At 70.7% G+C, this 56,312-nt stretch carries 50 protein-coding genes and 3 pseudogenes (1 of these 53 running past the window's edge); 35 read left to right on the forward strand and 18 right to left on the reverse strand.

Annotated features, from left to right (window positions below; translation table 11 throughout):
- Positions 1-551 precede the first annotated feature (551 nt).
- Positions 552-719, reverse strand: a pseudogene (locus tag ACFY0K_RS36845) (transcriptional regulator); the annotation flags it as partial.
- Between the two features lie 121 nt (positions 720-840).
- On the opposite strand from ACFY0K_RS36845, the gene ACFY0K_RS36850 reads away from it, so the two are divergent.
- Entirely contained in the window at positions 841-1,254 is a 414-nt protein-coding gene (locus ACFY0K_RS36850; RefSeq protein WP_390643512.1) for a DoxX family protein, read from the forward strand.
- A gap of 264 nt (positions 1,255-1,518) precedes the next feature.
- On the opposite strand, the gene ACFY0K_RS36855 is transcribed toward ACFY0K_RS36850, so the two are convergent.
- Together ACFY0K_RS36855 and ACFY0K_RS36860 are read right to left on the reverse strand one after the other, a co-directional pair.
- On the reverse strand, positions 1,519-2,343 hold the full coding sequence (locus ACFY0K_RS36855) for an MBL fold metallo-hydrolase (protein WP_390643513.1): 825 nt from the start codon (positions 2,341-2,343) through the stop codon (positions 1,519-1,521).
- Positions 2,344-2,466: 123 nt separating this feature from the next.
- Positions 2,467-3,303, reverse strand: coding sequence for an enoyl-CoA hydratase/isomerase family protein (locus ACFY0K_RS36860; protein ID WP_390643514.1), 837 nt, complete (start codon positions 3,301-3,303; stop codon positions 2,467-2,469).
- A 584-nt stretch (positions 3,304-3,887) separates the two neighbouring features.
- Here ACFY0K_RS36860 and ACFY0K_RS36865 point away from each other — a divergent pair.
- Both ACFY0K_RS36865 and ACFY0K_RS36870 read left to right on the forward strand, forming a co-directional pair.
- Complete coding sequence (locus ACFY0K_RS36865; RefSeq protein ID WP_390643515.1) at positions 3,888-4,598, forward strand: MFS transporter; 711 nt, start codon at positions 3,888-3,890, stop codon at positions 4,596-4,598.
- 31 nt (positions 4,599-4,629) lie between these two features.
- A pseudogene (locus ACFY0K_RS36870) lies at positions 4,630-4,976 on the forward strand (AraC family transcriptional regulator); the annotation flags it as partial.
- 70 nt (positions 4,977-5,046) lie between these two features.
- Here ACFY0K_RS36870 and ACFY0K_RS36875 read toward each other — a convergent pair.
- On the reverse strand, positions 5,047-6,402 hold the full coding sequence (locus ACFY0K_RS36875; protein WP_390643686.1) for an RICIN domain-containing protein: 1,356 nt from the start codon (positions 6,400-6,402) through the stop codon (positions 5,047-5,049).
- A gap of 233 nt (positions 6,403-6,635) precedes the next feature.
- Between ACFY0K_RS36875 and ACFY0K_RS36880 the strand changes: the two genes are divergently transcribed.
- Positions 6,636-6,899 (forward strand): DUF2630 family protein, encoded by a 264-nt coding sequence (locus ACFY0K_RS36880; protein WP_352357239.1) that lies wholly within the window; start codon positions 6,636-6,638, stop codon positions 6,897-6,899.
- A 174-nt stretch (positions 6,900-7,073) separates the two neighbouring features.
- Positions 7,074-8,024, forward strand: a complete 951-nt coding sequence (locus tag ACFY0K_RS36885; protein ID WP_390643516.1) for an amidohydrolase family protein — start codon at positions 7,074-7,076, stop codon at positions 8,022-8,024.
- 104 nt (positions 8,025-8,128) lie between these two features.
- Here the strand turns inward: ACFY0K_RS36885 and ACFY0K_RS36890 are convergent, their stop codons facing one another.
- Genes ACFY0K_RS36890 through ACFY0K_RS36900 form a run of 3 tightly spaced genes read right to left on the reverse strand, consistent with a single transcriptional unit; the run spans position 8,129 to position 9,659 of the window.
- Positions 8,129-8,314: a hypothetical protein gene (locus tag ACFY0K_RS36890; protein WP_390643517.1), complete on the reverse strand. Its 186-nt coding sequence runs from the start codon at positions 8,312-8,314 to the stop codon at positions 8,129-8,131.
- Complete coding sequence (locus ACFY0K_RS36895; RefSeq protein ID WP_390643518.1) at positions 8,311-8,976, reverse strand: nitroreductase; 666 nt, start codon at positions 8,974-8,976, stop codon at positions 8,311-8,313. The genes ACFY0K_RS36890 and ACFY0K_RS36895 overlap by 4 nt, the downstream gene beginning before the upstream one ends.
- A gap of 53 nt (positions 8,977-9,029) precedes the next feature.
- Positions 9,030-9,659, reverse strand: a complete 630-nt coding sequence (locus tag ACFY0K_RS36900; protein WP_390643519.1) for a TetR/AcrR family transcriptional regulator — start codon at positions 9,657-9,659, stop codon at positions 9,030-9,032.
- A gap of 83 nt (positions 9,660-9,742) precedes the next feature.
- Here ACFY0K_RS36900 and ACFY0K_RS36905 point away from each other — a divergent pair, with 83 nt between their 5' ends.
- The 6 genes from ACFY0K_RS36905 (at position 9,743) to ACFY0K_RS36930 (ending at position 15,435) form a co-directional block, all read left to right on the forward strand.
- Positions 9,743-10,540: a sugar phosphate isomerase/epimerase family protein gene (locus tag ACFY0K_RS36905; RefSeq protein WP_390643520.1), complete on the forward strand. Its 798-nt coding sequence runs from the start codon at positions 9,743-9,745 to the stop codon at positions 10,538-10,540.
- On the forward strand, positions 10,540-11,658 hold the full coding sequence (locus ACFY0K_RS36910) for a Gfo/Idh/MocA family protein (protein ID WP_390643521.1): 1,119 nt from the start codon (positions 10,540-10,542) through the stop codon (positions 11,656-11,658). Before ACFY0K_RS36905 ends, ACFY0K_RS36910 begins: the two co-directional genes overlap by 1 nt.
- 189 nt (positions 11,659-11,847) lie before the next feature.
- Positions 11,848-12,576, forward strand: a complete 729-nt coding sequence (locus ACFY0K_RS36915) for a FadR/GntR family transcriptional regulator (RefSeq protein ID WP_390643522.1) — start codon at positions 11,848-11,850, stop codon at positions 12,574-12,576.
- Between the two features lie 132 nt (positions 12,577-12,708).
- Positions 12,709-13,977: a DUF3103 family protein gene (locus tag ACFY0K_RS36920; protein WP_390643523.1), complete on the forward strand. Its 1,269-nt coding sequence runs from the start codon at positions 12,709-12,711 to the stop codon at positions 13,975-13,977.
- Positions 13,978-14,060: 83 nt separating this feature from the next.
- Positions 14,061-14,495, forward strand: a complete 435-nt coding sequence (locus ACFY0K_RS36925) for a VOC family protein (protein ID WP_390643524.1) — start codon at positions 14,061-14,063, stop codon at positions 14,493-14,495.
- 373 nt (positions 14,496-14,868) lie between these two features.
- Entirely contained in the window at positions 14,869-15,435 is a 567-nt protein-coding gene (locus ACFY0K_RS36930) for a hypothetical protein (RefSeq protein WP_390643525.1), read from the forward strand.
- Positions 15,436-15,528: 93 nt separating this feature from the next.
- Here the strand turns inward: ACFY0K_RS36930 and ACFY0K_RS36935 are convergent, their stop codons facing one another.
- Positions 15,529-16,230 carry a TetR/AcrR family transcriptional regulator gene (locus ACFY0K_RS36935; RefSeq protein ID WP_390643526.1) on the reverse strand — a complete coding sequence of 234 codons (702 nt, stop codon included), beginning with the start codon at positions 16,228-16,230 and terminating at the stop codon, positions 15,529-15,531.
- Between the two features lie 101 nt (positions 16,231-16,331).
- On the opposite strand from ACFY0K_RS36935, the gene ACFY0K_RS36940 reads away from it, so the two are divergent.
- A complete protein-coding gene (locus tag ACFY0K_RS36940) occupies positions 16,332-16,892 on the forward strand; it encodes a hypothetical protein (RefSeq protein WP_390643527.1) in 561 nt (186 codons plus the stop codon).
- Positions 16,893-17,157: 265 nt separating this feature from the next.
- Here the strand turns inward: ACFY0K_RS36940 and mgrA are convergent, their stop codons facing one another.
- A complete protein-coding gene (gene mgrA / locus ACFY0K_RS36945) occupies positions 17,158-18,201 on the reverse strand; it encodes an L-glyceraldehyde 3-phosphate reductase (RefSeq protein WP_390643528.1) in 1,044 nt (347 codons plus the stop codon).
- Positions 18,202-18,538: 337 nt separating this feature from the next.
- On the opposite strand from mgrA, the gene ACFY0K_RS36950 reads away from it, so the two are divergent.
- Positions 18,539-21,010, forward strand: a complete 2,472-nt coding sequence (locus ACFY0K_RS36950; RefSeq protein ID WP_390643529.1) for an endonuclease/exonuclease/phosphatase family protein — start codon at positions 18,539-18,541, stop codon at positions 21,008-21,010.
- Between the two features lie 111 nt (positions 21,011-21,121).
- Here the strand turns inward: ACFY0K_RS36950 and ACFY0K_RS36955 are convergent, their stop codons facing one another.
- Entirely contained in the window at positions 21,122-21,766 is a 645-nt protein-coding gene (locus ACFY0K_RS36955) for a dihydrofolate reductase family protein (protein WP_390643530.1), read from the reverse strand.
- A gap of 313 nt (positions 21,767-22,079) precedes the next feature.
- On the opposite strand from ACFY0K_RS36955, the gene ACFY0K_RS36960 reads away from it, so the two are divergent.
- Together ACFY0K_RS36960 and ACFY0K_RS36965 are read left to right on the forward strand one after the other, a co-directional pair.
- Positions 22,080-24,095, forward strand: coding sequence for a discoidin domain-containing protein (locus ACFY0K_RS36960; RefSeq protein WP_390643687.1), 2,016 nt, complete (start codon positions 22,080-22,082; stop codon positions 24,093-24,095).
- A gap of 110 nt (positions 24,096-24,205) precedes the next feature.
- Positions 24,206-25,744 carry a CHAD domain-containing protein gene (locus tag ACFY0K_RS36965; protein WP_390643531.1) on the forward strand — a complete coding sequence of 513 codons (1,539 nt, stop codon included), beginning with the start codon at positions 24,206-24,208 and terminating at the stop codon, positions 25,742-25,744.
- Positions 25,745-25,867: 123 nt separating this feature from the next.
- Here the strand turns inward: ACFY0K_RS36965 and ACFY0K_RS36970 are convergent, their stop codons facing one another.
- Together ACFY0K_RS36970 and ACFY0K_RS36975 are read right to left on the reverse strand one after the other, a co-directional pair.
- Entirely contained in the window at positions 25,868-26,395 is a 528-nt protein-coding gene (locus tag ACFY0K_RS36970; protein WP_390643532.1) for a hypothetical protein, read from the reverse strand.
- A 128-nt stretch (positions 26,396-26,523) separates the two neighbouring features.
- The gene (locus ACFY0K_RS36975; protein ID WP_390643533.1) at positions 26,524-27,228 is read right to left on the reverse strand and encodes an endonuclease; all 705 of its coding nucleotides are present in this window, start codon (positions 27,226-27,228) and stop codon (positions 26,524-26,526) included.
- Positions 27,229-27,823: 595 nt separating this feature from the next.
- On the opposite strand from ACFY0K_RS36975, the gene ACFY0K_RS36980 reads away from it, so the two are divergent.
- Genes ACFY0K_RS36980 through ACFY0K_RS36990 form a run of 3 tightly spaced genes read left to right on the forward strand, consistent with a single transcriptional unit; the run spans position 27,824 to position 33,097 of the window.
- The gene (locus tag ACFY0K_RS36980; RefSeq protein WP_390643534.1) at positions 27,824-28,552 is read left to right on the forward strand and encodes a hypothetical protein; all 729 of its coding nucleotides are present in this window, start codon (positions 27,824-27,826) and stop codon (positions 28,550-28,552) included.
- 22 nt (positions 28,553-28,574) lie between these two features.
- Positions 28,575-32,870: an HAD-IC family P-type ATPase gene (locus ACFY0K_RS36985; RefSeq protein ID WP_390643535.1), complete on the forward strand. Its 4,296-nt coding sequence runs from the start codon at positions 28,575-28,577 to the stop codon at positions 32,868-32,870.
- Entirely contained in the window at positions 32,867-33,097 is a 231-nt protein-coding gene (locus tag ACFY0K_RS36990) for a trehalase-like domain-containing protein (RefSeq protein ID WP_390643536.1), read from the forward strand. Before ACFY0K_RS36985 ends, ACFY0K_RS36990 begins: the two co-directional genes overlap by 4 nt.
- Before the next feature lie 275 nt (positions 33,098-33,372).
- Here the strand turns inward: ACFY0K_RS36990 and ACFY0K_RS36995 are convergent, their stop codons facing one another.
- Together ACFY0K_RS36995 and tkt are read right to left on the reverse strand one after the other, a co-directional pair.
- On the reverse strand, positions 33,373-34,089 hold the full coding sequence (locus tag ACFY0K_RS36995) for a hypothetical protein (protein ID WP_390643537.1): 717 nt from the start codon (positions 34,087-34,089) through the stop codon (positions 33,373-33,375).
- Positions 34,090-34,184: 95 nt separating this feature from the next.
- A complete protein-coding gene (gene tkt, locus ACFY0K_RS37000; protein ID WP_390643688.1) occupies positions 34,185-36,353 on the reverse strand; it encodes a transketolase in 2,169 nt (722 codons plus the stop codon).
- A gap of 462 nt (positions 36,354-36,815) precedes the next feature.
- On the opposite strand from tkt, the gene ACFY0K_RS37005 reads away from it, so the two are divergent.
- Together ACFY0K_RS37005 and ACFY0K_RS37010 are read left to right on the forward strand one after the other, a co-directional pair.
- On the forward strand, positions 36,816-36,977 hold the full coding sequence (locus tag ACFY0K_RS37005) for a hydrophobic protein (protein ID WP_093497091.1): 162 nt from the start codon (positions 36,816-36,818) through the stop codon (positions 36,975-36,977).
- Positions 36,978-37,171: 194 nt separating this feature from the next.
- Positions 37,172-37,543 (forward strand): PRC-barrel domain containing protein, encoded by a 372-nt coding sequence (locus ACFY0K_RS37010; RefSeq protein ID WP_390643538.1) that lies wholly within the window; start codon positions 37,172-37,174, stop codon positions 37,541-37,543.
- Positions 37,544-37,695: 152 nt separating this feature from the next.
- Here the strand turns inward: ACFY0K_RS37010 and ACFY0K_RS37015 are convergent, their stop codons facing one another.
- A complete protein-coding gene (locus ACFY0K_RS37015; RefSeq protein ID WP_390643539.1) occupies positions 37,696-38,184 on the reverse strand; it encodes a flavin reductase family protein in 489 nt (162 codons plus the stop codon).
- 237 nt (positions 38,185-38,421) lie between these two features.
- Here ACFY0K_RS37015 and ACFY0K_RS37020 point away from each other — a divergent pair, with 237 nt between their 5' ends.
- The 5 genes from ACFY0K_RS37020 to ACFY0K_RS37040 all read left to right on the forward strand — a co-directional run bounded on the left by ACFY0K_RS37020 (position 38,422) and on the right by ACFY0K_RS37040 (position 43,278).
- Complete coding sequence (locus tag ACFY0K_RS37020; RefSeq protein ID WP_390643540.1) at positions 38,422-39,597, forward strand: cytochrome P450; 1,176 nt, start codon at positions 38,422-38,424, stop codon at positions 39,595-39,597.
- Positions 39,598-39,761: 164 nt separating this feature from the next.
- Complete coding sequence (locus ACFY0K_RS37025; RefSeq protein WP_390643541.1) at positions 39,762-41,000, forward strand: 4-hydroxybenzoate 3-monooxygenase; 1,239 nt, start codon at positions 39,762-39,764, stop codon at positions 40,998-41,000.
- A gap of 352 nt (positions 41,001-41,352) precedes the next feature.
- Entirely contained in the window at positions 41,353-41,556 is a 204-nt protein-coding gene (locus tag ACFY0K_RS37030) for a hypothetical protein (RefSeq protein WP_390643542.1), read from the forward strand.
- A 56-nt stretch (positions 41,557-41,612) separates the two neighbouring features.
- Complete coding sequence (locus tag ACFY0K_RS37035) at positions 41,613-42,080, forward strand: VOC family protein (protein ID WP_390643543.1); 468 nt, start codon at positions 41,613-41,615, stop codon at positions 42,078-42,080.
- Positions 42,081-42,291: 211 nt separating this feature from the next.
- The gene (locus ACFY0K_RS37040; protein ID WP_390643544.1) at positions 42,292-43,278 is read left to right on the forward strand and encodes an NAD(P)H-dependent flavin oxidoreductase; all 987 of its coding nucleotides are present in this window, start codon (positions 42,292-42,294) and stop codon (positions 43,276-43,278) included.
- Between the two features lie 54 nt (positions 43,279-43,332).
- Here the strand turns inward: ACFY0K_RS37040 and ACFY0K_RS37045 are convergent, their stop codons facing one another.
- On the reverse strand, positions 43,333-43,950 hold the full coding sequence (locus ACFY0K_RS37045; protein ID WP_390643545.1) for a TetR/AcrR family transcriptional regulator: 618 nt from the start codon (positions 43,948-43,950) through the stop codon (positions 43,333-43,335).
- Positions 43,951-44,310: 360 nt separating this feature from the next.
- Between ACFY0K_RS37045 and ACFY0K_RS37050 the strand changes: the two genes are divergently transcribed.
- The 3 genes from ACFY0K_RS37050 (at position 44,311) to ACFY0K_RS37060 (ending at position 48,502) form a co-directional block, all read left to right on the forward strand.
- Complete coding sequence (locus tag ACFY0K_RS37050) at positions 44,311-45,747, forward strand: aldehyde dehydrogenase (protein WP_390643546.1); 1,437 nt, start codon at positions 44,311-44,313, stop codon at positions 45,745-45,747.
- A gap of 72 nt (positions 45,748-45,819) precedes the next feature.
- Positions 45,820-47,412, forward strand: coding sequence for a GMC family oxidoreductase (locus tag ACFY0K_RS37055; RefSeq protein WP_390643547.1), 1,593 nt, complete (start codon positions 45,820-45,822; stop codon positions 47,410-47,412).
- A 232-nt stretch (positions 47,413-47,644) separates the two neighbouring features.
- Entirely contained in the window at positions 47,645-48,502 is an 858-nt protein-coding gene (locus ACFY0K_RS37060) for an SDR family oxidoreductase (RefSeq protein ID WP_390643548.1), read from the forward strand.
- 98 nt (positions 48,503-48,600) lie between these two features.
- Here the strand turns inward: ACFY0K_RS37060 and ACFY0K_RS37065 are convergent, their stop codons facing one another.
- Positions 48,601-49,293, reverse strand: coding sequence for a TetR family transcriptional regulator (locus tag ACFY0K_RS37065; RefSeq protein WP_390643549.1), 693 nt, complete (start codon positions 49,291-49,293; stop codon positions 48,601-48,603).
- Positions 49,294-49,428: 135 nt separating this feature from the next.
- On the opposite strand from ACFY0K_RS37065, the gene ACFY0K_RS37070 reads away from it, so the two are divergent.
- Both ACFY0K_RS37070 and ACFY0K_RS37075 read left to right on the forward strand, forming a co-directional pair.
- On the forward strand, positions 49,429-50,265 hold the full coding sequence (locus tag ACFY0K_RS37070) for an SDR family NAD(P)-dependent oxidoreductase (RefSeq protein WP_390643550.1): 837 nt from the start codon (positions 49,429-49,431) through the stop codon (positions 50,263-50,265).
- Positions 50,266-50,430: 165 nt separating this feature from the next.
- Positions 50,431-50,875 (forward strand): annotated as a pseudogene (locus ACFY0K_RS37075) (transposase); the annotation flags it as partial.
- Positions 50,876-51,013: 138 nt separating this feature from the next.
- On the opposite strand, the gene ACFY0K_RS37080 reads toward ACFY0K_RS37075, so the two are convergent.
- Positions 51,014-51,370, reverse strand: a complete 357-nt coding sequence (locus ACFY0K_RS37080; protein ID WP_390643551.1) for a transposase — start codon at positions 51,368-51,370, stop codon at positions 51,014-51,016.
- A 341-nt stretch (positions 51,371-51,711) separates the two neighbouring features.
- Between ACFY0K_RS37080 and ACFY0K_RS37085 the strand changes: the two genes are divergently transcribed.
- From ACFY0K_RS37085 to ACFY0K_RS37105, 5 genes are all read left to right on the forward strand, one after another.
- Positions 51,712-52,374: a hydrolase gene (locus ACFY0K_RS37085; protein ID WP_382724381.1), complete on the forward strand. Its 663-nt coding sequence runs from the start codon at positions 51,712-51,714 to the stop codon at positions 52,372-52,374.
- Positions 52,375-52,663: 289 nt separating this feature from the next.
- A complete protein-coding gene (locus ACFY0K_RS37090) occupies positions 52,664-53,281 on the forward strand; it encodes a YoaK family protein (protein ID WP_390643689.1) in 618 nt (205 codons plus the stop codon).
- 97 nt (positions 53,282-53,378) lie between these two features.
- Complete coding sequence (locus tag ACFY0K_RS37095; RefSeq protein WP_390643552.1) at positions 53,379-55,268, forward strand: amidohydrolase; 1,890 nt, start codon at positions 53,379-53,381, stop codon at positions 55,266-55,268.
- 52 nt (positions 55,269-55,320) lie between these two features.
- A complete protein-coding gene (locus tag ACFY0K_RS37100) occupies positions 55,321-55,815 on the forward strand; it encodes a DoxX family protein (RefSeq protein WP_390643553.1) in 495 nt (164 codons plus the stop codon).
- A 41-nt stretch (positions 55,816-55,856) separates the two neighbouring features.
- On the forward strand, positions 55,857-56,312 hold the 5' portion of the coding sequence (locus ACFY0K_RS37105) for a MarR family winged helix-turn-helix transcriptional regulator (protein ID WP_390643554.1). The gene runs 75 nt beyond the window's last position; only the first 456 of its 531 coding nucleotides appear in the window; the start codon lies at positions 55,857-55,859; its stop codon lies beyond the right edge, outside the window.

The raw sequence follows: 56,312 nt of genomic DNA on the forward strand, positions 1-56,312 counted from the left end.
ACCCCCGGTTTGGGGTTTTGGCGGCCCCGCCGCACGGGGCCCCCCCCCCGGTTGTTTGGGGGCCCCCCCCCGGGCCCCCCCCCCCCCCCCGCGCGCGGGGCCACTGCGGGGGTCGGTAATCCGGTCGCCCGACGACGATCCCTGTGCCCGTGAAAGCCGGTGTGTGGTCGTCCGGCGGACGTGGCCGTGCAGGCTTCTGACTTCGCCAACGCGTTCTGCTCGCGTGAAAAGGCCGGGACCCAGGGGGTCTACTCGGGACTCCGATCGTGAGTCACGCATACAGCTGCCGCCTGACCGCCTCTTACTCCCACTGGTTCGGCCCTGGGGCCATGTGCCCTGGCGACACCTGTTGAAGCGACCGAGCGAACATGTCACGTCCTGATCAACGAGCCCAGAGCCACGGTCAGCTGTAACGCACAGTTCACGACCCACGGAACCTGAGCCAGAACCCAAACTCGTAAGCCAGGCCAGGGCGCCTGTGAACAGGGGTGGTCCTGGGGATCAGAGGGTTGTCGCCGACTTGACGATGGCGCTGCTCGTGACCGGTTCGCTCAGTGGTGGACGCTGTTCCAGCTGGCCGGGATCGGCAGGACGCGGGCGTTGGGGGAGTCCGGTTCCGCGGTGTAGACGACGAGACGCTGGTCTGGTTCATGCGGGGCGCCGATGATGTCGATGTTGAAGGCCATCGGGCCGGCGGTGGGGGTGCGAATGCTCACGAGCCGACTCTCGCTTGAACATTCATGAGTAGCGGCCTAGGGTGTGACATGAAAATTCAATTGTGGCGGTCGGCTTCGCACCGGACAGTGAGCGTCGGCCGCTCTCGCGCGTTAAGGAGAAAACATGTCTCGTTCTGTGCAGAGTGTGCCAAGGGTGGGCGGGAAGGCCCGGAACATCGTTCTGTGGGTCCTTCAGGTCATTCTGACCGGCGTGTTCGTCATGGTGGGGGCTTCGAAGTTGGCCGGCGCGCAGGAGATGGTGAAAATCTTCCAGGACGTCGGTGCTGGGCAATGGCTTCGGTACGTCACCGGTTTCCTCGAGCTGGCCGGAGCCGTCCTGTTGCTCGTTCCCCGACTGAGTGCCCTGGGCGGTCTGATACTCACCGGAGTCATGACGGGCGCCTTTCTGACCTGCCTGTTTGTGATCGACGAAAGTCCGGTACCGGCAGCGGTGCTGCTCGTCCTGGCAGCAGTCGTCATGTGGACCCGCCGTGAGCTCGCGCTCGGCGTCCTCGGTCGGAGGGGGACGGCCGCTTGATCGGTCCTGGCCCGAGGGGCCGGCCTGGCCCGAGGGGCCGGCCTGGTCCGTGACGGCCACCGTCTCAGGTGTACCCGCCCCGCGTACCCGGCCACCTGTATCCCCACGGGCCGGCCACGTTCGAGAGCAGCAGGCCTACCTCGGCGGCAAGGGCACCGCGCCGAAGCCGTCCCGGCGAAGGGGCACACCGTAGTGGGCCCAGCGTGGTGCGGTGCCGTGGGGCGGCCGATCTGGCTGGGCCGGACGGAGCACCTGCCGCCACGGTCACAGGCCGAACATCAGCCACGCCTGGTGGCTGACCCAGTCGGGATACAGCTCGGTCATGGTGTCGTAGATTTCGCGGTCGCTCGACGCTTCTTGCTGAGCCCGGCCGAAGTCGACGAGGTAGCGCTTCGTCGCGTCGATGATCTCCGGTCCGTCCGGGGCACCTGGCTTCTTGTGGCCGGCGACGACGGTGTTCGGGTTCAGCGCCGCCAGGCGATCCAGTGCGGCGATCCACTCCTGCCGGCTCTCGGGCGTGGTGGCGCCGACGAACATGTGGCACTGGTTGTAGACGACGTCGCCGCCGACGACGAGGCCGATCTCCGGTACGTGCAAGGACGTGCTGTCGGCGGCGTCGGTGCGGCCCTGTTGGATGATGCGAAGTTCGTGGTCCTCCAGGGTGAAGACTTCGCCGTCGTAGGGGTCGGGCAGTGCGATCGTCGCCGGAAGCTGACCGGGCCAAAGCTTGCGGTAGGCCGACAATCGCGGCGACTGTGCGCGCATCAACTCCACCGACTTCGGTGTGGCGATCGCCCGGGCGTCGGGGAACCGCTGCAGCAGCACGCTGAGTCCCGCGTAGTGGTCGATGTGACCGTGGGTGATGTAGATCGTGGTGAGGTTGCGATGGTGCAGGGCGACCCAGTTGGCCAGTGCCTCGGCCTCGGCAACGGTGGTGAGTGTGTCGACGAGGACGGCGTCGTTCTCGCCGAAGATCAGGGTAGAGGTGGTCGGATCCCACGCCATCGGCGGGCCGAACGGCCGGGGCCGCTCGCCCACCACGGCCTTCTCGGGCGCGGTGAAGACGTTGACGCTCAGTGCGGATGTCATGTCGTGCGTTCCTCTCGGTGTCGGCGTGCGCTGTTGCCTTGGCGCAAAGGGGGATTCCGCGGCCTGCGCCGGCCGCGAGGCCGATCCTGGCCGCGGGCCGATGCATCTCGCGGGGGATGTGTCTCAGCCCGGGAACTCCGCTACGGCCCTTCCGAGCTCACGTTCGAGGTTGCCGGGAGTCTGCAGGCCTCGGCCGGCCAGGTAGTCCAGGCGCTCGCGGGACTCGGGCAGGGCGAGCAGGCTCTGGAACGTGACGGCGTCGGAGCGGACGTCGGTGGGTCCCGCCAGCGTCAGGTCGTTGACGGCGCGCTTGGCTGCCTTGGCTCCTTCGGGCGGGAAGCCGGCGATGCGCTTGGCCAGGCGTTCGACGAAGCCGTCCAGTTCGGCGTCGGGCAGGGCGCGGTTGATCCAGCCGTACCGTTCGGCGAGGTCGGCGTCGAAGTCCTCGGCGCCGGCGATCGCTTCGATGGCCCGGTGCCGGCCGAGCCGCCTCGCCAGGTGCTGAACGCCGCCCGCGCCGGGGAGGGCGCCCGTGCCGGACTCGAACTGGCCGAATACCGCGTTCTCGCGCGAGGCGAAGATCATGTCGCAGGCCAGGGCGAGCTCGTTGCCTCCGCCGCGGGCGCGGCCGCGCACCTTGGCGATGGTGATCACCGGGACCCGTGCCAGCTTGTACAGGAACATGCCAAGAGAGGCGTCACCGGGACCGCCGGCCTTCGCCGCCTCCGCGGTGTACCGCGGGACCGCGGTGAGGTCGACGTGGGCGGAGAAGTAGTCCGGTGAGGCGCTTTCGACGACGACGACACGCACATCACCCGGGTCGCTGTACAGGGTGTCGACCAGGGAGACCAGGTCGCGGACAAGGTCAACCCCGATGAGGTTGAGCGGGCCGGAGTCGAGTGCGGCGAACAGGACACCGTCCTCCAGCCGAGTCCGGATCGACGAGTAGTTGAAGCTCATGGTGACTCCTTGATCTGAGGGGAGTGGCGTGCAGGGCGGCGCCCCAGCGCCGTCTCGAACTGCGAGTGGTGGGGGTCGAAGTGACCGCCTTCCGGCAGGACGAGGCGTTTGGGCTGCAGCGCCCGCTCGTGGGCCGTCAGCATCAGGTCCGCGCCGGCGACGGACGATCGCCACGAACGCGGCGTCCCGGGATGCCCGGGCGAACGGCTCGACGCCCTCCTTCCCACCCCCGAAGCCGCAGGTCAAGGTCGCGCCCGGGTGTGGGCCGAGGCCGTCCGGCAGGAACAGGTGGGGTTCGAGGGTGACGCCTTCGCCCGGGATCCGGGCGGTGGAGACGGACACGAGTCCTCCAAGGAGAAGAGCGCCACCGGCCGCATGGTTACCCGAGCCGCCTAGTTTCATAATTAAACCAGTATCACGACCCTCCTCGGCTCGCAAACGGAGGGCGGAGTTCGCCCGGCGTCGAGTGGGCGGACGTATGGTTTAATAGTGAAACCACTAGTGAGGAGGAAGCTGATGCGAAAGACGGACCTCAGCGGAGCTCCTTGCCCCGTCGCTCGGTCACTGGGTGAGATCGGCGACTGGTGGTCGCTGCTCATCGTCCGGGACGCCCTGGCGATCGTGCTGGTGGGGAACACACTGGCGGCTCTTCCCTTCCCTTCGGCTTCGGCTGGCTCATCGTCGGCAGGGCGCTGCAAGGCGTGGGGCTCAGCCTGATACCACTGACGGTGGCGACCGCCCGGGACAGTCTGCCGCCCGAGCGCTCCCGGCCGGCCATCGCGCTGCTGTCGGTCACCGTCGTTTCCGGCATCGGCGTGGGCTATCCACTGACCGGTCTGATCGCCGAGCACTTCGGGTTGCACGCGAGTTTCCGGCTGGGCGCGGCAGTCAGCGGGATGGCCCTCGTGGCGGCGATGCTCGTCCTGCCGAGCACGCGGCACCTCAGCCGGCGTCCACGTCGGATTCACCACCGGAAGCGCCCTGAGTGCCGTCGCGCTCGAATCCCACACCACGGCGGGTACTGCCCTACCGGACCCCAGCAGGTACGGCGCAGCCGCCGTGTGGGGAATGATGATCTGCGCGGCGGCCGCGGTGACCGCGATCGTGCTTCCGGGACGACGGCCTTCGGCCCCGGACGTCCGCGAGGACAGCGGGAACCCGACGGTGGCCGAAGGCGCGGAGCCGGCGGCGGTCCTGCCCGCAGAGAGCGAGCAGCTCCGCGGGTGCACCCGGTCGTGAGCGAGGTGGAACTGCCTCGCCCGCACGTTGGGGGGTCTCATGGTCCCGACACGTGAACGCCCTACGGGAACGCCTCGACCTGACAGGCACGCTCGCGCCGGGGACGACGACAGCCCGAAACGGCCCCGCCTGCGCTGCGTCCTCCTCGACCAGCTGAGGGCTTCGCCACAGCAGCCCCTGCACCTGCCCACCCCCGCCCACCCCCTGCTCCGCGAGGTGGGAGCGATCCTGCGGGCGGACGCCGCCGACGGCCGCGCCCTCAGGGAACTCGGCCGCGAGGTCGGGGCCGGGGACCGTACAGCCGGGCCTCCACCACGCCCTGGTCCTGCTCGCCGACCGGATGCCCGGTGACGGCGGTCGCCCACGCGTGCGGCTGGTCGTCCGCCGGCGCCTCCATCGACGCCTTCCGCTATACCCCGGGGGCCCAGCGCCGCCGAACCGGAGGTGCCTTCGGCCCCGGCCGGCCGGGGCGGCAAGGAGGACGTCGCCACGGCCGGCCGCCGCTCACTGCCCCGGCGCGAGGATGTACGTGTTGAGCGTGCCCACCGTGGTCAGGGGGGTGGGCGACCCGGTGTCGTACCGGTCCACGGCCACGTAGTTCGGCTTCTTCCGGGCGGCGGGAGTGCAGAAGTTCTGCGCCCGGTTGAGGATCTTGCCGTTGTCGGTGGCGGCCGTGCCGGCGATGGGATAGTCCCGGAAGTGGTTCATCACGAACAGCGGGTGGAAGGCGGACGAGTCCGTGGTCAGCGGCCTGTCGGTGCCCCACCGGCTGTAGCAGGACCAGTCGGAGCCACCGAGGCCGGCCCCCATGGACCAGTAGTTCTCCACGGTCCACTCGCGCTGGTACATCACGCCGAACGTGTCGCGGGTGGCGTAACCGTTGGCGGTGTCGCTCGCCCGGGTCCGGTCGCTGAAGATCAGCAACTGCTTGCCGCGGGCGGCGAGGTCGGCCATGGTGGGCCAGCCCTTGGTGGCGACGCCGTCCTGGTCGGGCCGGTACAGCACGTCGTACAGGCCGTTGACGGAGGCGAGGGAGGACTTCAGCACGTCGGAGGAGGCGTAGTCCTCCAGGAAGACGGTCGCGAACTGGCCGGGGTGGGCCTTGAGGAAGTCCACGATGCGCTGGAGGTCGGTGGCGAGCGGGACCGGGTTGCTCACGCCGTCGCAGCTGTTGTGGCACAGCACGGCCTGCCCGGAGACCGTGTAGTCGTCGAGCATGAAGCCCCGTACACCGTCGGACAGTTGCCGGCTGATGCCGTAGTTCTGGTTCGGGAACAGGTTGACCGGGAAGGACGCGAAGTTGCCGTCCGAGCCGTTGGCGAAGGCGTTGTGGGCGGTCAGGAACGTGACCTGGTCGAGGGTGCGGGTGTCCGCGGAGGGCATCGCCGTGGTGGCGTAGGAGACCGGGGTGAGGTACCAGCGGGCGAGGTCGCCCGGGGACCCGACCTGCACGGCGGTCGAGTCGGCGGAGGACCCGGTGAGGTACTGCGAGCTGCCGGGGACGGCGACGGAGTAGGTGCTGCCGGCGCCTGCGGTGATCGTCCAGGTCGTGCCGTCCGCACCGCAGGCGGCGGTGACCGCGGCGGTGCCGCTGCGGCCCAGGCACGTGCCGGACTCGTCGGCGTTCTGGAGCTGGTAGCCACCGCCGACCGCGACGGCGGTCCACTGCTGGTGGTCCTCGTTGCCCTTGGGGTTGTGCGCGGCGACGGTGCCGCCGCTGTCGGCGGCGTTGCGGCCGGTGACGTAGTTCTGCAGGTAGACCGAGGAGGCGGGGACCGCGGCCGACGCGGTGCCCGGGAGGAACGCGGGCGCCGACAGGGCGAGGACGGCGGAACAGCACAGGACGCGCAAGGGGCGCAGACGCACGGGATATCCCTTCGCTGTGACACGGGTTGCCGAAGGTGGCAGAGCCATGAATTACCCGCTGGTAGGTGTGGAGCGCCAGTGCTGTCGCCTGAATTCCGCATCACACAAAGGAATTTGACGCTCAGTCACCGATGTGCCGGTCTCGGCCCCCGTCCCGCCGATGCGGCCGGTGGGGGAGTGAGAGAGGGTAGGAGGTGACCTGCTCCGTCGTCCGGAAAGAGGCAGCCATGACAGGACCAGAGGCCGAGGCCGAGAAGGAGATCCTCGGCCGCATCACGGAAATGATCAGCCAGGAGAAGGACCTCCGTGACCGCCTGGCGCAGGAGGAGATCGACGGGACGACCGAGCACGCCCGGCTGGCCCGCCTGGAGACCGAACTCGATCAGTGCTGGGACCTGCTGCGCCAGCGCCGGGCCAGGGTAGCCGCAGGTCAGGACCCCGGCGAGGCGAACGTCCGCCCGGCGTCCCAGGTGGAGCGCTACCTCTCCTGAGCGCCGCACCGGCCCGCCGTACGAGGCGTGACGCACCAGGAGGGCGGCCCCCGCACCGGGCCGCCCTTCGCGTCGTCGTACGGGCGTGCCCGCCGCCCGGCGGGACGGCGCCGGCCCGCGCCGTCGCCCGGCAGGGACTGGACTCGCCGCTCTCCTGCACCGATCGTTGGCGGTATGAACGATCACCGCACGGCCCCCGCCACCCCCGCCACCCCCGTCGGATCCGCTGCGGCCCACGGGTCCGGTCACGGTGCGGAGGCCGAGGCGGTCCGCCTCTTCCGGGAACGGCTCGGCCTGGCCGGACTGATCGACGTCCACACCCACTTCATGCCCGAGCGGGTCCTGCACAAGGTCTGGAACTACTTCGACTCGAACGGACCGCTGATCGGCGACCTGGAGTGGCCCATCACCTACCGGAAGGAGGAGGCGGAACGCACCGCTCTCCTCAGGTCGTTCGGTGTCAGGTCCTTCACCGCGATGCTCTACCCGCACAAGCCCGGCATGGCGGCCTGGCTGAACGCGTGGGCCGCCGACTTCGCCGGACGCACCCCCGACTGCCTGCACACGGCGACCCTCTTCCCCGAGCCCGGCGTCGAGACGTACGTGCGAGCGGCCGTCGAGGCGGGCGCCCGGGTGTTCAAGGCACACGTGCAGGTGGGGGCGTACGACCCGGCCGACGAACTCCTCGACGGGGCCTGGGGACTGCTGGCCGAGGCCGGGATTCCCGTCGTGATCCACTGCGGCTCGGGTCCGGCCCCCGGCAAGTACACCGGCCCCGGTCCGGTCGGGCGGGTACTGGCCCGGCACCCGGGGCTGCGGCTGGTCGTCGCGCACATGGGGATGCCGGAGTACGAGGAGTTCACCGGCCTCGCCGAGCGGTACACGGAGGTGCGGCTGGACACCACGATGGCGTTCACGGACTTCACCGAGCGGTTCATGCCGTTCCCGCCCCGCGCCCTGCCCCGGATCGCCGCACTGGGCGACCGCGTCCTGCTGGGCTCCGACTTCCCCAACATCCCGTACCCCTACGTGCACCAGCTCCACGCCCTGGAACGGCTGGAGCTCGGCGACGAGTGGCTGCGGGCGGTGTGCCACGACAACGCGGCCCGCCTCTTCGGGCTGTGACCGGTACCGTGCCGGCGCGTGACGGAGCGCCGGCCCGGGTCAGACCGGCGGCGCCTCGGGCGCGGCGACGACCACGACGCCCGCCTCCTGCCGCTCGAACAGGGTCACCGGCTCGGCCAGGGCACGGAGAGCCGGTTCCCGGTCCGCTCGTACCGGGCCGAGAGATCCTCCGGCAGCAGGTAGCGCACCCCGGCCTCGCCCTCGTGGCCCCGGTCCGGCAGCATGCAGGCCATCCGCTCGGCCGGATCGGCGGACGTCCGTTCCCACACCCGGGCCGACCGTCCGTTCAATCCCCGATGAACCGCACGGTCTCGGTGATGTCGGCCCGACCGGTACGCACCCCTGACGCGCCCTCCTCCTCGAAGCCGACCGCGAGACCGCACAGCAGCACGAGCCGGTCGCCGGCACCGACCAGCCGGCTGACCGTCTCGCGGTACATCGTCCACATCACCTGCGGGCAGCTGTGCAGGCCTTCGGCCCTCAGGAGCAGCATGACCGTCTGGAGGTACATCCCGGCGTCCGCCCACTGCCCGGGACCCATCGCCCGGTCGACGTAGCAGAACAGCACGAGGGGCGCCCCGAACGCCTGGGTGTTCAACGCGGCGATCCGCACGGGCCGTTGCGGGTCCTCGCGCGCGATGCCGAGTGCCGCGTACCGCAGGTCCGCCGCCTCGGCGAAACGCTCCCTATACGGCTCGGCCAGCTCGGCCGGGTACATCGGGTACTCCCGCCCGTCGCCCGGGTCGCCCGCCAGCGCCCTGGCCGTGGCCCGCCGCTTCAGGTCGGCCAGGGGCTCGCCGGACACCGCGTACACCTGCCAGGGCTGGAGGTTGCCGCTCGACGGAGCCCGTGCGGCCGCCGCCAGCACCCGTGTCAGCACTTCCCTGGGCACGGGCCGTTCGCTGAACGCCCGTACGGCCCGGCGGCTGTCCACCGCCTCGTACACATCCACGCCGGCTCGGCCTTTCCGGAACGAAGCGACGGGCCCTCGCAACGGGCCCGGAACTAGGGGAGTTCGACGCTGATGACGTTGCGCAGCATCCCGCGCAGGTGATCCGGCATGTCGATGGTGTCCGGGCTGAGCAGCCACTGGACCTGCAGACCGTCGAGGTACGCGACCAGATCCGCCGCGAGGTGCGCGGCGTCCGCATGAGGACGCAGCAGCCCGCGCCGCGCCAGGTCGTCGACGGCCGACTGCATCTCGCGGCGGGTGCGTTCGTAGCGTGCCGTGAAGTACGGGCGCGCCGGGTGGTCCGCCGCGGTGGCCTCGCTGGACAGCACCGCGAACAGGCTCACGATGAGGGGGTTGGCCTGGTTGTGTGCGACGAGCCTGATCATCGCGGCGAAGTAGGCGAGGCCGTCCTGGCTGAGCGCACCCGATTCGAGGAAGTGCTCACCGTCCTGACGGTCGCGTGTCTCCAGGACCGCCTCCAGGAGCGACTCCTTGGTGGGGAAGTGGTGCAGCAGGCCCGCACGTGAGACACCGCAGGCGGCGGCGAGCTGCACCATGCTCGCGTTGCGGTAGCCCACCTGCCCGAACGCGGTGAACGCGGCCTCGATGATCTGGGCACGCCGTCGCTCCCCCTTGGGGTAGTTCCGCGGGGCCGCCGTCGGCCGAGCCGTTTCCCTTGCCATGAACAAGATGCTAACGACCCCTAGAAACCAGCACCCCTGTCGGTATTCTGTTTCCCGGCCGTCCGCCACGAGAGGAGTTCCCCTTGTCGACACCACAGTTGTCGGTTCAGCTCTACTCCGTACGCCAGGCTCTGGAGGCAGACGAGGACGCCGCCCTCGCCCGTCTGGCCGCCCTGGGGCTGACCAACGTCGAGGCCTTCGGCTTCACGCACCGTGCGGACGAACTCGCCGACGCGCTCGCCCGGCACGGCCTGTCCGCGCGGACCGGACACGCCGGGTTCCTGTCGCCCGACGGCGCGCCGGGGACCGATCTCGACGACACCTTCCGGGCCGCCCGGCGCCTGGGCGTGGAGATCCTCTTCGACCCGTTCGTGCCCGCCTCCCGGTGGGCCGACGAGAAGGAGATCGCCCGTACCGCCGCCCTCCTGAACGAGGCCGCCGAGCGCGCCGCCGGGCACGGACTCAGGGTCGGCTACCACAACCACTCCCAGGAGTTCGTGCACACCGTCGCCGGCGTCAGCGCCTTGGACTTCTTCGCGGACCTCCTGAACCCGGAAGTCGCCCTGGAGATCGACCTGTTCTGGGCCGCGGCCGGCGGCAACGACGTCGTCGCCCTCCTCGGCCGGCTGGGCTCCCGGGTACGCGCCCTGCACGTGAAGGACGGCCCCGTGATCGACGACCCGTTCACCTCCGGCGCCCCCTTCGACCCCGCCGACACCGGCCAGGTCGCGGCGGGCCACGGACAGATCCCGCTGGCCGCCTCGCTCGCCGCGGCCCCGCACGCCGAGTACGCCGTCATCGAGTTCGACCACTACGACGGCGACGTCTTCGAGGGCATCGCGACAGGCATCTCCTACCTGAAGGGCAAGGGCATCGCCTGATGACGGCACACCACCCGGTCGGCGTCGGCATCATCGGCGCCGGCAACATCAGCGACCAGTACCTGACCAGCCTCACCCGCTACCCCGACCTGCACGTGGCCGCCGTGGGCGACCTCGACACCGCGCGCGCCGAGGCCCAGGCCCGCGCGTACGGGGTCAAGGAGTGGGGAGCGGCCGCGGACGTCCTCGCCCACCCGGACGCCGAGATCATCGTCAACCTGACCGTCCCCGCCGTGCACGCCGAGGTGAGCTCCGCGATCCTGGCCGCCGGCAAGCACGTCTGGTCCGAGAAGCCCATCGCCCTGGACCGCGCCGACGCACGAGCCCTGCTCGACCAGGCCGCCGCGGCCGGTCTGCGGGTCGGAGTCGCCCCCGACACGATCCTCGGCCCCGGCCTCCAGACGGCCCTGCGCGCGATCGCCCGCGGCGCCATCGGCTCCCCGCTGTCCGCGCAGACCGTCATGCAGTACGCGGGACCCGACCTGTGGCACCCGAACCCGGAGTTCCTGTTCGCCAGGGGCGCCGGCCCCCTGTTCGACATGGGGCCCTACTACCTCACCGCGCTGGTCTGCCTGTTCGGTCCGGTCTCCCGGGTCGCCGCGCTCGGCTCGACCGCCCGCACGGTCCGCACCGTACGCAGCGGGGACCGCTCCGGCACCGAGTTCGCCGTCGCCGTACCCACCCATGTCTCCGCGCTCACCCAGTTCGAGAGCGGCGGCGTCGGCCAGAGCGTCTTCAGCTTCGACTCCCCGCTCACCCGCACCGGGTTCGTGGAGATCACCGGCACCGAGGGCACCCTGGTCCTGCCCGACCCCAACACCTTCGCCGGCGAGGTCAGGATCACGCGCGTGCCGCAGCGGGGCAGGGAGGCGGAGTGGGAGACCGTACCGTCCGTCGGCGTCGAGGGCGGACGCGGCCTCGGAGTCCTGGACATGGCGCGGGCCGTGCGCGGCGGAACCCCGCACATCGCCGGCGGAGACCTGGGCTACCACGTCCTGGACACCATGGTGTCCATCGACGAGGCCGTCACCTCCGGCGAGACCGTCCGCGTCGCCAGCACGGCACCCGAGATACCGCTCGTCCCCGAGGACCGCGACCCCTACGAAGCCACCCTTTGACCGGACCCCGGCACGCCGGGGCCGCTGCTCAACTGAGCGCCCGTCACGGGTAATTGACGCGGCGGTCGGGCGGCTGCTTCACTGGTCCAGTGGCTGAGCCACTGGACCGACGGGTCGCAGAACCGGTGGACCGCTCGACCAGCGAGCCGCCGACCGCTGAACCACTTACCGAAGCCTGGGAGATCCTCCGTGGCCGTCGAGAGCATTCCGCGCCGAACCGTGGTCGACCTGCTTGAAGCACGGCTGCGTGAGGACATCCTCAGCGGCACCCACGGCCCCGGAACCCTGCTGCCCCCCGAGCGGGAGCTGGCCGCCGGGTACGGGGTCACCCGTACGACGTTGAAGCACGCGCTGACGCGGTTGGAGCAGGCGGGGCTGCTGAGCACCCGGCACGGCATCGGCACCCGCGTCCTGGACTACCTGCGGATCGGCGGCGCCGACCTGCTCCCGATGCTGGCCGCGCAGGACCCCGCGTGGCTGCGGGAGGTCTTCGAGGTACGCCGGCACGTCGGCTCCCTGATCGCCGGCCGCGCGGCCGACCGGCGCACGGAACGGCAGGCCCGGCGGCTGGAACACCTGCTGCGGCAGGTCGCGGACGGCCCGGACGCCGACGCCGTCCAGCTCGCCGACGTGGAAGTGCACCGCGAACTGGCGCGGGCCACGGGCAACCGGGTCTACCTGCTCCTCACGAACACGCTGTTCAACGCCTATCTTCCGGTACGGGCCGCACTGCGGGCGCCGTTCGAGGACGCGGCGCGGGCGGCGGACCGCCTCGCGCCGGTGGTACGGGCCGTGGCCGCCCGGGACGCCGCTGAGGCGCGGCGCGCGGCGGAGAGGTATCTGGCCGACACCGAGAAGATCATGCTGGGTTCACTGAGCAGCCCGCGCGGCCGCCCGCCCGTCGACGGCCCCCGGTAGCGGCGCTTCCCGGCCGCGACTGCGGGGGTACCGGCTCCCGGCGAGGCTGGGCGTCCACGGCGATCCTGCCTGCCTTCGGCGTGGCCCCGTTCAAGCGGGGACGCCGCTCAGGCGGGGATGCCCATGCATTCCATGCGCGTATATGTCATGTACCGGACAAGCCCCACCTGGGCGGGACCGGACCCCTATGACGGCCGCCCGTTCACCATGGGCGCGGCGGCGACCGACGACACAAGGAGCATGGTGAACAGATCAAGCAGGAGACGCAGCGTTCTCATCGGCGTGATGCTGTCCGCGGTCATCGGCGGCTGCGTCCAGCCGGCGATCGCAGCGCCGGTGCGGGACGCGGGTGACCAGGCCGCGACGTTCCGCACGTCTCCGGTGCTGTCGACGGAACAGGACGTCGCGAAGGCGCTGTCCGCCTCGCTGCGCGACCCGTGGTGGCGCGAGCAGATCCGTGCGGCCGCACTCGGCGGCGCGGACGTGGACCTCCAGGCCCTCGCGAGCAGTACCGCCGCTCCCGAGGGCAGGAACCTCTTCGCCGCCGTGTCCGCCGCGGACCACCGCGTCGCGGCCCTGAAGGGGCTGCCCGCGTCGACCGGCTCGCTGCTGCGCGTCCGGCTGGGCGCGCCGTCCATGCGGTCGCACCTGAAGGCCGGAGTCACCCCCTGGATCGCCGTCGCCGCGGCCGCCGACGACGCCAAGACCATCACGGCGTACGACAGTCAGGGTCACGCCCACGCCGTCGACACCGCGCGCATCCCCGAACGCCCGCTGTACATCCTGGACATCGACGTCACCAAGGCCCACCGGGCCGGCCTGAAGGTGCTGCAGGAGGCCTTCGCCGACAAGGGCCTGACCTCCCTCCCGTCGTCGAAGGCCGCGAACAGCTCCAACGCCGCGAGCACGGCGGGCTGGTGGGCGACCAAGGTCACGGCCGTCGAGGTGAACGACGACAAGGAGCCCTGGTTCAAGGGCGCCGCCGAGATGTTCTCGCTGGTGACCGGCTTCGGCCAGGACGGCAAGGCGCGCGTCGACTCGGTGGACATGCCCTACCTGGACTACGACGGCACCGTCTACTACCCGAACCAGATCCTGGTCAACTGGTCCAACTACAAGTACAACCTGGCCGACGTCGTCATGATGGAGGACGACGACGGCACCAACTACCGTGCCCTGGCGCAGGCGATCACCACGGCGCTGCTCACCGTGACCGACCAGGGCACCTACATCCCGCTGGTGAACGCGGTCCTGAGCGCGATCCCCGACAGCTGGTTCACCGACGACCCCGACTACGTGGAGTCCTGGTACACCCTCGCCCAGAACTCCACGGGCCGGCTGAACGGCGCCTCGGGCAACGGCTGGATGACCGTCGAGCCCTACTTCGTCGAGGAGTTCTAGACCGCACCCCCAGGTGCGGGCCGGCAGCCGCCCGTCCAGGGAAATGAGCGGCGGGCTCCCCGGGTACGGGGTACGGTGCGCCGATGTCAGCGATCAAGAAGTTCCAAGTCACCTTCGACTGCGCAGAACCTGAGCGCGTCGCCCGCTTCTGGTGCGAAGTGCTGGGGTACGTCATGCCGTCGCCACCGGAGGGGTTCGCCACCTGGGACGACTACAACCGCAGCCTGCCTCCGGAGAAGCGGGGATCATGGTCCGCCTGCAGTGATCCCTCAGGTGCGGGCCCGCGCCTGTACTTCCAGCGCGTCCCCGAAGGCAAGGTCGTCAAGAACCGGGTGCATCTCGACGTCCGGGTCGGCACCGGGCTCGTGGGGGACGAGCGCCTCGCCGTGCTCGAAGCCGAGTGCGCGCGACTGGTCGCGCTCGGCGCGACCCACGTGCAGACGTTGTACGCCGACGAGGAGAACGAGTCCTGCATCCCGATGCTGGACATCGAGGGCAACGAGTTCTGCATCGACTGAACATTCATCGAGCCCGGGGGAGGCGGGACGCCACCTCCCCCGGGCCTCTCTGGTCGCGCGTGGGGCGGGGACACCCCGCGACAGATGAGCCGTCCGCCCTCGGCACCCGCGCCGAGCTGACCGGGAGCCTCACGCTCGCCCGGGACATCGCCCCGCGGGACGGGATCAGTCCGGCCGAGGGCTGAGCAGGCGGCCATCGAGCCAGGGGCTCTGCCCGGAGGCGGGCCGTGGGCTCGCCGTACCATCGAAGAGCGATCGACGGGTTTCCGCGGCCTGGGCCGCACGCCCGCGCGCTGCCCGTACGACGCGATCGGCAGCACGGTCCCCGACGGCGTCGGCCCGGGCCGTGACCTGCTATCAGGGACAGGCAAGGATGAGCGAGCAGAGCAACCCCACCGCCACGACGGACAAGACGTTCTCACCGGACGGTCCCACACTGCGCCGCCGCCACCGGCGGGCGGTGGGGCAACTTGCCCTGTGCGTGTTGGTGCTCGTCCCGTGGACCGTCTACCTGGCCGTCTCGTTGCCCGACCGCTTCGAGGCCCGGTACTGGCCCATGGTGTGGGTGGGCTTCGACGTCATGCTGCTCGTGTCGCTGGCCGGCGCCGGGGTGGCCGTCTGGCTGCGGCGGCAGATCCTGGTGCCGATGTCCTTCGTGGCAGCCACGCTCCTGGTCTGCGACGCCTGGTTCGACGTCTCCCTGAGCTGGGGGCGAGGCGACGTGTGGGGGAGCATGGCCTCGGCCGTGCTGGTGGAGCTGCCGCTCGCCGTCCTGCTCGTCATGCGCGCACGCCGGGTGCTCAAGATCTCGGCTCGGCTGGCCTGGCAACGACTCGGACTGGCGGGCGAACCTCCACCGCTGTACAGGTTGCCACTTTTTGTCACTCTGGCGTCCCCGAGCGGCATCCAATCGGACTTGAAGGAAGCCGAGGACGCCTGACGGCCTCGGGAGGCACCCGGCCGGATCCGTTCCGTGCTGTGCCCGCCCGGCCGGCCCCTGTCCGCACCGTGGCCGGTCGCGCGCCGGCCGCGGTCACGCGCTGGGGGGCGGTGAGCACGCGATGTCGGAGACCGTCGTGCCCGACGGGGAGACCTGACCGGATGCCGAGGCGGTGCCCTCGTCCTGCCCGCGGGCGGCGTGGATCCGCAGCAGTCCTTCGATGCCGCGCAGCAAGGTCTCGCCGGCCATGACGGGGTCGCCCAGGTAGCCGGCGCTCATCGCGCCGTCGCGGAGCATGACGAAGTGCCGCCCGGCGTACTCGGCCTGCACGGCCGTGATCTCGGCGAACAGTCCGGTGACCGTCTTAAGGAACCATGCGCGGTGTTGCACGACGGCCCGGTGGACCGGGTGCTCGGGATCGGGGAATTCCGCTGCCGCGTTGAGGAAGGCGCATCCGCGGTAGCCGGGCGAACGGATCTGCTCGACCAGGGACGCACCGATGCCCCGCAGGACGCCGTCGGCCGGCACCTCCGCGGCCGTCAGCGAGCCGATCTGGGCGCGGATCGCCTGGTCGACGCTTTCGATGTAGGCGACGGCAAGGTCCTCCTTGCTGCGGAAGTGGCGGTAGAAGGTGGCGTTGGTGACCTTCGACTCGGCCACCAGACGGTCGACCCCGACCTTATGGATGCCCTCCGCGTAGAAGAGCTGCCCGGCAGTCCTCAGGAGCCGTTCCCGGGCCTCGGAGACTCGCCTGCCTGTGCCTGTGCCGGCTTCCGTCTTTGCCATGCCGTCCATTGTAGGGGGTAGAACGCTCTCTCTTGTTTTCGCGGAGGCGCTGTGCCAGGCTGCCGCGAAGAGAGAACGCTCTCTCTCCCTCGCAGACACTGGAGAACCCCATGGCATCCACCACTGCCTCCGCCGAGTCCGTCGGGGCCATGCCGGCCCTGCGCCGGCTGTACATCGTCCGCTTCGTCTTCGCCGCCGTGTGGGCCGCGCTCCTGCTGGTGTCCGGCTCCGAGCTCACCTTCGGCGCCAAGCTGCTGCTGTTCCTCTATCCCGCCTTCGACGTGGCCGCGGCAGTCGTCGACGCCAGGTCGGCGCGCGCTGCCGCGCCGGTCAGGGGTCTGTACGCCAACATGGCCGTCAGTGCGCTCGCCGCCGTCGGTGTCGTGGTCGCCAGCACCTCGGGCGTCGCCGACGTATTGCGCGTCTGGGGTGCGTGGGCGGTCGTCTCCGGCCTCATCCAGCTCCTCGTGGGCGTCGCGCGACGCTCGATGGGCGGCCAGTGGGCCATGATCCTCAGCGGCGGCATCTCCGTCCTCGCCGGCGCGAACTTCATCCGAAGCGCCACACAGGACGCCCCCTCGCTGGCCACCCTCGCCGGCTACGCCACGCTCGGCGGGATCTTCTTCCTCGCCTCGGCGATCCGTCTGTCCCGCTCGATCAGCAGGAGCTGAGGGGCCTGGTGGTCCCGTCGGCGATCGTGGCCCCGAAGGAGACGCCGGGCCCGCTCACCGGGCCGAGGTGGACCGGGCAGAGGTGACAGTGGGGGGTGGGGCTTCTCGTGTGGCCCGACACGCTCGCCGCCCCCGACGCGGGGCCCGGCATCGTCCCCGGCAGGCCGGAGCAGTCCCCCCACATCCGGAAGGCGTGCCCCTGCCGGCCCCGGAGCCAAGGCCGCGTCGGCCGTCGTGCGGGCCGTCGGCCGACGCGTGTACGGCCTCAGTTCATCTGGCCGGTCCGGGCGTCGTGCCACAGATCGACGCCGCCTTCGACGGCGTACGTGTCGATCTCGGCCAGCTCCTCGGCGGTGAACTCCAGGTTCTCCAGCGCGGCGACGTTCTGCTCGAGCTGCTCGGTACGGGACGCGCCGATGACCAGCGACGTGACCCGCCGGTCCCGCAGTGCCCAGGCGAGCGCCATCTGCGCGAGGGTCTGCCCACGGCGCTGGGCGATGGAGTTGAGCGCGCGCAGCCTGTCCAGCATGTCGTCCGACAGCCAGTCCGCGTCGAACGACGTGCCGGCCGCGGCTCGCGAGCCCTCCGGGATGCCGTCGAGGTAGCGCCCGGTGAGCAGGCCCTGCGCGAGCGCGGTGAACCCGATGACGCCGAAGCCCTCTTCCTGCGCCGCGTCGAGCAGCCCGTCCGTCTCGATCCAGCGGTTCACCATGCTGTACGACGGCTGGTGGATGAGGAGAGGCGTCCCCAGCTCCCGCAGGATCGCGGCGGCCTGCCGGGTGCGCTCGGCGTCGTACGAGGAGATGCCGACGTACAGGGCCTTGCCCTGGCGGACGGCGGTGTCCAGCGCGCCCATCGTCTCCTCGAGGGGCGTGCCGGCGTCCAGGCGGTGGGAGTAGAAGATGTCGACGTAGTCGAGGCCCATGCGCTGCAGGGACTGGTCGAGGGAGGCCAGCAGGTACTTCCGGGAGCCGCCGCCCTGGCCGTAGGGGCCGGGCCACATGTCCCAGCCGGCCTTCGTGGAGACGACCAGCTCGTCCCGGTACGGTGCGAGGTCCTGCTTCAGCAGCCGCCCGAAGTTGAGTTCCGCGGAGCCGTAGGGCGGCCCGTAGTTGTTGGCGAGGTCGTGGTGGGTGATTCCCAGGTCGAAGGCGCGCAGGGCGATGTCCCGCTGGCTCTCGAACGACCGGTCGTCGCCGAAGTTGTGCCAGTAGCCCAGGGACAGGACGGGCAGGTCGAGGCCCGAACGCCCGGTGCGCCGGTAGCGCATCGTGCCGTTGTACCGCTCGGGGTCCGCGACGTGGTTCATGGGGGTCTCCGCAGGTGACAGTGGGTTTCGTACCGTTCGTGGGGTGAACGTGCCTACTGTGCCCCGGCTTGATTTCCGAGTCCAACAGCTCAGGCACATCGCATTCATCGGTGTCACTTCTCAAAGAGCCCTCGCGGAGCGAGCCGTGGCCGCCGGGACACACGGGAACATCACGGCACCGAACCGGAATACCGGACCTCCGTTTGTGTCTCAGAGTTCATCTCCCAAGTATTGGGGGCCTGTTGTCTACGCGCGTATCTTGTGCTGGTCGTACGCCCGGGCGGGCCCGGTCGCGCATGTATTCACGTCACGCCGTCTGTATGAAGGAGACCCCTCCGTGTCGCACCCCTCATCCGAGGCCGCCGCGCCGAGTCCGCGCCCCTCCAGACGCAAGCGCGCCCTGCCCTACGGCATCGCGGGCGCCGTCGTGCTCGCCACGGCCGGTCTGAGCATCAACGCCATGGCCGCCTCGCACGAGGCGCTGATCGCCGAGGTCTACGGAGGCGGCGGCAACTCGGGCGCCACGTACACCAACGACTTCGTCGAGCTGGCCAACGCCGGCAGCGGCTCGGTCGACCTGAGCGGCTACAGCGTCCAGTACCTGCCGGGCACGCCGACCGCCTCCTCCAAGTGGCAGTCGACCCCGCTCACCGGCTCGCTCGCCGGAGGCGGCCGCTACCTGGTCCAGGAGGCCGCGGGCACGGGCGGCACCAAGGCGCTGCCGACTCCCGACGCGACCGGCTCGATCAACATGTCCGGCACCAACGGCACCGTCGCGCTGGTCACCGGCAGCGACCCGCTGACCTGCCTCACCGCCGCCGACTGCCAGGCCGACTCGCGGGTCAAGGACCTGGTCGGCTTCGGCACCGCGGTGGTGCACGAGGGCAACGGCGCCGCGGCCGGTGCCAGTAACACCGCGTCCGTGGCCCGCGCGGCCACCCTCGCCGACACCGACGACAACGCCGCGGACTTCACCGCGGGCGATCCGTCCCCGCAGAACTCCGCGGACACCGGCGGCGGCACGACCCCGACCGACCCGGCGAGCACGCCGCCCGCCACCACCCCGCCGGCCACCCCGGCGAAGATCCACGACATCCAGGGCGACGCCCGCATCTCGCCGCTCAACGGCAAGACCGTCTCCGGTGTCACCGGCATCGTCACGGGCGTCCGCTCGTACGGCTCCTCGCGGGGCTACTGGGTCCAGGACCCCAACCCCGACGCCGACCCCCGTACCAGCGAGGGCATCTTCGTCTTCACCGGCTCCACCACGCCCACCGTGCAGGTCGGCGACAGCGTCTCCCTCGACGCCACGGTCCAGGAGTACTACCCGGGCGGCCAGGACACCGGCATCCAGTCCGTCACCGAACTGACCAAGGCCTCCGTGAACGTCGTGTCGAGCGGCAACGCCGTGCCGGCCCCGGTCGTCCTCGACGAGCACTCGGTGCCCGAGCAGTTCGCCCCGCAGGCGGGCGGCGCGAGCATCGAGAACCTGCCGCTGCGCCCCGACGAGTACGCCCTCGACACCTACGAGTCGCTGGAGGGCATGAACGTCCGCATCGGCGGCAGCCGGGTGGTCGGCGCGACCGACCCGTACTCGGAGATGTGGGTGACCGTCCAGCCGGACCAGAACCCCACCAAGCGGGGCGGCACCCTCTACACGGGCTACGACGACCCCAACTCGGGCCGGCTGATGGTCCAGTCGCTGATCCCGACCGCCCAGCAGGCGTTCCCCGTGGCGAACGTGGGCGACACACTGGAGGGCACCACCGAAGGTCCGCTGGACTACAACCAGTTCGCCGGCACCTACGCGGTGCAGGCCCGCACCATCGGCACCGTCCGCAGCGGCGGCATCAAGCCCGAGGTGACGGCGAAGCAGAGCTCCTCGCAGGTGAGCGTCGCCACGTACAACGTGGAGAACCTCGCGCCGGGCAACGCGCAGTCGAAGTTCGACGCGCTCGCCAAGGGCCTGGTGACGAACCTGCGTTCGCCCGACATCGTCGCCCTGGAGGAGATCCAGGACAACAGCGGCGCCACCGACGACGGCACGGTCGCCGCCGACAAGACGCTCGGCAAGCTGGTCGACGCGATCGTCGCGGCCGGCGGCCCGCGCTACGAGTGGCGGCAGATCGACCCCGTCAACGACAAGGACGGCGGCCAGCCGGGCGGCAACATCCGCCAGGCGTTCCTGTTCAACCCCGACCGCGTGCAGTTCGACGACCGGCCGGGCGGCGACTCCACGACGGCCGTCGGTGTCACCGGCACCGGCGCGGACACGCACCTGACCGCGTCGCCGGGCCGGATCGCGCCCACCGACAGCGCGTGGACCGACTCGCGCAAGCCGCTCGCGGGCGAGTTCACCTTCCGCGGCAAGACGCTGTTCGTCATCGCCAACCACTTCAACAGCAAGGGCGGCGACCAGGCGATCGACAGCCGTTTCCAGCCGCCGGTACGCAGTTCCGAGGCGCAGCGCAACCGGCAGGCCCTGGTGGAGCGGGAGTTCGTCGAGTCGCTGGAGAAGGCGAACCCCAAGGCGGACCTGGTCGTCCTGGGCGACCTGAACGACTACCAGTTCTCGCCCGCGGCGACCTCGCTGACGGTGAACGGCGAGATCCTCACCGACCTGGTGAACACCCTGCCCCTCAAGGAGCGTTACTCGTACGTCTACGAGGGCAACTCCCAGGTCCTCGACCACATTCTGGTCAGCCCGGGTCTGAAGCACGGCGCCGACTACGACGTGGTGCACATCAACAGCGAGTTCGCCGACCAGACCAGCGACCACGACCCGCAGATCGTCCGCGTGAAGCCGTAACGGCACATCGCGCCGCCCGACCGCAGCCCGGTCGTCCCGCAAGGGGCGACCGGGCTGCGTCGCGGCGGAGTCCGCGCACTCACCGCCGGCGGCGGTCCGGGCCTGCTCGTGTCACCTTCGCCAGAACAGGTGGTGCGTCACCCCGCTCGGGCTGGGCACGACCTCCAGGTGGAACCGGTCGAGCAGTTCGTCGGGGGATTTCCAGAGCCGTAGCCCGGACCCGAACGTCACCGGCGAGACCACGACATGCAGGGTGTCCACGAGGTCGGCATCGAGGAACTGCCGGACGGTGGTGACCCCGCCGCCCAGTCGGACGTCCTTGCCCTGCGCCGCTTCCCGGGCCCGTTCGAGAACCGTGGCCGGGGCACCGTCGACGAAGTGGAACGTGGTGTCGGAGAGCGTGAACGAGGGACGCTCGTGGTGGGTCATGACGAACACCGGAGTGCGGAACGGGGGCTCCTCGCCCCACCAGCCGCGCCACTCGTGGTCCTGCCAGGGCCCGCGCTGGGGCCCGAACTTGTTGCGGCCCATGATCTCGGCCCCGATGTTGCGCGGGAAGTCCCGCGTGAAGTAGTCGTCCAGGCCCCGGCTCCCCCCGGGATCCGTGCGCATGGGCCAGCTGGCCGTGGCTCCGGCCCAGGAGAACAGCCGTTCCGCACCGTCGAGGCCGAACGGCCTCTCCAGACTCTGATGCTCACCGGCACCGATGCCGTCACTCGAGACCATGAAGTTCATGACTCTCAGCAATTGATCCATGCGCGTCCTCACCGAACCCTGTCGTGTCATCGTGCGGCCCAGCGCCCCACACCATGACGTCGAACAGCATGCGGCCGGATCGACAGCGGCACACGACTTTCTTCCAGCGTGTCGCGAAGCGCCCCCGCCGGCGCGATGTCGGGTCGGGCGTCCCGGGCACTTGACTCCGTCGGCGAGCGGCATGATCCTCGTCCCAGGTATTGCGCGGTTCATGACAACCCCATGGTTTCGTCAATCGCGCCCTCTCGCCGACCGAGGGACGTGGACCGTGACGCCGACCGGACGCCCGCACCGCGGACGCAAGAACGTCACCATGCTGTCGCTGCTGCTCCTGGTGCTGACCATGGCCCTCGGGCCGACCCCGAGCTCCGCGGCCGGCGGCGACTGGTGGATCCCGGCCGCGCGACCCGCCCCGGACGTCCGGATCGACGTCACCGGCGAGCCGTTCACCGGCACGAACCCGGCCGGAGCAGTGCGGGGGTTCGTCGACGCCCACAACCACCTGTTCGGCAACGAGGCCTTCGGGGGCCGCCTGATCTGCGGCAAGGTCTTCTCCGAGGCCGGTGTCGCCGACGCCCTCAAGGACTGCCCCGAGCACTACCCCGACGGCACCCTCGCCCTCTTCGACTACATCACCCACGGCGGTGACGGCAAGCACGACCCGGTCGGCTGGCCGACCTTCGAGGACTGGCCCGCGTACGACTCCATGACGCACCAGGCCGACTACTACGCCTGGGTGGAGCGGGCCTGGCGGGGCGGCCAGCGCGTGCTCGTCAACGACCTCGTCACCAACGGCATGATCTGCTCCGTCTACCCCTTCAAGGACCGCAGCTGTGACGAGATGACCTCGATCCGGCTGCAGGCGAGGATGACCTACGACCTCCAGGCCTACGTCGACACGATGTACGGCGGCACCGGCAAGGGCTGGTTCCGGATCGTCACCGACAGCGCCCAGGCGCGCCAGGTCGTCGAAGAGGGCAAACTCGCCGTCGTCCTCGGGGTCGAGACCTCCGAACCCTTCGGCTGCAAGCAGATCCTCGACATCCCGCAGTGCAGCAAGGAGGACATCGACAAGGGCCTCGACGAGCTCTACGCACTCGGCGTCCGCTCCATGTTCCTCTGCCACAAGTTCGACAACGCGCTGTGCGGCGTCCGCTTCGACTCCGGCGGCCTCGGAACGGCCATCGACGTCGGCCAGTTCCTGTCCACCGGCACCTTCTGGCAGACCGAGAAGTGCACCGGCCCGCAACACGACAACCCCATCGGCAACGCCTCCTCGGCGGCGGAGGCGGACCTGCCGGCGGGCGTGACCGTCCCCTCGTACGGCTCGGACGCACAGTGCAACAAGCGCGGCCTCACCGATCTCGGCGAGTACGCCGTGCGCGGCATGATGCAGCGCAAGATGATGCTGGAGATCGACCACATGGGCGTCAAGGCCGTCGGCCAGGCCCTCGACATCCTGGAGTCGGCGTCCTACCCCGGCGTGATCTCCTCGCACAGCTGGATGGACCTGAACTGGACCGAGCGGGTCTACTCCCTCGGCGGCTTCGTCGCCCAGTACATGCACGGCTCCGAGAGCTTCGTCGCGGAAGCCGCCCGGACCAAGGCGCTGCGCGACAAGTACGACGTGGGCTACGGCTACGGCACCGACTTCAACGGCATCGGCGACCACCCCGCCCCGCGCGGCGCGGACGCGGCGAACAAGGTGACCTACCCCTTCAGGAGCGTCGACGGCGGCTCCGTCATCGACAGGCAGACCTCCGGCGCGCGCACCTTCGACATCAACACCGACGGCGCGGCCCACGTCGGCATGATCCCCGACTGGATCGAGGACATCCGGCAGATCGGCGGCCAGGACGTGGTGAACGACCTGTTCCGGGGCGCCGAGTCCTACCTCGACACCTGGCGGGCCACGGAACAGCACCAGGCCTCGGTCGACCTCGCCAAGGGACAGCCGGCCACGGCCAGTTCGTCCGAGTCGAACCCGTTCACCAGCTACCGGCCGGGCCGCGCCGTGGACGGCGACGGCTCGACCCGCTGGGCCGGCGACTGGAGCGACGACCAGTGGTGGCAGGTCGACCTGGGCTCCGCCCACCTCGTCTCCCGGGTGACACTGGACTGGGAACGCGCCTACGGCAGGTCGTACCGCGTCGAACTCTCCACCGACGGCACGAACTGGCAGACCGCCTGGTCCACCACGACCGGCGACGGCGGCCTCGACACGGCCCGCTTCACCGGCACCCCGGCCCGCTACGTCCGCATCCACGGCCTCCACCGCGGCACCGACTGGGGGTACTCGCTGTACGAGGTCCAAGTCCACAGCGCCTGAAGCGACTCGCGGGCCCGTGCGGCCGTCCGAGGGCCAGGTTGCCGGCGGCCGTACCGGTGGGCTTGCCCACGAGGACGTTTGTCCCGGGCGCACAGGTGTACGCGCAGGACATGACCGACACGAAGCAGGAAACAGAGCGGAAGTACGACGCTCCGTCGGCTGACGGCACGACTTGGCTGCCCGACCTCACCGGGGTGGGCGACATCGTGTCCGTCGTGGACCGGGGCACCAAGGATTTGGACGCCGTGTACTACGACACGGACGACCTGCGCCTGGCCGGTGCCTCGGCCGCGCTCAGGCGAAGGACGGGCGGAACCGACGCGGGCTGGCATCTGAAACTGCCGCTCGCCGGGGACAGCCGGGAAGAGGTGCAGGCCCCGCTGTCCGACACCCTTCCGGACGCTCTGCGCGACCTGGCCCTTTCCCGTACCCGGGGAGCGGATGTGCGGCCGGTCGTCCGGATCCGTTCCAGGCGCGGCCTGTGGCAGCTCGTCGGTTCCGGGAACGCGGTCCTCGCGGAGCTGAGCATCGACGCGGTGCGCGCCGAGTCACTGCTGGTCACCAACACGACGGCCGCCTGGACCGAGCTGGAGGTCGAACTCGCGGCGGACACCGACCCGGCGCTTTTGGACGTCGTGGACAAAGCGCTGCGCAAGAGCGGCGTAAGCCGTGCCCACTCGCCGTCCAAGCTGGCCCGGGCTCTGGAGGAGACGACGGTGGGGGCACCCCGTCTGCGGGGCGGGCGCGTCGCCGAGACCGTGGTGCCCGGATCGGCCGGCGAAGCCGTCCTCGGCCATGTGGAAGAGCAGATTCGCACCCTGGTGAGCCTGGACCCCGCGGTACGGCGTGACGTACCCGACTCGGTGCACAAGATGCGCGTCGCATGCAGGCGGCTGCGCAGCGTCCTGCGCTCCTACCGGTCCGTCCTCGACCGCAGGGCCACCGATCCCGTCCGCGAAGAAATCAAGTGGCTGGGAAACGAACTGGGTGCGGAACGCGACCAGGAGGTGCTCCGGAAGCGGTTGGGTTCGAGGATCGACGCGCTGCCTGCGGAACTGGTCTTCGGTCCCGTCGCCGCACGGCTACAGGTGTGGGACATCAACAACAGCTCCGAGGCCCACCAGCGCACCCTCGACGCCCTGAACTCACCCCGTTACCTCGCCCTCCTGGACTCCCTGGCAGCGCTGACTGAACAGCCCCCGCTACGCCGCAGGGCCACCCGCGAACCGCAGAACGTCATGGCCAAGGCCATCCTCAAGGAATACGACCGTCTCGCCGGCCGCGTTTCCTACGCGCTGGAACTCTCGCCGGGGCCGGAACGCGACACCGCCCTCCACGAAGCCCGTAAGGCGGCCAAGAAGACGAGGTATGCCACCGAGCCGGCACGCGACGCGCTCGGCAAACCCGCCAAGCGCCTGCGCAAGCGCGTCAAAGCCGTCCAGAAGGTGCTCGGGGACCATCAGGACAGCGTCGTGGCCAGGGACGCCCTGCGCAAGCTGACCCTGGCGGCACACGCGGCCGACGAACCCTCCTTTGTCTGGGGCCTGTTGTACGGACATGAGCAGGCCGAGGCCGCCAGGCTCGAACGGGAGCTGCCGACGGCGTGGGCGGACGCTTCCCGGCGCGATCCGCACAGGACGCTCAACTAGCGACCGGCAGGCGGCCGCGCCCGCGGCCCAGGCCCTGGCGGAGCCCCGGCGCGTCCCGCTCTCCCGGGCACCTGCCGGGGCGAGGCTCCTGCCGCCCGTAAGGGTGCAGACCTGGGCTCCGCGTCAGCCGGTGAGCAACACGTCCCGGACCGCTGTGACGCGCAGCTCCTCGAGCGTGCTCGTCTGCCGCTCGGCTCGCGCCATCAGCCTGTCGAGTTCCTGCTCGTCGAGGCGGCCGTCAGCCTCGGCCAGGGCGCGCAGGGTGCGCCAGCCGAGCTCCTTGCCCTTCACCCCCAGCCGGAGGAATTCAAGTTCGACGACCAGCGTCAGAGGTGAACGCCGGAAGAGGCGCCCGTTGCTCTTCAGACGCCCCAGCCGCTCTGCCGCGCCGGATGCCGCGACCTTGTAGCGGCGCGGCGGCACGTCCAGGCTTCGCATGATGCGCAGCAGGGTCTGACGGTCCTCGGCGATCTCGGCCGCGAGGTGCCGCAGTGGTTCCGCGTATGGCGGGTCGCGGTGCGATCGGGCCATGAACTGGGAGCGCCCGGCTCCGACCGTGGAACCTGCCAGGTGGTCGTTGAGGTAGATCCCCAGCAGGTCCATGCGGACCTTGCGGAGCTGCGGGCGGGTGCCCGGCATCGGTGTCGTCATGCTCGTCCCCTTACTTCTCTTCTCACTTCTCTTCGCCCACGTGCGGTCGCGTCGTACGAGTACCCGGACAGCGACCGGCGCCCCCTGACGGTGCGCACTGATGCCGAGCTGTGCGCCCGGCGGCCCTGTCAGCCCGGACACGACGCGCTGCGTTCGTGATCCGCGGTTGTGGGCCCGGTCTCGAGAGACCTGGCAGTGACGTCCTCCGCGACCCGCTTGTCGAGCGCGGACCGCACCAGGCCGGCCGCAAGCGCCGGGTAGTCCTTCTCCTGTGCCAGGCGGGCGATGGCGTTCGGGGATTTCGGGAGCCCGAGCCGGGCGGCGCCCTGGAGGGCCTTGGCGTCGAAGTACGGCGCGGCCTCGGGCCAGACGCCCTGTGCCTCCCGCAGGAAGATGTCCGCGCCGGCAGGTCCGATGCCAGGTAGTTCGCGCAGCAGGCGCTTGCATTCCCCGACGTCGCCGCCGGCGGCCTGACGGAGCCTGCGCAGGTCACCGCCGTACCGCTCCAGCAGCCGCTCGGCCACTTCGCCGAGCTGGGTGGCGGTGCGTTCGTCGTAGCGGCGGTAGTGGCCCTTGCCGAGGGCGTCCACGCGCTGCTGCCAGGTGGCTTCGCTCATGCGCTTCGGGTTGCGCATCCCGTCGTCGAACAGGGCACGCGCGGCGTCCGTGGCCACGGACGCCCTGATCCGCGCGCTGAGCAGGTGGGCGAGCACGAGCAATTGGTAGAGGGGCTGCGGCGTGTCGCGCAGTTTCACGCCCGCCTCTCGCGCGTAGGTCTGCCCGTGGGCAATGAGCAGGGCCCTGGTCCTGGCTCGTTCCGTCGCGGTCGGCATGATCGCATCACTCCTTGTCACCCGGTCGGGGCGTCTTCCACGATTGCGTCGAGCGCTCGCCGGCCGTGGTGAGGGAACGGCGACACTTCGCAGGGGCGGAGCGGCTCGAAGCCGCCAGCGGTCGGCGGGTCAAGGTACGCCGTCAGGCACGACTGACCGGCCAAGTAGGCGAGAGGGTCGGCTGGCGCTGCCCGAATCGGTGCCTGGGCGGTCAAATCGGTCACTGCGCGGTCACCTGCCGGGTGCCCGTGCGGCCGGTGTGAAAACGACGAGCCGCTGCATGGTGCTCCCTCCCCGGCGCCGAGCACCCGATGAACGCGCGCAACCGAACGGGAGCACCTACGGACGGCGAACCGGTCCTGGTCGTCGGGCGCAGGCTCATGCAGCTGCGCGAGGTCTGCGCAGTGGACGGCGCGTCTCGCCTCTTCGTGTCTGTCCGGTCGGCCCTGCCGCACCGGGTCTCCACACCCCCGCGGGACGTAGCTCCTCGTGCGCGCAATTCGTCATGAAATGTCTGGCTAATTCGGGATGGTTGATGTGTTCAGGGGCACTCAGCAGGCAGAGAACGTGATCCCTGCATCGACGAGGAGTAGCCATGGCTGAGCAGAAGTCGTCCTCGGCCGTTACCGTGCCCCTGCGCAACGCGGCCTCGGCGGCGCGCCGGGTTCCCGGCGTCGGGGTCATGAGCAAGGCCGCCGAGGAGACACTGGACAAGATCGGAGCCGTGTCGCCCCGAAGTCGCCGGCTGGCCGTGTACGCCGGAGCCGGGGTGCTGGGTGTGGCCGGAGTGGTGGAGTGGCCGGTCGCGCTGACCGGTGCGGCGGTGGCCTGGCTGACCCAGTCCCGGCCCGCACCGAGCGCGGAGACCTCGCACCCGCAGCTGCACGAAGAGCTGCACGAAGAGGAGACGGAGGGCACGGGCCACGGTGCCTATGTGGCCATGGGTGACTCGGCCGTGGCCGGGCAGCAGATCCCGAGTGCTCCGGGGCCCGTGAGGGAGGACGAGATACCCGCCGGCAGCGGGACGCGGCCCAGTGGGGTGACGTCACCGCCGGACGAACCGGTCGCACCCGAGACCGGTCTGGCGAAGACACCGGCCGAACAGGCCGCGGCACACGCTGACCAGACCGCACAGCCCGCGCCACCGGCCGCCTTCCCGGCCACCCCGCCCACCGACCCGCTCACCCCACCAGCCCCTCCCGCCGACGCGGCGACGCCTCCGGCGGACGCGGCGACACCTCCCGCGGATGCGGATGCGGATGCGCTGCCCGCGGACGAAGGGCCGTCGCCCACCGGCCCGACCATCACACCGCCCACCAGCTGACGTGAGCCGGGGCTGATACGCGATGACGCTCGGGTTGCCGACCTTGCCGACCTTGCCGTCCGTCGCGGCACGGACCCTGTCCGCGGCCCCCCGGCTGCTGGCCATGGCCGCAGCGCCGGGGGTGGGCGCGGTCGCGGGGGCGGCGGCCGGGGCCGCGCGGGCCGGCGTCAGGAGCCTGGACACGGCCTCGCGGATGTCGCGGGCCACGCGCAACGCGCTGCTCGGGTCCGAGCAGCGGTGGCGGTCCGGCGCCCGGGCGCACTTCGCGCTGCGGGCGGCCGACGGGGAGCAGGCACGGGCCGCGGGCGGCCTGCCCCGGCTCGCCGGACATGTCGCCACGGCACTTGCCGAGCATCCGGACGTCCTGTTCGCCTACTGGGACGAGGGGCTCGGCCGTCTGGTGGTGGCCGCGGCCGAGGAAACGGTCGCCGACGAGGTGATGGCACGCGCTGCCGACCTCGCCGCCCGGCACGGTCTCGTCGCGGTCGACGCCGACGCCGACGGGGTCACGCACCCTGCCGACCCGGCCGGAATCCGGGCGGCGCTGGCCACGCTCACGGCCGACCTGGTCGGGACCGGCATCGGCGTCGCCGCGTACGCCCTGCGGCTGCCCCCGACGCCGCGCGCGGTGACCGCGGTGGTGACGGTGCTGCGGGAGAACCCGCGCTTCCGTGGCCTGCTCCGCGCCCACCTGGGCGCCGACGCCATGGACCTCCTGCTGACCTGCGCGAACGCCGCCGCGCACGGGGCGGGTCAGACGCCGGCCGCGCTGCTGCTCGACGGGGCGCTGCGCGCCTGCCGGCTCGCGGACACGACGGCGCGGGCGGCCGCCTTCGAGCTGTTCCACGACGAACTGTGCCGTCCGAGCCGGCCGAGCATCGGCGACGGCGGCCATCCGCGCCCGGCCCTGCGCACCACCCCGGCCCAGGACTACGCCACGCACGCCTTCGCCGGCAGTGTGCTGGGCGCGGCGGCCACCCTGCTGGTCAAGCACGACGTCGCCGAGGCGGCGGAGGCGGTGCTCGCGGGCTCTCCGAAGGCCGCCCGGTACGGGCCGACCGCCTTCGAGGCGGTGCTCAGCGCCGTACTGGCCCGGTCGGGGCTGCTCTTCCGTGATCCGGAGCGGCTGCGGGAGCTGGAGCTGGCAGGCACGATCGTCCTGCACCCCAGTGCGGTGTGCACCGAGGACGGGGAGACCGACCCCTGGACGGAGCCGGTGCTGGACGCGGCCCGGCGCGCCGGACTGCGGGTCGTGCTCGTGGACGACCCCTCGCTGGAGGACTTCACCGGCCTCGCCGACCAGGTGGTCGACGCCCGACGGCCGCTGGACGACGTGGTGTGCTCCCTGCCCGAGGACTCCGGCGCGGTGATCACGGTGGCCCGGCTGTGGTCCGACCGGGGGCACGGAGTGCTGTCCGGGCTGCTCGCCGGCGACATCGCGCTCGCGCTCACCGACGCCGACAGCGCGGTCGTCTGGAGCGCCGACGCGCTCGCCCTGCACGGACTGCCCGACGTGTGGCGGCTGCTGACCGCGATACCGGCCGCGCGCCGGGTGGGCCGGCACGCACAGATCCTGGCCCGCTCGGGTGCCGCGCTCTCCGGGCTGCTGGTGGCCGTCGGCGGGTCGCGGAGCGGCCGCGGCAGACTGGCCGCGCTGCCGGGACTGCGGCACGCGCCGGTGGACGCCGCCGCCGCGACCTCACTGATGTCGGGTGCCGTGGCGGCCCTGCGCGTGGCGAGGGCCGAGGTCCCGCACCCCAGGGCCCGGGTGCACTGGCACGAACTCGGCCCACGGGAAGCCCTGCGGCGGCTGGAGCAGGAGCGGCGGACGGCACCCCCCGAGGAGCAGCAGGCCGCCGAGCCGTCCCGGAACCCGCTGCTCGGGCCGGTGCGGTGGACTCGGCGGATCGCCGGAGCCGTGCGGAGCGAACTGGACGACCCGCTGACACCGGTGCTGGCCGTGGGCTCGGCCGCGTCCGCGATCGTCGGCTCGGCCGTGGACGCGCTACTGGTGGTAGGCGCCCTCGACCTGAACGCGCTGATCGGCGCGATCCAGCGGCTGCGGGCCGAACAGGCCGTGTCCGGGCTGCTCGCCGAGCAGAAGCGGCAGGCCCGGGTGGCCGATTCCCCCGATGAGCCGGACACGCACACCGTGGACGCGGCACGCCTGGCCCCGGGCGACGTCATCGACCTGCACACGGACGACGTGGTGCCGGCCGACGCCCGGGTGCTGTCGGAGGACGGACTGGAGGTCGACGAGTCCGCGCTGACCGGGGAGTCGGTACCGACGGAGAAGCACACCGCAGCGACCCCCCACGTACCGGTGGCCGACCGGCACTCCATGGTCTTCGAAGGCACGACGGTGGCGGCCGGCCACGCCCGCGCGGTCGTTGTCGACACCGGCGAGCGCACCGAGGCAGCCCGCGCCGTCCACCTGGCCGCGCGCACGCCCCCGGCCGGCGGAGTACAGGCGCGGTTGCACGAACTCACCGCTCACGCACTGCCGTTGACCTTGGGCGGCGGCGCCGCGGTCACCGGCCTCGCCCTGCTGCGCGGGACCCCGATCCGGGAGGCGGTCAGCGGGGGCGTGGCCGTCGCCGTGGCCGCCGTACCGGAGGGGCTGCCGCTGGTGGCGACGGTGGCCCAGCTGGCCGCCGCCCGGCGGCTCAGCCAGGGCGGGGTGCTGGTCCGGGCACCTCGTGCGCTGGAGGCGCTCGGCCGGATGGACACCATCTGCTTCGACAAGACCGGAACACTCACCGAGAACGCCCTGCGCCTGGTGAAGGTGGCCGACGCCGAAGGGCGGAGCCACCGGGCACAGGACGAGGCGGCTGCGGACATCCTGCGCGTCGCGGCCCGGGCCTGCCCCCAGGTCGGCGACGGCGACAGCCCGCCGGAACACGCCACCGACGCGGCGGTCCTGGACTCGGCCGGACCTGACCCCGCATGGGAGGAGTCGGAGGCGCTTCCGTTCGAGGCGGCCCGCGGCTATGCCGCCGCAGTCGGCCGGCCCGGAGACGGACCGCTCCTGCTGGTGGTGAAGGGGGCGCCGGAAACCGTGCTGCCCGCATGCTCCGGCCTCCCCGCACACGCCTCGGAGACGGCACAGGCACTGGCCGCCGGGGGACTGCGCGTCCTGGCCGTCGCCGAGCGCCGCCTCGGCGACGCCGAGACCGCTTCGGGTGTCCTCGAACAGCCCCTGGAGCGACTGGAGTTCATCGGTCTGCTCGGTCTCGCGGACACTCCGCGCGAGACCTCCACGGCCCTGGTGCGCAGCCTGCACGAGGAGGGCATACGTCCGGTGATGCTCACCGGCGACCATCCGCAGACCGCCCGTTCGATCGCCGCCGAGTTGGGCTGGCCCGAGGACACGGTCGTGGTGACCGGCGACGACCTCGCGGCCGCCGACCGGGCGGGCAGGGCCCGCATGCTCCGTGACGCGGGTGTGGTGGCGCGCGTGGCACCGGAGCAGAAACTCCAGGTCGTCGAGGCGCTGCGGGATGCGGGGCGGGTTGTCGGCATGGTCGGCGACGGCGCGAACGACGCGGCGGCGATCCGAGCCGCCGACATCGGCGTGGGCATCAACGCCCGGGGCTCCGCGGCCGCCCGTAACGCCGCCGACCTCGTCCTCACCGACGACGACCTGACGGTACTGATCGACGCCGTGTGCGAGGGCAGGGCGCTGTGGCACAGCGTCGCGGACGCCATCGCCATCCTCATCGGCGGCAACGCGGGCGAGATCGGCTTCGGTGTCCTGGGCACGCTGCTGGCCGGCCGGGCTCCGCTGTCCACCCGCCAGATGCTGCTGGTCAACCTCCTCACCGACCTGTTCCCGGCCATGGCGGTGGCGGTGACACCTCAGGGGACGGAGGCGCAGCCGGGCCCCGGAGCACCGTCGGCCGTGCTGGGAGCGCCGCTGCTCCGGCAGATCCGGCACCGTGCGGTGACGACCAGTGCGGGTGCGCTCATGGCCTGGCTCATCGGCCGGGCCACGCCCGGCACAGCGCGTCGCTCCAGCACGATGGCGCTGGCCGCGGTGGTCGGCACCCAGCTCGCCCAGACCCTGCTGGACCGCCGTGACAGCGCGTTGGTTCGTCTTGCCGCCCTCGGCTCGGCCGCCGTTCTGCTCGCGCTCATCGAGACACCGGGAGTCAGCCGCTTCTTCGGCTGCACCCCGTTGGGCCCGGTCGCCCTGGCCGCGGTGACCGCGTCGATCGCCCTGGCAGTCTGGGGCCAGCGCGCTCTGCCCTTCCTGGAGAGGACCGTCGCCGACCTGGTGCCCTCGGATGGACAGGCCCAAGACGCCCAAGACGGGTGAGCCGCGAGCACGTCGCGTACCCGCCGCAGGTGCTGTACGACTACGCCTTCCTCGCCGACGGCGAGCGCGAGGCACTGGTCGGCCCGCGCGGGGAGATCTGCTGGCTGTGCGCTCCCCGGAGGCACAGCGGCGCGGTGTTCTCCACCCTCATCGGTGGCTCCGGCCCCTACGCCGTCACACCCAGGGGGCGCTTCGTCCCCGGCGGACACTACGAGGAGCGCCCCTGATCTGGCGCAGCCGCTGGCGCCCAGCCGGCGGAGTGCCGAGACGGCGGGACGGGGAGACGAGAGTGCCGTGGCCGCAGCCGGCAGGTGCCCGGTCGCTTCCCGGCGCAGCAGGGTCGGGCCCACAAGTGCGCCCACCGCAGTCCCTGGCGCGCGCGTCAACCGGGACAGGTGCCGACCAACAGGCGGTGGTACCCGATCGACATGTACGTCCCCGACGACGGACCGGGTCCACGATCAACACCCCGGCGAACGCGCCGCACAGTTTTCCAGGGCCGTCAGCGCAGAATGCTGACCGCGCGGGCGATCACGAGGAGCGACGTCAGGAGGGCGGCGACGCTCTCGACGCTCATCAGGAACTTGGCGCGTGAGGAGAGCGGCATGGTGTCCGTGGGGCTGAAGGCCGTGGAGTTGGTCACCGACACGTAGAGGTAGTCCATCAGCGTGGGCACCCAGTCAGAGGTCTTGCTGGAGCCGTCGGAGATCTCCTGGACGGCGTCGTCGTTCTCGTCCTGTGAGAATCGGAAGTCGGCCAACGGCAGTTCCTCACGGGGCGCTTGGGTCCGGCTGACCGGGCCGCCGCGGTCCAGTTCCCAGTAGGCCAGACCGAAGACGATGACGTTGGTGAGCCAGATCTGCAACGAGGCCACCAGCAGTTCCCGGCCGTCCTTCACTCCGGCGGACACCAGGTCGTGGATCAGGGTTCCCAGCGCGAGGAGGTTGCTCGCCGCGATCACGGCCACCAGCGTCAGTGAGAGCACGCGGAACGCCCGCGTCTGCCGGGTCAGACGTCGTGGATTGATCGCTACGAGGGGTATGAGCAGGACCCCTTCCAGGGCGGGCAGTACGTAGCGGGGAGCGATCAGGAGCCGTTGCGGCAGAAACAGGTACAGCGCGATGGCGATGAGGGTCGCTGCAACGCCTGGCAGCCGGGCCTCTCCCCGGCGTTCGTGCCGCGGATGTCTGAACCGGGCCTCTTCGCGGCTTCGTGGCATGATCCGTCCTCCGCTCCGTCCTCACCTGGGCATGGAAATCGGCTCGTCCGCATCACGGTGCGCCTCGGAAGGGCCCGGGACCGGCGTGGGAGATGTCAGGGGCGGTCCAGGGTGCCGCCGCTGGTGGGGGCGGAGGTGTGGCGGTGGCCGCCGGGGCGCGGGGCACGGTGGGCGTCGCGGATGCTGTCGCGGGCGGCTGTGGCGACCGCCTCGGGCGTGATGCCGAACTCCGAGTACAGGCGCTCGTAGTCGGCGGAGGCGCCGTAGTGCTCCAGGCTGACGATCCGTCCGGCGTCGCCGACGACATCCCGCCAGCCCTGGCCCACGGCGGCCTCGACGCTGACCCGGGCCCGCACGGCGGGCGGGAGGACTTCGTCCTGGTAGGCAGGGGGCTGGGCGGCGAACCATTCCCGGCAGGGCATCGACACGACCCGCACCGAGAGGCCGTCGCTCTCCAGCAGCGTGCGGGCAGCCAGGGCGATGTGCACCTCGGAGCCGGTCGCCACGAGGATGACATCCGGGGTCGTACCGCCCCCGGCCGTGTCGGCGAGGACGTAGCCGCCGCGGGCGGCGTGCCGGGCGGGGGCGTGCGCGGTGCTGCCGCGGTCCAGTACGGGTACGTTCTGCCGTGTCAGGACGAGTGCGGCTGGACGGTCCCCGTGTTCGAGTACGGTGCGCCAGCAGACGGTGGTCTCGTTCGCGTCGGCGGGGCGGACCACGTCCAGGCCCGGGACGGCTCGAAGGGCAGCCAGGTGTTCCACGGGCTGGTGAGTGGGGCCGTCCTCGCCCAGGCCGATCGAGTCGTGGGTCCACACGTAGATGGTGGGCAGTTTCATCAGGGCGGCCAGGCGTACGGCTGGCCGCATGTAGTCCGAGAAGGTCAGGAACGTGCCGCCGTAGGGGCGGGTCAGACTCTGCAGGGCGATGCCGTTGAGGATCGCGCCCATGGCGTGCTCTCGGACACCGAAGTGCAGGGTGCGACCGTAGGGGCCGCCCTTCCAGTCGTTGGTCTGACGCCCGGCGGGCACGAAGGACGGCGCGCCGTCCATGGTGGTGTTGTTGCTCCCGGCCAGATCGGCCGAGCCGCCCCACAACTCCGGCAGGACCGGGGCGAGCGCGCTGAGCACCTTGCCCGACGCGGCGCGGGTGGCCGTTCCCTCGGAGTCGGCGGGGAAGTCGGGCAGGGCCTCGGTCCAGCCGTCGGGCAGCCGCTGCGCCTGGAGGCGGTCCAGCAGCGCGGCACGCTCGGGGTTGGCCGACCGCCAGGCCGCGAACGCCTCGTCCCACTCGGCGTGGGCCTGCCGCCCGCGGTCCGCGGCCTCGCGGGTGCGCGCGAGCACGGCGTCTTCCACGGCGAAGTGCTGCTCGGGGTCGAAGCCCAGCAGCCGCTTGGTCGCGGCGACCTCGTCCTCGCCGAGCGCGGAGCCGTGTGCCTTGCCGGTGTTCTGCTTGGTGGGGGAGGGCCAGCCGATCAGGGTGCGCAGCATGATCAGTGAGGGGCGGCCGTCTTCGGCTTGTGCGGCGCGGATGGCGGTCAGCAGGGTGTCGACGTCCTCGACGTAGCTGCCGGTGCGCGTCCAGTCGACGGTCTGCACGTGCCAGCCGTAGGCGGCGAAGCGGGCGGGGACGTCCTCGCTGAAGGCGACGTCGGTGTCGTCCTCGATCGAGATGTGGTTGGAGTCGTAGAAGACGACGAGGTTGCCCAGTTCCTGGTGGCCGGCGATGGAGGCGGCCTCGCCGGTGACGCCTTCCATCATGTCGCCGTCGGAGGCGACGACATAGACGTGGTGGTCGAAGGGGCTGCTGCCCGGCTCGGCGTCGGGGTCGAGCAGACCGCGTTCGCGCCGGGCCGCCATCGCCATGCCGACCGCGCCGGCCAGCCCCTGGCCCAGCGGGCCCGTGGTGATCTCGACGCCTCGGGTGTGACGGTGTTCGGGGTGGCCAGGGGTGGCCGAACCCCAGGTGCGGTACGCCTCCAGGTCCGACAGCTGCAGGCCGTAGCCGGTCAGGTAGAGCTGGATGTAGAGAGTCAGGCTGGAGTGCCCGCAGGAGAGCACGAACCGGTCGCGGCCCAGCCACTGGTCGTCGCCCGGGTCGTGCCGCATGACGTTCTGGAACAGCAGGTGCGCCAGTGGGGCGAGGCTCATGGCCGTGCCGGGATGGCCGTTGCCGGCCTTCTGCACCGCGTCGGCCGCCAGCACCCGGACGGTGTCCACCGCCCGTACGTCCGTCGCGTCCCACCCCGTGTGCTCCGTCAGGGGCATCGTCACGGACCGGCCAGGTAGCGTCGCACGGGCGGACTGGTCACTTGTCATTCCGTTGCTCCTCGCACATACCGGTAGTTGCTTCTGCCGTTCATGGGCCGCCGATCGGAGCCGGGCCCCACCTTGGCGTTTGTCCGGCGCGTCCCGCGGTACGCGGGTGTGTGTTTTCGCCGGTGGAGTAGGGAAAGTTGATCGGCACCCACGCCCCGGCTACCCCTGGCAGCGCGTCCGACTCATCCGAAGCGTGTCTGTTCGCCGCGCTCGGCCACGTCGAGTGGGGGCGTGTCGCACCGCGCCCCGCGGAATTCGACGACGTGACCGAGGAGGCGGGTACTCACCCACACGAGCCGCCGAATCGTGACACCGGCCACGCTCCATGGACGGCTCGACAAGATCCTGTAACGGACTCCCAGGCGTGGACGCGGAATTGGCGGGCACACGGCGGTTCGGAGGTTGATAACCATGGTCCCCCTGCTTCTCGTTCTCCTGCTGGCCCTGCTTCTCTTCGGCGCGGGTTTCGCGCTGAAAATTCTCTGGTGGGTCGCGATCGTGGTGCTTGTTCTGTGGCTCGTCGGTTTCGTCGCACGCCCGAAGGGCGGAAGTGGCCGCTGGTATCGCTGGTAGTTGACGGGCGAAAAGGCCTCCCGGGCGAGGCCGGCGAGAACTGCGAATCTGGCTTGAACACGGGGCGTGCCACCCGGGAGGGCGGGCACTCGCAACCGAGGCGGGCGATGAATCCGCTGTGTACGGCGTACGGAAAAGGAGGATCGGCGGGAAATCCCTGTCGTCCTCCGTTTACCGGAGGAGTTGTCTTTCGCGTGACTGAGAATGTGTGGAGTTACAGGTCGACCGCGGGCCGTCTGACGGGCGCCGACCTCACCGGCTACAAGGTCGAGGCCACGGACGGCAGCATCGGCAAGGTCGACAAGCACTCCGACGAGGTCGACGACGCCTACCTGGTGGTCGACACCGGTGTCTGGATCTTCGGCAAGGAGGTCATGCTGCCGGCGAGCACGGTCGAGAGCATCGACCCGGCCGAGAAGAAGATCTTCGTCGGCCTCACCAAGCAACAGATCAAGGACGCCCCGGAGTTCGACCGGGAGAAGCATCTCGGCGACCAGGGCTACCGTGACGAACTGGGCACGTACTACGGCGCGGGCGGCGCCCCGTTCGGCCGCCCGCAGGTGTGAGCCTGCGCCCACTCTGAGCACCACGGCCCCGGGACCCTCTGACGAGTCCCGGGGCTCTCGTGTGCGCAGTGCGAGCTCGCCGCCCCCTGCCGTGGCCGGTTCCGGCCGTGGCAGGGTGGCCGGGCAGACCGGGGTTCCGCTCGGCCGATGGCTCAGTCGGCCGGGTGGCCTGGGGTGATGTCATGGGTATGGTGCAGCGTCAGCAGAGGAGTTCGGCTGCCCGTGAGGCGTTCCGCTGCCTCCGGAGCGAGCAGGAAGCCGACGTGGTCGCCGCCGTCGACCCGGTTCTCCACGCGGCCGACGAACCAGGCCGGGGCCTCGTCGAGGATCAGTGATCCGCCCGGTCCTCGATGCCACGGGACCTGGGTGAACTTGTCGGTACGGTCGCCGGTCTCGCCGCCGAAGAGCCGGGCCAGTCGGTGCTGGTCGGTACGGAGGAGATGGACCGCCAGACGATCGGCACGCTCGGCCACCCGGCACGTGCGGTTGGCTCTGGACAGCCAGACCATGAACCGGGCGGGCTGAATCGAGCACTGCGAAGCGAACCCGACCAGGCAGCCGGCTGCTTCCTCGCCGGCCTGCGCAGTCACGACGTACATCGGATAGTCGAGCAGGTCGGTGAAGGGATCAAGAACGGTCACGACACTCGGCTTCCTTCTGAGGAAAACGGTTCTGGTACGCGTTCCCCGGTGTGGACGCGCCGACCGGGTCTGCCCTCCAAGGTTCGCCCGTAAGGCGCCCCTCGATGGAGACGCGCCACGGGTGCGTCCGGTGACATGCTCGGGTCGCGCGCTGCGAGGTGTACGTGTCCCCTGGGCACGAACCGCGTGATTACGATGCCCCGTGAACCGTTTCCCTTCTCCCGGCAGGACAGCGCGATGAGCACCGCCGAGACGTTCCCCCTCGGCGCCTCGACCACGCTCGCCGAACTCGCCCGGGACCCGCACCCGCGGCTGGCACTGCTCCGCGCGCACGAGCCGGTGTCGTGGCTGCCCGAGCTGAACGGCTGGCTGGTCACCCGCCGCGACCTCGGGCTGGACGTGATGAGGGACTCCGCCACCTTCACCGTCGACGACCCCCGCTTCACCACCGCCCAGGTCGTCGGTCCGAGCATGCTGTCCCTGGACGGTGCCGCGCACGCCCGCCACCGCGAGCCCTTCGCGGCACCCTTCCGGCCCCGAAGGGTGCACGACAACTTCGCCGCGTTCATAGAACGGGAGACCGACCGCCTCATCACCGCACTGGAACCCGGGGGCGAAGCCGAACTGCGCCGCGCCTTCGCCGGACCGCTCGCGGTGGCCGTCGTCACCGACGCCCTCGGGCTGGTCGGGACGACCACCGACACGGTGCTCTCCTGGTACGACGCCATCGTGCGGTCGGTCTCGGACATCACCGAGGGCCTGGCGGCGGGCCCGGCGGGACCCGCCGCCTACGCACAGCTGCGGGCCGCCGTCGAGGAAACCGTCGCCGACCCGCACGCCTCCTCGCTCCTCGTCTCCGCCGCCGGGCAACTGGACGTGCCCGAAGTGGCCTCCAACGCGGCGGTGCTGATGTTCGGCGGCATCGAGACGACCGAGGCGATGATCACCAACGCCGTGCTCCACCTGCTGCAGAACCCCGCCCAACTCGCTTTGGTGCAGGCCGATTCCGGCCTGCTGGACGGAGCCGTCGAGGAGTCCCTGCGGCTGGAGCCCGGCGCGGCTGTGGTGGACCGCTACGCCACCCGCGACACCGTGCTCGGCCCGGCCGCCATCCGCCGCGGCGACCTCGTCAGCGTCTCTCTGACCGGCGCCAACCGCGATCCGGCCGTCTTCACCGACCCGGACCGGTTCGACGTCCGCCGCGCCGAAGCCCGCCTTCAACTGGCCTTCGCCCACGGCCCCCACCACTGCCTCGCCGCCCACCTGGCCCGCCTGGAAACCCGCATCGCCCTGCAACGCCTGCTCGAACGCCTCCCCGGACTCCGCCTCGACCCGCAGCGGCCCGCCGCCCCGCACGGCCTGGTCTTCCGCAAGCCGGCCGCCCTCCACGTGCGCTGGGACGTTCCGGCCTGAGGACCCTCGACGACCGCTTCACCCTTCTGCCTCGGCGACAGCGGGACGGACCTCCTGGCGTGCTGCGGACGCTCTGCGACGCCGGGCGAGCCTTGGCACGATGTGCGTCCCCATTGCGGCCAACGGTTGCGGGAGAGGCCTTAGGCTGACTGCGGAGGTGCCAAGTGGGCGAGGCACAGCGGCAGTTGGACGAGGTGCGGGAGTCCGCGACCGTTGTCGTGGTCGGCGCGGGTCCGGCCGGGCTGACTGTCGCCGCTCTGCTGCGCCGGAGCGGCGTGGACTGTGTCGTCCTGGAGCGCCGCAGCCGCGAGCATGTGGCGCAGCGGCAACGGGCCGGCATCGTGGAGGCCCGCGCCGTGCGGATGTTCGAGTCCTGGGGCCTGGCCGACCTGGTGCTGGACGGACCGCCGCACGACGGCATCCTGGAGTTCCGGGTGGACGGTGTGAGCCACCTCGTCGACGACAGCGGCGGCGGAGAGGGCCCCGGGGCGCGCCTGTGCCCTCAGCAGGTTCTCGTGCAGCGGCTCACCGCCGCCCACCTCGCCGACGGCGGAGACCTGCGCTACGAGGCGGCCGACGTCAGCCTGCACGACCTGACGGGGGAGCGCCCCGTAGTGCGCTACCGCTCCGCCGACGGCACCCCGCACGCGATCACCTGCGCGTTCGTCGCCGGCTGCGACGGCGACCACGGCGTCACCCGCAGCGCCGTCCCAGGCGGCCACCTCACCGCCCACACCTTCGACCACGGCATCGGCTGGCTCACCGTCCTCGCCGACGCCCCGCCCCCCGCTCACCCCCTGCTCGCCGTCAGCGCGCAGGGCTTCGCCGCGCACTTCCCCCGCGGGCCGCACAGCAGCCGCTACTACCTCCAGTGCCCGCCCGGCGACCTCCCCGGCGCGTGGCCCGACCACCGGGTCTGGGACGCGCTGCGCACCCGGCTCGGCGCCCCCGGCCTGGCCGCGGGCCCGGTCACCGACCGAGAGACCTTCCGGCTGCGCAGTCTCGTGACCGACCCCATGCAGTACGGCAGGCTGTTCCTCGTCGGAGACGCCGCCCACATCCTGTCCCCCATGGGCGGCAAGGGCATGAACCTCGCCCTGTACGACGCCGACCTCTTCGCCCGCGCCGTCCGCGACCACGTCCGCGACGGGGACGACACTTCGCTGCGCACCTACTCCGAGCGCTGCCTGCGGCGCGTCTGGAGCGACCAGGAGTTCTCCCACTGGCTGACCCGGACGGTCCACGACGCCGGTGACAGCACCCACTGCGGTCCCTTCCTGCACCGTCTGGCCCGTGCCCGTCTCGACAGGCTCTTCACCTCCCCGGCGGCCGTGCGGGCCTTCGCGGAACTGATGGCCGGCCTGGACCCGGCCCAGGAGCGCCCCGCCTCCACCGGCCGCTGACCGCACCACACGGCGTCCGTATGCGCCGTTTGCCCGATTCGCCCCATCGGGTCAAGTCACGACCCCTCGGAACGTGACCATGCGCCGTCCGCACGGCCTACTTGAAGTGCGGGCCTCACCGGAAAAGAAATCCGGAACACACATGGGGCAGCACGGTGGGACGGAAATCCGCACCGGAATTTCAGGGGCCGGCAGAAAACCCCGCGTACCGACGACCTTATTTTCGCATCAGCAGCACAAGACCCATGTCAGGTGTCTGCGCCTCCGTCGCTCGGCGCCTCCGCCGCGGCGGACGCCGGCAGGACGACTCCCCCGGTGATCAGCGCGGGCGGGAGTGTCGCGGGTGTCAGCAGTGACCGAACGAACCCTCAACGTCCCCGGAGCTCCTGATGCCGATGCCGATAGCGGCGGTGAAGATACCGTGGCCGTCACCGTGGAACCTGCCTTGCTGCGCCCGGTCGGAATTGCCCACCGGACGGCTATTCGGCCAGTTGTCAAAACTGATGACGAATATGCGCAGCTTGATGAGAGCGCACCCAACCGCACGTTAGTCTGAACCGTCTGGATCATCGTGCCATCCCGTGATGGTTCAGCAGGATCGGAGTGATTGCGATGCCCATGCCGGCCCACCCGCCGAAAAACCCGTCGAGTCCCTTTGCGTCCTTCCGTGCTCACCACGTCGGCATCCGCGTTCCCGACTACGACGCGGCGAAGGCCTGGTACACGCAGAAGCTGGACTTCCGAGTGCTCCAGGAGTGGCCCTACGGTGAGTTGAAGCTCGCCTACCTCTGCCCGCCCGACGACGACAACTTCCATGTGGAACTGCTGGCCGGACCCCTACCGTTCCCGAACGAGATCCTCGACGACCTCGGAGCCAGCCTGCAGTACGGCGGTTACCGGCACATCTGTGTCCATGTCGACGATGTCGACGAAGCGCGTGCGGAACTCGCGGACCGCGGTGTCGACCTCATCGGTGAACCATTCGAGATCGAGGACATCAGCCGTCGGCTGGCGTTCTTCCGCGACCCGTGGGGCAACATGATCGAACTGTCGCAGAAGCTGCCCGGCGCCGCTTCCTGACCGGCCGCGCGGTATCGGCATGCACGCGCACGGGCGCACGCACATGCCCTGCGAGCCCCCGGGGGCCGGGGCGTGTACGTCCCTGCTGTGTGTGGTGGTGCGGCCGAACCACGGACTGTCGTCATTTCCGCTCAGCGTTCGAGTGGTTTCGCGTGGGCGGGACGGCGCGCTCCGGGCGGGCCCGGCGCACCGTGTTCGTTAGCGTCTGCTCATGTTGCACACGAGATTCACCGAGATGTTCGGTATCGCGTATCCGGTGATGGCGGCGCCGATGGCCCTGCACAGCGGCGGAACACTGGCCGCCGCGGTCTCCGCGGCCGGCGGACTCGGTTCCTTCGGGGGGACACATCCCTGGAAAGGGCCTGACTGGATCCGTGCGGAGATCGCGACCGTGCGCGCCAGGACCGGCCGCCCGTTCGGAGTCGGCTTCATCACGCCGTTCCTCCCCTTCACGGAACCGCATTTCGAGGCTGCTCTCGAAGGGCGGCCGGACGTCGTCGCGCTGTCGTTCGCCGACCCGCAGCCGTGGCTTGCCCGTGCCAGGGCCGCAGGGGCCCGGGTGATGTGCCAGGTACAGAGCTACGACGACGCGCGGACGGCCGTTGCCGCCGGTGCCGATGTCCTGGTGGCGCAGGGTACCGAGGCCGGTGGCCATACCGGGACGATGGGCCTTTTGCCTTTCCTGGCCGGGATCGTGCGGCGTTACCCCGACGTTCCGGTGCTGGCGGCGGGGGGCATCGGCGACGGCCGTACCCTCGCGGCCGTCCTCACCGCGGGGGCGGACGGCGCCTGGCTGGGCACGGCCTTCCTGGCCACGCCCGAAGCGGTCGAAGTGCACGATGCCCACAAGCGTCTGATCGTCGAGAGCGACGGCGGCGACACCGTGTGGACGCGCGCCTACGACATCGTGTCGGGGCTGCCGTGGCCGGCGGCGATCGGTGAACGGGTCCGGCGCAACCGGTTCACCGACGAGTGGTCGGAACACGAGGCGACGCTGCGCGACCGCAGGGAGGAGTTCGCGGCACCGAAGGACGTCAGTCCGATGGAGGGCCCGCCCGACCCCGACACGAGCGCGGTTCTCTACGGTCAGTCGGCGGTCTTCGTCGACGCCGTCCGTCCCGCCGCGGAGGTGGTCCGGACGATCGCCGAGGAGGCCGAGGCCATCCTTGCCTCCCGCCCCCGCTCGCTGCTCGGCTGACCACCGGCCCCCGCTCTCGTGGGCGCGGTGGAACTGTTCCCGGTGGCCGCTCGGTCATTCCCGTGGTGCCGGCGACACGTGCCCGGTGATCGCCTCGAACAGCAGGAGGCCCTGGTCCACCAGTTCCTCCCTTGAGACGCCCAGCTCTCCGTTGAACCAGCTCAGCAGCATCTCGCTGACCGCGCCCACCACGGCCACGGACAGGGTGGCGGGGTCGATCCGGGGATCATGAACCCCTTCCCGCAGCAGGGAGTCCACGAGGCCGCTCATACGCCGCAGGCCCAGGCGCCGTTCGCGTGCGGTGAGCGGACCGGCCCCCAGGGATTCCGTGAGTTTGACGCGCCCTTTTCTCGGGTCCTCCAGCGAAAGACCGACGACGGCGTCGATGACGTTGCGAGTGCGGTCGCGCAGCGGCTGGTCCGTGGCGGCCGCGTCGGCGCACCGGGCGATCTGCTCCTCGTAGATGTCCTTCATGAGCGCTGCCATGAGGTCGTCGAGGGACGTGAAGCTTTCCGCGAAGTACCTGTCCTTCAGTCCGGCGTGGCGGAGTACGGCACGGACGGAGGTGTGGGCGTATCCCTGGCCGGAGAAGAGTTCGAGGCCGCTTTCCATGAGGCGCCGACGGCGGAGCGAAGCGCGCTCCTCGGCCGTGGCTCCGCCATATGTCCTCATGAGATGCCACCTCTCCCTGAGGCGTCCGGGACGTCCGTCCGGGCCTTCCGCACCAGGCGATGACCAAGGCGTTTTCGTCAGCATTTATACGATCTGGTGACAGATTACCCCAGATGGGTGTAGCGTCGCATTCATTCAGTCGTGAACCGTGAAAGCGCCCCCAGGAGCCGGGACCAGGCGTCAGGGGCGTCGCAGAGGTGGCCCACCCGCGGGTTCTGCGTGCGGGCCCACCGTGCAGGAAAGCCATGACCGGCAGTGGCCTGCGTGCCGCGCTGGGCGCCCTTGTGCCCGCTGGTCATTCACGTATCGAACACCGCGGAGTGCCGTGGTCCCAGGGCCGTGCCGTGGGGAGAGTTCACCATGGATCCCAATCATCTGTTCATCGGCGGGCGCTGGGTGCACGCGTCCGGTGACCGTGTCATCAACGTCGCGTCCGCGAGTACCGGCGATCATCTCGGTGCCGCGCCGGACGGTTCCCCGGGAGACGTCGACCGGGCGGTCGGAGCCGCTCGTGCCGCGTTCGACGCACCCACCGGATGGGCGTCCTGGGACCCTGCACGCCGCGCGGCCGCGATGATCCGTCTCGCGGATGCGCTCGACGCCAGGAGGGAGGCGACATCCGCCGCCGTCAGCGCGCAGAACGGCATGCCGATCACTGTCGCGCTGTCCTTCGAGGGTGCGGTGCCCTCGGCGCTGCTGCGCTACTACGCGGGGCTGGCCGACGGCATGACGCCCGAGGAACTGCGCCCCGCACTGCCCCGGGGCACCACTCTGGTCCGCCGGGAACCCGCAGGCGTCGCAGCCGCCGTCATGACCTGGAACTTCCCTCAGACCATCGCCTTCTTCAAAGCGGCCCCGGCTCTGGCGGCCGGCTGCGCGCTCGTCCTCAAGCCGGCTCCGGAGACGGTCCTCGACTCGGTGCTGCTGGCGGAGGCGGCAGAGGAGGCGGGCATCCCCGGCGGTGTGATCAACATCGTTCCGGGCGGCCGCGAGACCGGCGCGTACCTGGTCTCCCATCCTGGCATCGACAAGGTCTCGTTCACCGGATCCACCAGGGCGGGGCGCCAGGTGGCCGCCGCATGCGCCGAGTTGCTGCGGCCGGTGACCCTGGAACTGGGAGGCAGGTCCGCCGCCGTCGTCCTCGACGACGCCGACCTCACCGCGCACGCGGAGCAGTTCTTCATGGCCAGTCTGCTGAACAACGGCCAGACCTGTTACGCGAGTGCCAGGATCCTGGCCCCCCGCAGCAGGTACCAGGACGTGGTCGAGTTCTGCACGGCGATGGCCCGTGACGCCGTCGTCGGCGACGCGCTCGACCCCGCAACCCAGATCGGCCCGCTGGTCAGCGAGCGCCGGCGCGAACGGGTCCTGAGGCATGTCAAGACCGGCCTCAACGAAGGGGCCAGGCTCACCACCGGAGGAAGCCGCCCACCCGGACTGGACCGGGGCTGGTTCGTCGAACCCACCGTGTTCGCCGACGTCCAGAACTCGTCGGCCATCGCGCAGGAGGAGATCTTCGGCCCGGTCCTCACCGTCACGCCCTACGACGGCGAGGACGAGGCGGTGCGCCTGGCGAACGAGTCGGCCTACGGCCTCGCGGGCACCGTATGGACCACGGACGTGGACCACGGTGCCCAGGTGGCCCGCCGCCTTCGGACCGGCACCGTCGGGCTCAACGGCTACCTTCCCGATCTCGCCTCCCCCTACGGGGGCAGGAAGGCCAGCGGACTCGGCAGCGAACTGGGGCCCGAGGGACTCCAGGCATACCAGCAGTTCCAGTCGGTCTACCACCCCTGATGCCACGGCGGGCATGCGCCGGCCGGTCCGGGCGAACCGGGCGACGGCTCTCCGCCAGGCGAGGAAGCCACCATGAATTGCACCGGAACCGAAGGGTTCGACTACGTCATTGTCGGCGCCGGCAGCGCGGGCTGCGTTCTCGCGGACCGCCTCAGCCGCGACGAACGCGTCCGCGTCCTGCTCCTCGAAGCGGGAGGCCCCGACACCGACGAGCTGCTCCACATCCCGGCCGCGCTAGGCATGCTCTTCGGATCGCAGAGCGACTGGAGCTACCGGACGGTCGAGCAGCCCGCCCCGGGCCGCACCTTCTCCTGGCCCCGGGGCAGGACCCTGGGCGGCTCGTCGTCCACCAACGTCATGATCTACACCCGGGGCAGCCGGCACGACTACGACAGCTGGCGTGACGAGCACGGAGCCGAAGGCTGGGGCTACGACGACGTCCTGCCCCATTTCAGGATGGCCGAGTCGAACAGCCGCCTCGGCGGGCCCTTCCACGGTGTGGACGGGCCCCTGCACGTCGAGGACCGCGTCTACACTCACGAACTCTCCCGGTCCTGGCTGGACGCCGCCGTGGCATGGGGACTGGACCGCAACGACGACTTCGCGGGAGTGTCCCCGGCCGGCGCCGGCCTGTACCAGGTGACGTGCCGTCACGGCCGGCGGTGGTCCACGGCCGACGCCTACCTGCGTCCGGCCCTGGGCCGTCCCAATCTCACGGTACGCACCGGCGCCCTGGCCACCGGGATCACCTTCGACGGCTCACGCGCGGTGGGCGTCACCCACCTCCGGGACGGGCAGGAGCGGACGGCTCACGCCGACGGGGAGATCCTGCTCTGCGGCGGATCCGTCAACTCGCCCCAGCTGCTGCTCCTGTCGGGCATAGGCGATCCCGGCGAGCTGCGCGACGTGGGCATAGACGTCCGGATCCCCCTGCCCGGGGTCGGGCGCAACCTGCAGGACCATCTGATGACTCCCGTGGTGTGGGAGACCCGGAACTCCACCGACATCGTCCGGGACCTGCTCACCCCGGACAACCTCGAACGATGGCGCGCCCACGGCGACGGGCCGTTCGCCTCCAACTACGGCGAGGTCGGCGCGTTCCTCACCGTCACGGACGGCCGACACCGTCCGGACGTCCAGCTGATGGGAGGGGCCACGGCACTCGTTCTCAGCGGCGAGGTCCAACCTGACCGGCCGGTGTTCACGATGAACTGCGTCCCCCTGCATCCGCAGACCCGCGGCACCGTCCGTCTGGCTTCGGCCGATCCCCAGGCCCCACCGCTGATCGATCCCCGGTACTTCGACGCCCCCGCGGACACCTCGCTCACGGTCGCCGGACTCAGGGCGGTGATGGAGATCGCCCGCTGTACACCGTTCGCCGACTGCCTGGCACGGCCGTACCTGCCGGCCGGCGACGGCCTGGACGACACGGCTCTGGAGGAGCACGTCCGCAGATGGAGTGCCACGGCCTACCACCCGGTGGGCACCTGTGCCATGGGAACCGGCCAGGACTGCGTCGTCAGTCCGGATCTGGAGGTCTACGGAGCCGAGCGGCTCCGTGTCGTCGACGCCTCCGTCATGCCGACTGTCATCGGCGGAAACACCAACGCCCCCACGATCATGATCGCCGAAAAGGCCGCCGGGCTGATCGGGACCACACGCTGACAGAAGACGGTGGCCGACCCGCAAGTACGCGGACGCCACGCGATCCTGGCCGGTGACTCCCGAGGTGATCGCCGGCGGAGCCTGCCCGGCGGGTTCATCCGACACATCGGGCTGCCCACCCGTGCAACTGGGCCCTGTCTCTTCGATCGAGCGAGCTTGAATTGCCGCTCCTGCGCGGCCACTGACGCCACCCCGCATGCGCCCGGCGTACCGCGGAAACGGAAGGAATCCCGTGATCGTCGTCACTGGAGCGACCGGTGCGCTGAACGTCGCCACCGTCGAGCACCTCCTCAAGCGCGTGCCCGCCGAGCAGATCGGCGTCAGCGTCCGTGATGTCGCCAAGGCACAGCACTTCGCCGACCGTGGCGTGCGGGTACGGCAGGGTTCCTACGAGGACCCGGCCGCGCTGCGGCACTCCTTCGAGGGCGCCGCGCAGATCCTGCTCGTCTCCTCCAATGATCCGCACGCCGATGCCGTCGCCCTGCACCGCGTGGGCATCGAGGCCGCCGTTGCCGCCGGAGCCGGGCGCATCCTCTACACCAGCCACCAGGGCGCCGGTGCCGACAGCCCCTTCCACCCGGCCCGCGACCACGCCGCCACCGAGCAGCTCCTGGCCGACTCGGGCGTCGCGTGGACCTCGCTGCGCAACGGCTTCTACGCCCACAGCCTGAGCTGGCTGCTGGGGCCGTGGCAGCGGACCGGCACCATCACGGCCCCGGAGGACGGGCCGGTCTCCTGGACCGACCGGCCGGACGTCGCCGAAGCGGCAGCGGTCATCCTGGCCGGCGACCTAACCTTCGACGGCCCGGTCACGCTCACCGCCGGCCAGGCCGTGACGTTCGACGACGTCGCAGTCATGGCGTCGCAGGCCAGTGGCCATGAGGTCACGCGCGTCACGCTGGACGACGAGGCCTGGATCGCGGACAAGGTCGCCGCCGGTACCCCGGAGGCAATGGCGCGGATGACGCTCACCACCTTCCGGGCCGCCCGACAAGGCCGCTTCGCGGGAGTGGATCCGTTGCTCGCCGAGCTGCTGGGCCGCGAACCCCGCAGCGTCACCGACCACCTCATGGACGCGAACGCCGCCTGAAAGAGGGGCCATTGGCAGGTGATCAACGTGTCTCCCGCGCAGTACGGTGCCCGTCCGCAAGCCGGTTCGCCCGTCCACAACGTGCCGACCCGCGGCAGTCAGGTTCCTGTGCCGGCGTTCGCGGCGAGGGTGAGTGCGCCGAGGATCAGGGTGGTGGTCATGCGTTCCAGCGTGGCGGTGAAGGGCAGGCGCATTTTCGCTAGTTCGGGGTCGGCTTCGTAGGCGGCGATCATGCCGGTGGAAGGCCGGGAGTGGGTCCAGACGGCGCCGGTGGCCATGATGATCTGGGCGCAGAGCTGTTCCGCGGCGGCGGGTCCGAGTTCGGGCAGCCGGGCGCGGACCAGTTCGGTGAGGGCGGCGACGTTGGCGACGGCGGCCTTTTTGTAGCGGCCGGCGACTTCGGCGGAGACGTTGTGTTCCAGGACTCCTGCCTGGGCGCTGAGCAGGTCACACAGCTGCGGCCGTTCGCTGAGAGTCCGGGTCAGGACGGCGGCGACCTCGGTTCCCCGCCGTGTCGACGACCATGCCGTGTCGACGTCTTCGTCGAGGTGTACGCCGAGTTCGGCGATCCACTGTTTCCAGGCTCGGTCGAGCAGTTCCAGCAGGACGGCCTCGCGGGATTCGAAGTACTTGAGGAATCCCGATTTGGCGAGCCGGCTTCGGCGGCTCAACTCGTTGAGGGTGACGGCGCTGGTCGGCATTTCGGCGAGCATCTGCGCTGCGGTGTCCAGGATCGCCTGCCGGCGTATCTCCCTGGCTTCCTCGCTGCGGGCGCGCTGGAACGTGGTCACGCCTCACATCATAAGGGACTAGCAGTCCCTTGACACCGTACCGTCGGTCCCTTAACTTTGCGGTCGTAAGGGACCTCCGGTACGCAAATGTGCGGGGCGGGAGGCTCATCGGTTCTCCAACAGGAAGAAGAAGTCATGTCCAAGGTCTGGTTCGTCACCGGTAGCTCTCGCGGCTTGGGCCGCGCGATCGTCGAGAACGCGCTGAAGGCCGGCGACCGAGTGGTCGCGACCGCCCGTCGGCCCGAGCAGCTCGGTGACCTTGTCGACGGCTATGGCGACCGGGTGCTGCCGCTGGCTCTGGATGTCACGAACCCGGACGACGTCAAGAAGGCCGTGCAGACCGGTCTCGCCGCGTTCGGCCGCTACGACGTGGTGGTCAACAACGCCGGCTACGGCGACACCGCCGCCGTCGAGGACGTGACCCTGGCCGACTTCCGGGCGCAGATCGACACCAACTTCTACGGCGTCGTCTACGTCACCAAGGCGGTCCTGCCGATACTGCGCGAGCAGGGCGCGGGGCACATCTTCCAGGTGTCCTCGCTCGGCGGCCGGGTCGGCTCGCCCGGTCTGGCCGCCTACCAGAGCGCGAAGTGGGCGGTCGGCGGGTTTGCCACCGTCCTGGCTCAGGAGATCGCGCCGTTCGGCGTGAAGGTCACCGTGCTGGAGCCGGGCGGCATGCGTACCGACTGGGCCGGCCCGTCGATGAGCATCCCGCCGATCAGCGAGCCCTATCGGCAGACCGTCGGCGCGTTCGCCGACATGATCCGTAACTCCGACCCGGAAGCGGCGGCGGCCAACTCCGCCGACCCGGCCCGGATCGCCGAAATCATCGCCGACCTCTCCGGCCGCGACGACGCCCCGGTACGGATCCTGCTCGGCAAGGACGCCGTGCAGTACTGGGACGCCGCCGGTGCGGCTCTCGCCGAGTCCGATGCGAAGTGGCGTTCGGTCTCCGAATCCGCCTGGAGCTGATCACCCCGATGACCGCGGACGCTCCGTACCCCGCCGCACTGCACACCGACTTCGCCGGCCGGCGCGTCGAGTGTCTCGCCACCACTGTGGTGCCGGTGGCGATGCGGCCGTTGCGGCCCTGCTCACCCGGCGACCGGACAGGTGCGGCCCGGCGATGACGCCCGCCAGCACGGCGGTACGCCCGGCGATGCGAGGCCGACCCCTGGCAGCAAGCACCACCTGATCACCGACGCCACCGGCATCCCGCAGGCGGCTGCGCTGACCGGTGGCAACCGTAACGACGTCACTCAGCTCATCCCACTGCTGCAAGCAGTTCCGCCCGTACGCGGCAACCGCGGCCGACCCAGGCGCCGCCCGGACTCAGTGCTCGGTGACCGCGGCTACGACCACGACAAGTACCGCCGCCTCGTCTGGGCCCTTGGCGTGAAGCCGGTCATCGCCCGGCGCGGCACCGGGCACGGCTCCGGGCTCAGGACTCAACGCTGGAGCGCGCCTTTGCCCACCTGCACTGGTTCCGCCGCCTGCGGATCCGCTGGGAGGTCCGCGACGACATCCATGAAGCCTTCCTGACTCTGGCCTGCGCGTGATCTGTTGGCGCTGGCTGAACAGCAGCTCAGCGCCGCCACTCGTAGGCACCTGGGGAGGTCTCCGTCCGAGTGGGTCATCACGGAGGTCTGCGATGCCCCGGAGCATCTGGTCGGGCGCGATCAGCTTCGGTCTGGTGACTTTCCTGAACCAGGGTTCGTCTTCAAACGGATCTTGACCACAACAGAATTGACGCGAGTGTGACCGCCGCTTCGTGGGAGGTGGCGGTCTTCCCGTATCTGGTGGCGATGCCGCGGAAGCCTTTGAGCCGGTTGAAGCACGGCAGCTCAATCATGTTGCGTCGGCGGTAGATCTCCCGGCCGAACCCTGGCGGTCTGCCGCCGCGGCGGCAGCGGTTGTGCCGGCGCCGTCGTTGGTCGGTCTTCTCGGGATTGACGTGCGCGATCCCGCGTTTACGCAGGTAGGCGCGGAAGTCGAGGGAACCGTAGGCCTTGTCTGCGACGACCTGGTCGGGCTTGCGGCGTGGTCGGCCCAGGCCGATGGGCTCGTAGATCCACACATCAGATTCCGAGCACCTCGAGCGCCCTCGTGGCCGCTGTCTGCGCGCGCGTACGACAGCGAGACGCCCGGAAGCGCACGTCGGCAACGTGAGACACCTCACCGAGTAGTTCACCGTTCAACCTCTTGCGCAGAAACATCTGGCTTGGAAGATTAATTGATATGGGCGTCCCACTCGGGGACGGATCCCGTCCTCACGAGACACCCCAGGAGGCCGCGATGCCGGCATCCGAGAACCGACCGCAGGGACTGCTCGCGCGGATCGGCCGCTTCTTCGGCCGGCCCCCCGGCAGGCACGCAGGACGCGTGTCCCCGCTCTCTTCAGAACAAGAGGAACCCATCATGTTCAACGTCGCCAATGTCAAGGCCGCCCCCAGCCCGGACCTGCTGACCCCCGAGAACTCGGTGATGCTGTTCGTCGACCACCAGCCGCAGATGTTCTTCGGGACCGCCAGCGGCGACCGCACCGCGATCGTCAATGCCACCGTGGGCCTGGCGAAGGCGGCCAGGGCGTTCTGCGTGCCGACGGTGCTGACCACCGTGGCCGCCGAGTCCTTCTCCGGCCCGCTCCTGCCCCAGCTGGCCGAGGTCTTCCCCGGCCAGGAGATCATCGACCGCACCACGATGAACGCCTGGGAGGACAGCGCGGTCGTCGAGGCGATCAAGGCCACCGGCCGCCGGAAGATCGTCATCTCGGGCCTGTGGACCGAGGTGTGCATCGTTCTCCCCGTGCTGTCCGCGCTCGGACAGGGCTACGAGGTGTACGTCGTGGCCGACGCCTCCGGCGGTGTCACCCCGCAGGCTCACGAGCACGCCATCGAGCGGATGGTCAGTGCCGGTGCCGTGCCGGTGACTTGGATCCAGGTCCTGCTCGAGCTGCAGCGCGACTGGGCCCGTGCCGAGACGTACCTCCCTGTCATGGAGATCGTCAAGGAGCACGGCGGCGCCTACGGTCTCGGCGTCGTCTACGCCCAGTCCGTCATCGGCGCCCACGCCGCGGGCTGATCCACCGGGTCGCCGGCCCGAGGGCACCCCGCCCCCTGGGCCGGCGCCGGCCCGCAGTCCAAGACCTCGCAGTACCCGCCGTCCCGGAGATGCAGCGGCGCAGAGGTCATCCCGCGTCCCAGAAGCAGCGGGCCTGCCACCGAGCGGCCGGCCCACGGACGGCCCACGTTCTCGTGCGCGAGCAAACCGAACCCGGCATGGGCCGTGACCGAAGGAAACGACAGTGAACCTCAATCATTCCTCGGCGCCCGGCGCGCCGGGCGGTCGTGAACCGCTGCTGCCGGCCCTGATGACCGTGACGGCGGTGAGCGGGCTCATCGACGCGGTCAGCTATCTGGGGCTGGGCCACGTCTTCACCGCGAACATGACCGGCAACGTGGTCATCATCGGCTTCGCCGCCGCCGGCGTCCCCGGCTTCTCGGTGCTCGGCTCGCTGGTGTCACTGGCCGCCTTCCTGGTCGGAGCGGGAGCGGCCGGCCGTCTGGGAACCGCGCTGGGCCGCACGTCGCCGAACCGGCTGCGCTGCGTCCTGCTGCTGGAAACGGTGCTGCTGGCCACGGCCACCACCGTCGCCTTCGTCGCAAGCCATGCGCTCCATGCGCTCATCGCACTGATCGCGCTGGCCATGGGTCTGCGCAACGGGACGGTCCGCAAACTCGCCGTCCCGGATGTGACCACGACGGTGCTGACCCTGACGCTGACCGGACTCGCGTCCGACTCGACCCTGGCAGGCGGTACCAATCCGCGTGCCGGCCGTCGACTGGCCTCGGTGCTGGCGATGCTGGCAGGCGCGTTCGGCGGAGCCCTGCTCGTGCAGCACACGGGGCTCGGCTGGCCTCTGCTGGCAAGCACGTTCGGTACCGCTGCCGCCGTCCTGGCCGTACCACGCGGGCCGTCCGCGGGCTGACTCAAGCCCGCCTGGCAGTCCCCCCGTTGCGGCTCCAGCAGCCGCTTCACCCCCCCCACCGCCCATTTTTTGGGCCTGCTCATTGGAGATGATGTCCATGGCAACTATGCCCGTGGCCGGCCTCCCCCCTGTCAGCGACGACCACGTCGCCGACCTCGTGATCCGCAACGCCAAGCTCTACACCGGCGACCCGACAAACCCCCGGGCCGGCGCCGTCGCCATCAAGGACGGCAAGGTCACCGTGGTCGGTGACGACAATGACGTCGCCCGACTGATCAGCGGCCGGACCCGAGTGGTCGACGCGCTGGGCCGCCGGGTCGTGCCCGGCCTCAACGACTCCCACCTGCACGTGATCCGCGGCGGCCTGAACTACGTCCTTGAACTGCGCTGGGACGGCGTACCGACGCTGCGTCAGGCCCTGGCGATGCTGCGCGAGCAGGCCGCCCGCACCCCCAAGGGGCAGTGGGTCAGGGTGGTCGGCGGATGGTCGGCGGACCAGTTCGCCGAGAAGCGCCTGCCGACCCTGGCCGAGCTGAACGCGGCCGCTCCGGACACACCGGTGTTCGTGCTGCACCTGTACCAGTCCGCCCTGATGAACCGCGCGGCGCTGAAGGCGGCGGGATACACCAAGGCCACGCCCGATCCCAAGGGCGGCCAGCTCGTGCGCGGCCGTGACGGGGAGCCGACCGGCATGCTCCTGGCCGCCCCCAGCGCGCTGATCCTGTACTCCACCCTCGCCGCGGCACCGACCCTGCAGGGCGAGGACCTGAAGACCTCCACCCGCCACTTCCTGCGCGAGCTGAACCGGTTCGGTCTCACCTCGGCCATCGACGCGGCCGGCGGCTTCCAGAACTTCCCCGACAACTACGGCACCGTCATCGACCTCGCCAAGGCCGGCCAGCTGTCGCTGCGCATCGCCTACCACCTCTTCCCGCAGACCCCGGGACAGGAGATCGACGACCTCAGGCGCTGGATCGACATGGTCAAGCCCGGAGACGGCGACGCATGGCTCCGGCTCAACGGCGCCGGAGAGAACCTGACTTGGTCGGCGGCCGACTTCGAGAACTTCACCGAGCCCAGGCCCGAGCTGGCCGCGGGCTACGAGGGCGACTTCGAGAAGGCCGTGCGGCTGCTGACGGAGAACGGCTGGGGCTTCCGGCTGCACGCCACCTACGACGAGACGATCCGCCGCGACCTCGCGGTCTTCGAGAAGCTCGCCGCCGAGGGCCTCTTCCCTGCCGGCAACCCCTGGCTGTTCGACCACGCGGAGACCGTCTCGGGCGAGAGCCTGGACCGCGTCGCGGCACTAGGCGGCGCGATGTCGGTCCAGAACCGCATGTCCTTCCAGGGCGAGGCGTTCGTACGCCGCTACGGCGCCGCTGCCGCAGCGGACGCGCCCCCGGTGCGCGCCATGCTGGAGCGCGGCCTGACCGTCGGCGCGGGCACGGACGCCACCCGGGTGTCCTCCTACAATCCGTGGGTCGCGCTGCACTGGCTCGTCTCCGGCCGGACCATCGGCGACCTGACGATCTACCCGCCGGAGAACCGCGTCAGCCGGGAGACGGCACTGACCATGTACACCCAGGCCGGCGCCCAACTCACCGGTGAGCAGGACGTCAAGGGCATCCTCAAGCCCGGCTTCTACGGCGACCTCGCCGTCCTCTCCGACGACTTCTTCACCGTCCCGGAGCAGGACATCCCGCACATCGAGTCCCTCCTGACCGTCACCGGCGGACGCATCGTGTACGCCGCCGCAGAGTACGAGGGCCTGGACGAGTCGATACCGGCGATCAGCCCGGCCTGGAGTCCGGTCGCCCACTACGGGGGCTACCAGGCCACCGTCAAGCCCAGTATCTCGGGCGCGCGACAGGCGGAGCTGCTCGGCCAGGCCGTCGCCGAGTCCGAGCAGCACCGGCACTGGCGCGCCCAGCGCGGCTTCGCGCCGGAGGCTCCGACCGAGCTCTTCGACACCTGCTTCGTGCTCTGAAACACCGCACCCGATCTCTACCGCACCACCCACCACGCACGAGGAGAGTGTGATGAACACCGGACTGCTCATCCTGAGGCTGGTCGTCGGCCTGCTGTTCGCCGGGCACGGGATCCAGAAGGTCAGCCACCGCCTGGGAGGTCACGGGATCGAGGGTGGAGCTGCGGAGTTCCGAGCGGACGGGTTCCGTGGCGGCCGGCTCACCGCGGCCGCCGCGGGCCTGGGGCAGATCACCGCAGGTCTGCTGCTCAGCGCGGGAGCGCTCACCCCTGTGGCGGCCACCATCTCGGCGGGAGTCATGACGGTCGCGGCCACGGTGAAGTGGCGCAACGGGCTCTGGGTGCAGCACGACGGCTACGAGTACCCACTCGTCCTGACGGTCCTGCCGGCCGTGCTGACGCTCACCGGGCCCGGACGCTGGTCGGTCGACCAGGCCATCGGCCTCCTTCCCTGGGCCCCCTGGTGGGCGGCCTCGGCCGTCGGCCTCGGCATTCTCAGCGGGCTGGCGACCCGCGCCGTCCTGGCACGGCCGGGCCTGTCCGTCTGAGTCAGCAGGAACATCTGCGCCGCCGGCGCGTTGAGACTGGCATGGAGAGAGAGACGAGAGGGCGGCGGAGGGCGGAGCCCACGCCGCCCTCCGCCAGTGGCGACGTCCGTGGTGGCGGCGAGAGCATCGACCGTGAGCTGCTCGACGGGTGGATGCTGGTGATGCAGGGCTTCCAGGCCACGCAGGACTCTCTCGCGAGCGAACTGGCCGAGCGCTTCAACCTCCGCCAAGGCGCCGCCGAGGTTCTGGTGCGCTTGCTCACCGCGCCCAAGAACCGGATGCCGATGACACGCCTGGCACACGAGACACGCATGTCCAGTGGCGGGTTCACCAAGCTTGCCGACCGGCTCTGTGCGGCCGGTCTGACTCGGCGTATGACCTGTGCGGAAGACCGGCGCCTCATCTACCTCGAACTGACGGACCTGGGCAAGGACACGGCCCGGGCCACAGCCGAGACCGTTACGGGGATTCTGCGCGATCGAGTCCTCGCCCCTCTC

This window comes from Streptomyces sp. NPDC001507, from assembly GCF_042894765.1.
GTDB lineage: Bacteria > Actinomycetota > Actinomycetes > Streptomycetales > Streptomycetaceae > Streptomyces.

Excerpts from the sequence above, each read along its gene's own strand:
- ACFY0K_RS36900 (WP_390643519.1), bottom strand. The coding sequence starts at position 9,659 with ATGGCAAGGGAAACGGCTCGGCCGACGGCGGCCCCGCGGAACTACCCC.
- ACFY0K_RS36985 (WP_390643535.1), top strand. The coding sequence starts at position 28,575 with ATGACGCTCGGGTTGCCGACCTTGCCGACCTTGCCGTCCGTCGCGGCA.
- ACFY0K_RS37100 (WP_390643553.1), top strand. The coding sequence starts at position 55,321 with ATGAACACCGGACTGCTCATCCTGAGGCTGGTCGTCGGCCTGCTGTTC.
- ACFY0K_RS37070 (WP_390643550.1), top strand. The coding sequence starts at position 49,429 with ATGTCCAAGGTCTGGTTCGTCACCGGTAGCTCTCGCGGCTTGGGCCGC.
- ACFY0K_RS37085 (WP_382724381.1), top strand. The coding sequence starts at position 51,712 with ATGTTCAACGTCGCCAATGTCAAGGCCGCCCCCAGCCCGGACCTGCTG.
- ACFY0K_RS36920 (WP_390643523.1), top strand. The coding sequence starts at position 12,709 with ATGCGCGTATATGTCATGTACCGGACAAGCCCCACCTGGGCGGGACCG.
- ACFY0K_RS37040 (WP_390643544.1), top strand. The coding sequence starts at position 42,292 with ATGTTGCACACGAGATTCACCGAGATGTTCGGTATCGCGTATCCGGTG.
- ACFY0K_RS36880 (WP_352357239.1), top strand. The coding sequence starts at position 6,636 with ATGACAGGACCAGAGGCCGAGGCCGAGAAGGAGATCCTCGGCCGCATC.
- ACFY0K_RS36925 (WP_390643524.1), top strand. The coding sequence starts at position 14,061 with ATGTCAGCGATCAAGAAGTTCCAAGTCACCTTCGACTGCGCAGAACCT.
- ACFY0K_RS36860 (WP_390643514.1), bottom strand. The coding sequence starts at position 3,303 with ATGAGCTTCAACTACTCGTCGATCCGGACTCGGCTGGAGGACGGTGTC.
- ACFY0K_RS36970 (WP_390643532.1), bottom strand. The coding sequence starts at position 26,395 with ATGACGACACCGATGCCGGGCACCCGCCCGCAGCTCCGCAAGGTCCGC.
- ACFY0K_RS37090 (WP_390643689.1), top strand. The coding sequence starts at position 52,664 with ATGACCGTGACGGCGGTGAGCGGGCTCATCGACGCGGTCAGCTATCTG.
- ACFY0K_RS36910 (WP_390643521.1), top strand. The coding sequence starts at position 10,540 with ATGACGGCACACCACCCGGTCGGCGTCGGCATCATCGGCGCCGGCAAC.
- ACFY0K_RS37050 (WP_390643546.1), top strand. The coding sequence starts at position 44,311 with ATGGATCCCAATCATCTGTTCATCGGCGGGCGCTGGGTGCACGCGTCC.
- ACFY0K_RS36940 (WP_390643527.1), top strand. The coding sequence starts at position 16,332 with ATGGCATCCACCACTGCCTCCGCCGAGTCCGTCGGGGCCATGCCGGCC.
- ACFY0K_RS36960 (WP_390643687.1), top strand. The coding sequence starts at position 22,080 with ATGCTGTCGCTGCTGCTCCTGGTGCTGACCATGGCCCTCGGGCCGACC.
- ACFY0K_RS37035 (WP_390643543.1), top strand. The coding sequence starts at position 41,613 with ATGCCCATGCCGGCCCACCCGCCGAAAAACCCGTCGAGTCCCTTTGCG.
- ACFY0K_RS36935 (WP_390643526.1), bottom strand. The coding sequence starts at position 16,230 with ATGGACGGCATGGCAAAGACGGAAGCCGGCACAGGCACAGGCAGGCGA.
- ACFY0K_RS37045 (WP_390643545.1), bottom strand. The coding sequence starts at position 43,950 with ATGAGGACATATGGCGGAGCCACGGCCGAGGAGCGCGCTTCGCTCCGC.
- ACFY0K_RS36980 (WP_390643534.1), top strand. The coding sequence starts at position 27,824 with ATGGCTGAGCAGAAGTCGTCCTCGGCCGTTACCGTGCCCCTGCGCAAC.
- ACFY0K_RS37020 (WP_390643540.1), top strand. The coding sequence starts at position 38,422 with ATGAGCACCGCCGAGACGTTCCCCCTCGGCGCCTCGACCACGCTCGCC.
- ACFY0K_RS36850 (WP_390643512.1), top strand. The coding sequence starts at position 841 with ATGTCTCGTTCTGTGCAGAGTGTGCCAAGGGTGGGCGGGAAGGCCCGG.
- mgrA (WP_390643528.1), bottom strand. The coding sequence starts at position 18,201 with ATGAACCACGTCGCGGACCCCGAGCGGTACAACGGCACGATGCGCTAC.
- tkt (WP_390643688.1), bottom strand. The coding sequence starts at position 36,353 with ATGCCCCTGACGGAGCACACGGGGTGGGACGCGACGGACGTACGGGCG.
- ACFY0K_RS36995 (WP_390643537.1), bottom strand. The coding sequence starts at position 34,089 with ATGCCACGAAGCCGCGAAGAGGCCCGGTTCAGACATCCGCGGCACGAA.
- ACFY0K_RS36965 (WP_390643531.1), top strand. The coding sequence starts at position 24,206 with ATGACCGACACGAAGCAGGAAACAGAGCGGAAGTACGACGCTCCGTCG.
- ACFY0K_RS36855 (WP_390643513.1), bottom strand. The coding sequence starts at position 2,343 with ATGACATCCGCACTGAGCGTCAACGTCTTCACCGCGCCCGAGAAGGCC.
- ACFY0K_RS37005 (WP_093497091.1), top strand. The coding sequence starts at position 36,816 with ATGGTCCCCCTGCTTCTCGTTCTCCTGCTGGCCCTGCTTCTCTTCGGC.
- ACFY0K_RS36930 (WP_390643525.1), top strand. The coding sequence starts at position 14,869 with ATGAGCGAGCAGAGCAACCCCACCGCCACGACGGACAAGACGTTCTCA.
- ACFY0K_RS36975 (WP_390643533.1), bottom strand. The coding sequence starts at position 27,228 with ATGCCGACCGCGACGGAACGAGCCAGGACCAGGGCCCTGCTCATTGCC.
- ACFY0K_RS36885 (WP_390643516.1), top strand. The coding sequence starts at position 7,074 with ATGAACGATCACCGCACGGCCCCCGCCACCCCCGCCACCCCCGTCGGA.
- ACFY0K_RS36955 (WP_390643530.1), bottom strand. The coding sequence starts at position 21,766 with ATGGATCAATTGCTGAGAGTCATGAACTTCATGGTCTCGAGTGACGGC.
- ACFY0K_RS37055 (WP_390643547.1), top strand. The coding sequence starts at position 45,820 with ATGAATTGCACCGGAACCGAAGGGTTCGACTACGTCATTGTCGGCGCC.
- ACFY0K_RS37095 (WP_390643552.1), top strand. The coding sequence starts at position 53,379 with ATGGCAACTATGCCCGTGGCCGGCCTCCCCCCTGTCAGCGACGACCAC.